General features: G+C 42.6%; 55 protein-coding genes, 1 other RNA gene and 1 other annotated feature (2 of these 57 only partly in view). Of the genes, 46 read left to right on the plus strand and 10 right to left on the minus strand.

From position 1 onward, the window contains the following. The 10 genes from safA to yajC form a co-directional block, all read left to right on the plus strand. Positions 1–1,492, plus strand: the 3' portion of a protein-coding gene (gene safA / locus ACWF5P_RS03445) for a SafA/ExsA family spore coat assembly protein (RefSeq protein ID WP_452444592.1). 1,283 nt of this gene lie to the left of the window's left edge; 1,492 of the gene's 2,775 nt are visible here — the last part of the coding sequence; its start codon lies off the left edge, out of view; its stop codon occupies positions 1,490–1,492. After that, positions 1,482–2,429, plus strand: coding sequence for a phosphotransferase (locus ACWF5P_RS03450; protein ID WP_452444593.1), 948 nt, complete (start codon positions 1,482–1,484; stop codon positions 2,427–2,429). Before safA ends, ACWF5P_RS03450 begins: the two co-directional genes overlap by 11 nt. A 102-nt stretch (positions 2,430–2,531) precedes the next feature. Further along, complete coding sequence (locus ACWF5P_RS03455; protein WP_157831014.1) at positions 2,532–3,131, plus strand: YhcN/YlaJ family sporulation lipoprotein; 600 nt, start codon at positions 2,532–2,534, stop codon at positions 3,129–3,131. 109 nt (positions 3,132–3,240) lie between these two features. Next, a complete protein-coding gene (locus ACWF5P_RS03460) occupies positions 3,241–3,741 on the plus strand; it encodes an intercompartmental signaling factor BofC (protein ID WP_230176806.1) in 501 nt (166 codons plus the stop codon). Positions 3,742–4,084: 343 nt separating this feature from the next. After that, on the plus strand, positions 4,085–4,699 hold the full coding sequence (gene ruvA / locus ACWF5P_RS03465; RefSeq protein WP_101222771.1) for a Holliday junction branch migration protein RuvA: 615 nt from the start codon (positions 4,085–4,087) through the stop codon (positions 4,697–4,699). Positions 4,700–4,710: 11 nt separating this feature from the next. After that, positions 4,711–5,709: a Holliday junction branch migration DNA helicase RuvB gene (ruvB, locus tag ACWF5P_RS03470; protein WP_034308811.1), complete on the plus strand. Its 999-nt coding sequence runs from the start codon at positions 4,711–4,713 to the stop codon at positions 5,707–5,709. Further along, complete coding sequence (locus ACWF5P_RS03475) at positions 5,706–5,912, plus strand: DUF2905 domain-containing protein (RefSeq protein WP_137020415.1); 207 nt, start codon at positions 5,706–5,708, stop codon at positions 5,910–5,912. Before ruvB ends, ACWF5P_RS03475 begins: the two co-directional genes overlap by 4 nt. 38 nt (positions 5,913–5,950) lie before the next feature. Next, complete coding sequence (gene queA / locus ACWF5P_RS03480; protein WP_434167484.1) at positions 5,951–6,979, plus strand: tRNA preQ1(34) S-adenosylmethionine ribosyltransferase-isomerase QueA; 1,029 nt, start codon at positions 5,951–5,953, stop codon at positions 6,977–6,979. A gap of 36 nt (positions 6,980–7,015) precedes the next feature. Beyond that, the gene (tgt, locus tag ACWF5P_RS03485) at positions 7,016–8,155 is read left to right on the plus strand and encodes a tRNA guanosine(34) transglycosylase Tgt (protein WP_101222768.1); all 1,140 of its coding nucleotides are present in this window, start codon (positions 7,016–7,018) and stop codon (positions 8,153–8,155) included. A gap of 41 nt (positions 8,156–8,196) precedes the next feature. Further along, positions 8,197–8,481 carry a preprotein translocase subunit YajC gene (yajC, locus tag ACWF5P_RS03490; RefSeq protein ID WP_452444594.1) on the plus strand — a complete coding sequence of 95 codons (285 nt, stop codon included), beginning with the start codon at positions 8,197–8,199 and terminating at the stop codon, positions 8,479–8,481. Between the two features lie 45 nt (positions 8,482–8,526). On the opposite strand, the gene ACWF5P_RS03495 is transcribed toward yajC, so the two are convergent. Continuing rightward, positions 8,527–8,898, minus strand: coding sequence for a TIGR04086 family membrane protein (locus ACWF5P_RS03495; RefSeq protein WP_170971607.1), 372 nt, complete (start codon positions 8,896–8,898; stop codon positions 8,527–8,529). 169 nt (positions 8,899–9,067) lie between these two features. On the opposite strand from ACWF5P_RS03495, the gene ACWF5P_RS03500 reads away from it, so the two are divergent. After that, positions 9,068–9,748, plus strand: a complete 681-nt coding sequence (locus ACWF5P_RS03500; RefSeq protein WP_230176809.1) for a DUF421 domain-containing protein — start codon at positions 9,068–9,070, stop codon at positions 9,746–9,748. A gap of 28 nt (positions 9,749–9,776) precedes the next feature. Here the strand turns inward: ACWF5P_RS03500 and spoVB are convergent, their stop codons facing one another. After that, a complete protein-coding gene (spoVB, locus tag ACWF5P_RS03505) occupies positions 9,777–11,339 on the minus strand; it encodes a stage V sporulation protein B (protein WP_101222766.1) in 1,563 nt (520 codons plus the stop codon). A 171-nt stretch (positions 11,340–11,510) separates the two neighbouring features. On the opposite strand from spoVB, the gene ACWF5P_RS03510 reads away from it, so the two are divergent. From ACWF5P_RS03510 to dtd, 6 genes are all read left to right on the plus strand, one after another. Further along, entirely contained in the window at positions 11,511–11,816 is a 306-nt protein-coding gene (locus tag ACWF5P_RS03510) for a post-transcriptional regulator (RefSeq protein ID WP_157831013.1), read from the plus strand. A gap of 195 nt (positions 11,817–12,011) precedes the next feature. Further along, positions 12,012–14,273: a protein translocase subunit SecDF gene (gene secDF, locus ACWF5P_RS03515; protein WP_402938702.1), complete on the plus strand. Its 2,262-nt coding sequence runs from the start codon at positions 12,012–12,014 to the stop codon at positions 14,271–14,273. 145 nt (positions 14,274–14,418) lie between these two features. Next, positions 14,419–16,794 carry a single-stranded-DNA-specific exonuclease RecJ gene (gene recJ, locus ACWF5P_RS03520; protein WP_452444596.1) on the plus strand — a complete coding sequence of 792 codons (2,376 nt, stop codon included), beginning with the start codon at positions 14,419–14,421 and terminating at the stop codon, positions 16,792–16,794. Then, entirely contained in the window at positions 16,785–17,297 is a 513-nt protein-coding gene (locus tag ACWF5P_RS03525; protein ID WP_034308789.1) for an adenine phosphoribosyltransferase, read from the plus strand. The genes recJ and ACWF5P_RS03525 overlap by 10 nt, the downstream gene beginning before the upstream one ends. A 317-nt stretch (positions 17,298–17,614) precedes the next feature. Beyond that, positions 17,615–19,813, plus strand: coding sequence for a RelA/SpoT family protein (locus ACWF5P_RS03530; protein WP_101222762.1), 2,199 nt, complete (start codon positions 17,615–17,617; stop codon positions 19,811–19,813). Positions 19,814–19,828: 15 nt separating this feature from the next. Then, on the plus strand, positions 19,829–20,272 hold the full coding sequence (gene dtd, locus ACWF5P_RS03535) for a D-aminoacyl-tRNA deacylase (protein WP_434167481.1): 444 nt from the start codon (positions 19,829–19,831) through the stop codon (positions 20,270–20,272). Positions 20,273–20,336: 64 nt separating this feature from the next. On the opposite strand, the gene ACWF5P_RS03540 is transcribed toward dtd, so the two are convergent. Then, on the minus strand, positions 20,337–22,106 hold the full coding sequence (locus ACWF5P_RS03540) for an SH3 domain-containing protein (RefSeq protein ID WP_452444597.1): 1,770 nt from the start codon (positions 22,104–22,106) through the stop codon (positions 20,337–20,339). 129 nt (positions 22,107–22,235) lie between these two features. Here ACWF5P_RS03540 and ACWF5P_RS03545 point away from each other — a divergent pair, with 129 nt between their 5' ends. The 4 genes from ACWF5P_RS03545 (at position 22,236) to ssrS (ending at position 26,149) form a co-directional block, all read left to right on the plus strand. Beyond that, positions 22,236–22,409 (plus strand): hypothetical protein, encoded by a 174-nt coding sequence (locus tag ACWF5P_RS03545; RefSeq protein WP_034308777.1) that lies wholly within the window; start codon positions 22,236–22,238, stop codon positions 22,407–22,409. 78 nt (positions 22,410–22,487) lie between these two features. Then, positions 22,488–22,724 (plus strand) — a binding site (T-box leader). 99 nt (positions 22,725–22,823) lie between these two features. Beyond that, positions 22,824–24,095: a histidine--tRNA ligase gene (gene hisS / locus ACWF5P_RS03550; protein ID WP_101222759.1), complete on the plus strand. Its 1,272-nt coding sequence runs from the start codon at positions 22,824–22,826 to the stop codon at positions 24,093–24,095. A 12-nt stretch (positions 24,096–24,107) separates the two neighbouring features. After that, complete coding sequence (gene aspS / locus ACWF5P_RS03555; RefSeq protein ID WP_452444598.1) at positions 24,108–25,877, plus strand: aspartate--tRNA ligase; 1,770 nt, start codon at positions 24,108–24,110, stop codon at positions 25,875–25,877. An 86-nt stretch (positions 25,878–25,963) separates the two neighbouring features. Continuing rightward, a non-coding RNA gene (ssrS, locus tag ACWF5P_RS03560) (6S RNA) lies at positions 25,964–26,149 on the plus strand. Between the two features lie 237 nt (positions 26,150–26,386). Here ssrS and ACWF5P_RS03565 read toward each other — a convergent pair. After that, entirely contained in the window at positions 26,387–27,298 is a 912-nt protein-coding gene (locus ACWF5P_RS03565) for a TauD/TfdA dioxygenase family protein (protein ID WP_452444599.1), read from the minus strand. Positions 27,299–27,895: 597 nt separating this feature from the next. Here ACWF5P_RS03565 and ACWF5P_RS03570 point away from each other — a divergent pair. The 18 genes from ACWF5P_RS03570 (at position 27,896) to ACWF5P_RS03655 (ending at position 47,646) form a co-directional block, all read left to right on the plus strand. Beyond that, the gene (locus tag ACWF5P_RS03570; protein WP_452444600.1) at positions 27,896–28,954 is read left to right on the plus strand and encodes an ABC transporter substrate-binding protein; all 1,059 of its coding nucleotides are present in this window, start codon (positions 27,896–27,898) and stop codon (positions 28,952–28,954) included. Positions 28,955–28,966: 12 nt separating this feature from the next. Then, positions 28,967–29,794: an ATP-binding cassette domain-containing protein gene (locus ACWF5P_RS03575; RefSeq protein WP_434167476.1), complete on the plus strand. Its 828-nt coding sequence runs from the start codon at positions 28,967–28,969 to the stop codon at positions 29,792–29,794. A 34-nt stretch (positions 29,795–29,828) separates the two neighbouring features. Continuing rightward, complete coding sequence (locus ACWF5P_RS03580) at positions 29,829–30,659, plus strand: ABC transporter permease subunit (RefSeq protein ID WP_434167475.1); 831 nt, start codon at positions 29,829–29,831, stop codon at positions 30,657–30,659. An 18-nt stretch (positions 30,660–30,677) separates the two neighbouring features. Then, positions 30,678–32,033, plus strand: coding sequence for an LLM class flavin-dependent oxidoreductase (locus ACWF5P_RS03585; RefSeq protein WP_452444601.1), 1,356 nt, complete (start codon positions 30,678–30,680; stop codon positions 32,031–32,033). Positions 32,034–32,440: 407 nt separating this feature from the next. Further along, complete coding sequence (locus ACWF5P_RS03590) at positions 32,441–32,602, plus strand: hypothetical protein (RefSeq protein ID WP_452444602.1); 162 nt, start codon at positions 32,441–32,443, stop codon at positions 32,600–32,602. 309 nt (positions 32,603–32,911) lie between these two features. Beyond that, on the plus strand, positions 32,912–34,018 hold the full coding sequence (locus ACWF5P_RS03595) for a M20 family metallopeptidase (RefSeq protein ID WP_101223482.1): 1,107 nt from the start codon (positions 32,912–32,914) through the stop codon (positions 34,016–34,018). Positions 34,019–34,129: 111 nt separating this feature from the next. Further along, complete coding sequence (locus tag ACWF5P_RS03600) at positions 34,130–34,891, plus strand: tRNA threonylcarbamoyladenosine dehydratase (RefSeq protein ID WP_101222756.1); 762 nt, start codon at positions 34,130–34,132, stop codon at positions 34,889–34,891. A gap of 190 nt (positions 34,892–35,081) precedes the next feature. Then, positions 35,082–36,272 carry an ABC transporter substrate-binding protein gene (locus ACWF5P_RS03605; protein WP_137020398.1) on the plus strand — a complete coding sequence of 397 codons (1,191 nt, stop codon included), beginning with the start codon at positions 35,082–35,084 and terminating at the stop codon, positions 36,270–36,272. 76 nt (positions 36,273–36,348) lie between these two features. Next, complete coding sequence (locus tag ACWF5P_RS03610) at positions 36,349–37,227, plus strand: branched-chain amino acid ABC transporter permease (RefSeq protein WP_101222754.1); 879 nt, start codon at positions 36,349–36,351, stop codon at positions 37,225–37,227. Positions 37,228–37,240: 13 nt separating this feature from the next. Then, a complete protein-coding gene (locus ACWF5P_RS03615; RefSeq protein ID WP_260358219.1) occupies positions 37,241–38,212 on the plus strand; it encodes a branched-chain amino acid ABC transporter permease in 972 nt (323 codons plus the stop codon). Further along, the gene (locus ACWF5P_RS03620; protein ID WP_101222752.1) at positions 38,187–38,966 is read left to right on the plus strand and encodes an ABC transporter ATP-binding protein; all 780 of its coding nucleotides are present in this window, start codon (positions 38,187–38,189) and stop codon (positions 38,964–38,966) included. The genes ACWF5P_RS03615 and ACWF5P_RS03620 overlap by 26 nt, the downstream gene beginning before the upstream one ends. Further along, complete coding sequence (locus ACWF5P_RS03625; protein WP_402938678.1) at positions 38,966–39,673, plus strand: ABC transporter ATP-binding protein; 708 nt, start codon at positions 38,966–38,968, stop codon at positions 39,671–39,673. Before ACWF5P_RS03620 ends, ACWF5P_RS03625 begins: the two co-directional genes overlap by 1 nt. Before the next feature lie 719 nt (positions 39,674–40,392). Next, positions 40,393–41,571 carry an ABC transporter substrate-binding protein gene (locus tag ACWF5P_RS03630; protein ID WP_402938675.1) on the plus strand — a complete coding sequence of 393 codons (1,179 nt, stop codon included), beginning with the start codon at positions 40,393–40,395 and terminating at the stop codon, positions 41,569–41,571. Between the two features lie 163 nt (positions 41,572–41,734). After that, a complete protein-coding gene (locus tag ACWF5P_RS03635; RefSeq protein WP_101222749.1) occupies positions 41,735–42,613 on the plus strand; it encodes a branched-chain amino acid ABC transporter permease in 879 nt (292 codons plus the stop codon). Positions 42,614–42,626: 13 nt separating this feature from the next. Next, the gene (locus ACWF5P_RS03640; RefSeq protein WP_101222748.1) at positions 42,627–43,592 is read left to right on the plus strand and encodes a branched-chain amino acid ABC transporter permease; all 966 of its coding nucleotides are present in this window, start codon (positions 42,627–42,629) and stop codon (positions 43,590–43,592) included. Beyond that, positions 43,564–44,346 (plus strand): ABC transporter ATP-binding protein, encoded by a 783-nt coding sequence (locus ACWF5P_RS03645; RefSeq protein ID WP_101222747.1) that lies wholly within the window; start codon positions 43,564–43,566, stop codon positions 44,344–44,346. Before ACWF5P_RS03640 ends, ACWF5P_RS03645 begins: the two co-directional genes overlap by 29 nt. Beyond that, complete coding sequence (locus tag ACWF5P_RS03650; protein ID WP_101222746.1) at positions 44,346–45,053, plus strand: ABC transporter ATP-binding protein; 708 nt, start codon at positions 44,346–44,348, stop codon at positions 45,051–45,053. Before ACWF5P_RS03645 ends, ACWF5P_RS03650 begins: the two co-directional genes overlap by 1 nt. Positions 45,054–45,762: 709 nt before the next feature. Further along, entirely contained in the window at positions 45,763–47,646 is a 1,884-nt protein-coding gene (locus tag ACWF5P_RS03655; protein WP_452444604.1) for a S8 family serine peptidase, read from the plus strand. A 48-nt stretch (positions 47,647–47,694) separates the two neighbouring features. Here the strand turns inward: ACWF5P_RS03655 and ACWF5P_RS03660 are convergent, their stop codons facing one another. The 3 genes from ACWF5P_RS03660 to ACWF5P_RS03670 form a co-directional block, all read right to left on the minus strand. Beyond that, positions 47,695–48,168 (minus strand): VOC family protein, encoded by a 474-nt coding sequence (locus tag ACWF5P_RS03660; RefSeq protein WP_452444605.1) that lies wholly within the window; start codon positions 48,166–48,168, stop codon positions 47,695–47,697. Between the two features lie 128 nt (positions 48,169–48,296). After that, entirely contained in the window at positions 48,297–48,488 is a 192-nt protein-coding gene (locus ACWF5P_RS03665; protein ID WP_048681418.1) for a hypothetical protein, read from the minus strand. A 207-nt stretch (positions 48,489–48,695) separates the two neighbouring features. Continuing rightward, the gene (locus tag ACWF5P_RS03670) at positions 48,696–49,886 is read right to left on the minus strand and encodes an MFS transporter (protein WP_452444606.1); all 1,191 of its coding nucleotides are present in this window, start codon (positions 49,884–49,886) and stop codon (positions 48,696–48,698) included. A gap of 457 nt (positions 49,887–50,343) precedes the next feature. On the opposite strand from ACWF5P_RS03670, the gene ACWF5P_RS03675 reads away from it, so the two are divergent. Then, on the plus strand, positions 50,344–50,574 hold the full coding sequence (locus ACWF5P_RS03675; protein WP_137024133.1) for a hypothetical protein: 231 nt from the start codon (positions 50,344–50,346) through the stop codon (positions 50,572–50,574). A 270-nt stretch (positions 50,575–50,844) separates the two neighbouring features. On the opposite strand, the gene ACWF5P_RS03680 is transcribed toward ACWF5P_RS03675, so the two are convergent. Beyond that, positions 50,845–50,982, minus strand: coding sequence for a VOC family protein (locus tag ACWF5P_RS03680; RefSeq protein WP_452444607.1), 138 nt, complete (start codon positions 50,980–50,982; stop codon positions 50,845–50,847). A gap of 126 nt (positions 50,983–51,108) precedes the next feature. After that, complete coding sequence (locus ACWF5P_RS03685) at positions 51,109–51,300, minus strand: hypothetical protein (protein WP_452444608.1); 192 nt, start codon at positions 51,298–51,300, stop codon at positions 51,109–51,111. An 822-nt stretch (positions 51,301–52,122) separates the two neighbouring features. Between ACWF5P_RS03685 and ACWF5P_RS03690 the strand changes: the two genes are divergently transcribed. Then, a complete protein-coding gene (locus tag ACWF5P_RS03690) occupies positions 52,123–52,965 on the plus strand; it encodes an SGNH/GDSL hydrolase family protein (RefSeq protein WP_452444609.1) in 843 nt (280 codons plus the stop codon). A 119-nt stretch (positions 52,966–53,084) separates the two neighbouring features. Here the strand turns inward: ACWF5P_RS03690 and ACWF5P_RS03695 are convergent, their stop codons facing one another. Then, the gene (locus tag ACWF5P_RS03695; protein ID WP_452444610.1) at positions 53,085–53,384 is read right to left on the minus strand and encodes a helix-turn-helix domain-containing protein; all 300 of its coding nucleotides are present in this window, start codon (positions 53,382–53,384) and stop codon (positions 53,085–53,087) included. Between the two features lie 476 nt (positions 53,385–53,860). Between ACWF5P_RS03695 and ACWF5P_RS03700 the strand changes: the two genes are divergently transcribed. The 5 genes from ACWF5P_RS03700 to ACWF5P_RS03720 all read left to right on the plus strand — a co-directional run. After that, positions 53,861–54,541 (plus strand): YveK family protein, encoded by a 681-nt coding sequence (locus ACWF5P_RS03700; protein WP_452444611.1) that lies wholly within the window; start codon positions 53,861–53,863, stop codon positions 54,539–54,541. Between the two features lie 38 nt (positions 54,542–54,579). Then, positions 54,580–55,257: a CpsD/CapB family tyrosine-protein kinase gene (locus ACWF5P_RS03705; RefSeq protein WP_452444612.1), complete on the plus strand. Its 678-nt coding sequence runs from the start codon at positions 54,580–54,582 to the stop codon at positions 55,255–55,257. A gap of 134 nt (positions 55,258–55,391) precedes the next feature. Further along, positions 55,392–56,165, plus strand: a complete 774-nt coding sequence (locus tag ACWF5P_RS03710; protein WP_452444613.1) for a tyrosine-protein phosphatase — start codon at positions 55,392–55,394, stop codon at positions 56,163–56,165. Between the two features lie 113 nt (positions 56,166–56,278). After that, positions 56,279–57,154 (plus strand): UTP--glucose-1-phosphate uridylyltransferase GalU, encoded by an 876-nt coding sequence (gene galU, locus ACWF5P_RS03715; RefSeq protein ID WP_452444614.1) that lies wholly within the window; start codon positions 56,279–56,281, stop codon positions 57,152–57,154. Positions 57,155–57,209: 55 nt separating this feature from the next. Then, a protein-coding gene (locus ACWF5P_RS03720) for a sugar transferase (RefSeq protein ID WP_452444628.1) crosses the window boundary here: on the plus strand, positions 57,210–57,671 show its 5' portion. It continues 192 nt past the right edge of the window; 462 of the gene's 654 nt are visible here — the first part of the coding sequence; its start codon is at positions 57,210–57,212; the stop codon falls past the right edge of the window.

A 57,671-nucleotide genomic window follows, 5' to 3' on the forward strand; every position in this document is an offset into this window, starting at 1 on the left:
AGGACAGTATCAAGGGAACCAAAAAATGGATACCAATGCACATCACCATCCAGATTATCACCAATATCAATCCGTTCAGTCACAGCAGCAACAGGCCCCATACCAAGGGATGTCGCTAAATGAGTCTCAAATGGAGAAAGAGATGCAACAATATGAAGAAGAGTCAGTAGAATCGGCTCAATATGAAGGATTCATGATGATGGGCGGCCAAAGCGGTGGTCAGCCGAACATGATGATGGGCGGCCAAAGCGGTGGTCAGCCGAACATGATGATGGGCGGCCAAAGCGGTGGTCAGCCGAACATGATGATGGGCGGCCAAAACGGAGGTCAGCCGGACATGATGATGGGCGGCGGCCAAAACGGTGATCAGCCGGACATGATGATGGGCGGCCAAAACGGAGGTCAGCCGGACATGATGATGGGCAGCCAAAACGGTGGTCAGCCGGACATGATGATGGGCGGCCAAAACGGAGGTCAGCCGGACATGATGATGGGCGGCCAAAACGGAGGTCAGCCGGACATGATGATGGGCAGCCAAAACGGTGGTCAGCCAGACATGATGATGGGCGGCCAAAACGAAGGTCAGCCAGGCATGATGATGGGCAGTCAAAACGGAGGTCTACCAGGAATAAAAGAGATTCAATTAGGAGGTCCTCCATTCATGATGGGCGGTCAAAACGGAGGTCAGCCAGGTATGATGATGGGCGGCCAAAACGGAGGCCAGCCAGGTATGATGATGGGCGGCCAAAACGGAGGTCAGCCAGGCATGATGATGGGCGGCCAAAACGGAGGTCAGCCAGGCATGATGATGGGCGGCCAAAACGGAGGCCAGCCAGGCATGATGATGGGCGGCCAAAACGGAGGTCAGCCAGGCATGATGATGGGCGGCCAAAACGGAGGTCAGCCAGGTATGATGGGCGGTCAAAATGGAGGTCAGCCAGGTATGATGATGGGCGGTCAAAACGGAGGCCAGCCAGGTATGATGATGGGCGGCCAAAATGGAGGTCCTCCATTCATGATGGGCGGTCAAAACGGAGGTCAGCCAGGTATGATGGGCGGTCAAAATGGAGGTCAGCCAGGTATGATGATGGGCGGCCAAAACGGAGGTCAGCCAGGTATGATGATGGGCGGCCAAAACGGAAGTCAGCCAGGCATGATGGGCGGTCAAAATGGAGGTCAGCCAGGTATGATGATGGGCGGTCAAACCGGAGGTCCGCCGTGGATGGGCCGTCAAAATGGAAGTCAGCCGTGGATGATGGGCGATCAAAACGGAGGCCAGCCGGGAATGATGGGCGGTCAAACCGGAGGCCAGCCGGGAATGATGCCTAGACAATTTGGTGGTCAGCCGGACATGATGCGCGGTCAGCTAGGGGGGCAACCTGAAGCTATGTTACCTGGACAAATGGGTGGCCAGCCAGGCCAATTCGGGGGAGTTCGTGCGCCTGAAACATTTGGGATACCGACATATGTAGATGAAAGCGATGACTACTAATTATCAAGGAGACAGTGTTTTTAACACTCGTCTCCTCTCTTATTTAAATCGTAAGCCAAGGAATGTCCACCATATTCAAAGCAGTGTCTATTTAATTACTTTTGAAAAGGGTCATTCAATGATCCTTAAAGGATTCGACAGCTTTGAAAAGTGGGATCGGCAAAGGGAATTGACTTCTTTGTTAAAACAAAAGGGTTTTCATCAAACGTATTATATTCATCAGAATTTAATGCCCTTTGAATTTAAAGGGAAATGGTATGGGAGTATGGACTATTTTCCGCCGAGTAAGAAAAAATTCAGATATTCCAATCATAAGGACCGTTTAGAGGGAATTAAGTTACTGGAAAGCTTCCATGATGTGTCGGAACATCTCTCCATTAACGCGCCTGTGTTCAATCAATCAAAAAAGTGGAAAGAACGTTTATCACTTTTTAAAAAGAACTTTTCTTATGTTCGCCAATATGTTTCCGAAGATATTATCAAGGAATGGATTAGATGGGGTGAATGGGCGCTAGAGGGGTTTGATAAAAATCAGTCTTTATGGAATAAGGAAAAGAAAGTAATCATTCATGGTGATTGTGCCCACCATAATTTCTTGCGCAGAGCGGATGGCACTTTGACTTTAATCGATTTTGACCTAATGGCAAATGCCCCGAGGTGCATTGATTATTTACAGTATGCAAATCGAATATCGCATCATTTGGAAGATGCGGCCACCGATCTGTGGGAATTGCCGCAATTGCAAAGGTATGAGTCAGACCCGGCCTTTTTATATGCTTTAACTTATCCTACCGATATTTTCCGTGAATGGAATCGTCTAAATAAAAGTTCTTCCCAGCTTCATTCGGTCTGGAAAATGTCCGTGGAAGGTTTTTCGGAGCGGATGACGATGAATGAAAAATTGGCAAAAAGGATTTCTTCCCTTAATAGGAATTAATACGGGTTTTTGGCCGTATCTTACAGAGTACATTTCCCGTTCGACACCCATGCTAATTATGAGCGTAATATAGCTCATTCAATTGCAATGGGAGGGTTATTGGTGCAGAAAATAAAATGGGCACAGCCGCTTTGTACGGTATTGGCCGCCGTCAGTTTGGTTGGATGTGCTAATAATGATACAGCGGAAAATGAAAATATCACGAATGATACAGGATACCATGAAAAAGATGCATTGGTTCGCAACATCAATTATGAGAATATGGTGCAAGGTTTATACAATAAAGATGATGCGTACAGTAAGAGTGACCGTAACTACCATGGACATGAGAGTAAACCGCTTAAGGCGCGATCATCTTATTATAATTCTTATGAAGGCGCTTTAGCAGACAAAGTCAATGGTGTCGCCAATAAAGTGGAGCCGGTCATCGATACCAGGACGATCATCATGAAAGACGAAATGCTGGTAGCCTTGCTGCTTGATGACTACAGCCAAGCAAAAGATGTTAAAGAAAGAATCAAGAAGGAAATCGGACCGCTTACCAATGGCCGTACCCTATATGTCACCACAGATGAAGGTGTCTATTTCAGGACGATGACACTTGATAACAATCTTCGGGATGGCGACACGAGGGAAATGATCATTTTAGATGCCAATGACATGTTCGATAACCTTAACATTCACGAAAATCACTTGAAATAATTAGTGAGCTGACCCGATATGGAGTCAGCTCTTTTTGATTTTTTTCTGGTTAATAATCCTTATTTGGGTCAAACTACATAAAAAGTAAACGCCTTAAGAGGTGAGTATATTGATTAATCAACTCAGAATCCAATTTTTCATGACGCTTTTCATATTGCCATTTTGCTTAACCGTTTTTGCCGAAGAAACCGTTCAAAAGGAAAATGATCCAATTGAGAGGAAGGTCATTCTTCAGCGTATGTATCTGGATGGCGAGTTAAGTGAAGAGAAATTGACAGAAACCATTTGGTCGATGGAGGACTTTTGGTCAAAATATGAAGGATGGAAAGTAGTCGATCAAAATGAAGAGCAGATTGTCATGAAGAAAATTGAAAATGACATATCTCCGCTCTTAAAAGCGAACGGTTACCTTGGTATGAGGGAAGATGGTACATTATCCATTTTTATCGGAAGGCCTGAGCATGCCAAGATCATTCATACTTTTTACCAAATAGACGTTGGTAAACTAGAAGCATACAAGCAGGAGGAACTGCAAAAAGGGATTCCGATCATGAATAAAGACCAATATAAACAGCTTATTAAAGAATATGAGCCATATTCGGTAAACTAGGGTGGGATGATATCCGATCCTTCAGACTGTAGATAAACTCGATAATAATGGAGTTTGTCTACAGTTTTTTTATATTTACAATTTAACTGTTGATTTCCACTGCAGGCACTCGCTTTCTGCGGGCGGTCCGCTCTCGGAGCCTTTCTGCCTGTGGGGTCTCGCTTGGACGCGTATTTCCGGCAGGAGTCTCGCATACCCATTCCAATTAACATTGTTTTATGGATGACAATGACACCGGAAGTAATGTGAAAGGACTTTGCAGACTATGAAATAACTTTTAATGAACAACACCCCCTTTTTATGATAAAATGAGAGGTACAGCAAAATCAGGGAGAGAATTAATTTGTATGATTATATAAAAGGCAAGGTCGATTATATTGGGCCTGAATACATAGTTGTGGAAAATGGGGGGATCGGATATCAAGTGATGACGCCGAATCCTTTTATTTTTTCCGCTCAATACCAGAAAGAAATTCAAGTTTACCTGTATCATTATGTTCGTGAGGATATGGCAGCATTATATGGATTCCAGACTCGTCAAGAAAAGGCGTTATTCACAAAATTATTGAATGTAACCGGAATCGGGCCGAAGGGTGCTCTAGCCATATTGGCATCAGGCCAGGTTGATCAGGTGGTGCAGGCAATCGAAAATGAAGATGAATCGTTTTTGGTGAAATTCCCGGGAGTCGGAAAGAAAACGGCAAGGCAAATGATCCTCGATTTAAAAGGGAAACTTGAGAATATAATTCCGGATGCGTTTCCAAGCTTGTTTAACGAAGGCGTCACGGCTGCACTAAGTCCAAATGGTTATACAGAGGAATTGGATGAAGCCGTTCTTGCATTGAAGGCTCTTGGTTATTCTGAAAAGGAAGTCCAAAAGGTTGCCAAAAAATTGCAGGCTGAAGATATGACGACCGAGCAATATATTAAGAAAGCATTGCAAATGATGTTAAGATAAGGAGTGGCGCAATGGAGGAGAGAATATTCAATCAGGAAGCCGATTTGAACGAACTGTCCTTTGAACAAAGCCTGCGGCCGCAAAACTTAAAGCAATATATCGGACAGGATAAAGTGAAAGCGAATTTAAGTGTATATATCGAAGCGGCAAGGATGCGTGAAGAAACGCTCGATCATGTACTTTTATATGGACCGCCTGGCCTTGGAAAGACGACGCTTGCCGTCATCATCGCCAATGAAATGGGTGTGAATATCCGCACGACTTCCGGTCCCGCCATTGAGCGGCCGGGAGATCTGGCGGCCATTTTGAGTGCACTTGAACCTGGTGATGTATTGTTCATTGATGAGATTCACCGTCTTCCCCGTGTCGTTGAAGAAGTGCTATACCCGGCTATGGAGGACTTCTGTCTGGATATTGTAGTCGGTAAGGGGCCGGAAGCCCGTTCGATCAGGATCGACTTGCCGCCGTTTACCCTCGTAGGGGCCACGACACGTGCAGGCTCACTTTCTGCACCGCTCAGGGACCGTTTTGGCGTTTTGAGCCGTCTTGAATATTATACGGAAAACCATTTGACTGATATCATCATCCGTACTGCAAGAATCATGGATACGGAAATGGATGATCAAGCAGCGGCAGAGCTTGCAAGAAGATCAAGGGGCACACCAAGAATAGCCAATCGGCTTTTACGGAGGGTCAGGGATTTCGCCCAGGTACGCGGTGATGGTACGATAACGGCCGAGCTTGCCGATTATGCGCTTGAATTAATGCAGGTCGACCGTTTAGGACTCGATCATATTGACCATAAATTACTTAAAGGGATTATTGAAAAATTCCGTGGCGGGCCCGTGGGTCTGGAAACGATTGCTGCAACGATTGGCGAAGAGGCACATACGATCGAAGATGTGTATGAACCATATCTGTTACAAGTCGGTTTTCTTCAGCGTACCCCAAGAGGCCGGATGGCAACACAGCTTGTTTATGAGCATTTCGGAATGGAGATGCCTGAATGATGAATATACCAAAGATGGTTATGATTCTGGGTGTGATTATATTCGTGATTGGTTTTGCGATGAAATATATCAGTCTCGGCAGGCTGCCGGGAGATATTTTTCTGAAAAAGGGGAATACGACGTTTTACTTTCCCATCGTTACATCAATCATCGTCAGTGTTGTATTGTCCGCGATTTTTTATTTGATCGGCCGTTTTAAATAATGATTACAGCTTGATAGACACGTAAGGAAGTGGAACAGATGAAATTGGATATGTTTGATTTTCATTTACCGGAGGAACTGATTGCCCAAGTTCCTTTGGAGGATAGGGAAGCAAGTAGATTGATGGTGCTGGACAAAGAAACCGGCAAGCTTCAGCATGATGTATTCAGCCATATCACGGAATATATCAAACCGGGAGATTGCCTGGTGTTGAATGATACGAAGGTGCTTCCGGCCCGGCTTTACGGCAGTAAAGAAGGAACGGGTGCAAAAATAGAAGTCTTGCTGCTTAAGCAAGAGCATGATGATGTATGGGAAACGCTTGTGAAGCCGGCCAAACGGATTAAAGAAGGCTCGACAATCGTTTTTGGCGATGGTAAGCTGAGTGCCGTTTGTACAGGTGTACTTGAGCATGGCGGCCGAATCCTTGAATTTAAATATGAAGGCATATTTTATGAAATACTGGAGAAGCTTGGCGAAATGCCGTTACCTCCCTATATCAAGGAACAACTCGACGACCAGGACCGCTATCAAACGGTTTATGCGCGTGAACGGGGATCTGCAGCCGCACCTACTGCTGGCCTGCATTTTACGGAGGAGTTGCTCGGGAAACTTAAAGAGATGGGTGTCCACATCGCATTCATCACGCTGCATGTCGGGCTTGGTACATTCCGTCCAGTAAGTGTCGACGATATTGATAGCCACGAAATGCATTCCGAATTTTATCAAATGACGGAAGGCACTGCCAGATTACTGAATGATGTGAAAGGAAATGGCGGGAAAATCATTACGGTCGGCACTACTTCCACAAGGACATTGGAAACGATTGCGTCCCGCAATGATGGGGCTTTCAAGGAAGAGAATGGCTGGACGAGCATCTTCATTTATCCTGGTTATGAGTTCAAAGGAATCGATGCGATGATAACGAACTTCCATTTGCCCAAATCGACTTTAATCATGCTGATTTCTGCACTTGCGGGCAGGGAGCATGTCCTTCATGCCTATGAAACGGCTGTGGAAGAAAAATACAGGTTCTTTAGTTTTGGAGATGCAATGTTAATTAAGTAATATAAGAGTGAGAAGCTCTTGAAGGGAGTTATTGCGTTGACTGCAATACGATATGAGTTAATCAAAACATGTAAACAGACAGGGGCACGGCTAGGCCGGGTCCATACGCCGCATGGTTCTTTCGAAACTCCGGCATTTATGCCGGTTGGAACGATGGCTACTGTCAAAACGATGTCCCCGGAAGATTTGAAACAAATGGGGGCTGGCATCATCCTGAGCAATACGTACCACCTATGGCTGCGTCCGGGGCATGAAATCATCAAGGAAGCTGGCGGATTGCATAAGTTCATGAACTGGGATCGGGCGATTTTGACCGATTCAGGCGGCTTTCAAGTCTTCAGTTTGAGCGAGTTTCGCAAAATTGAAGAAGAGGGCGTGCATTTCAGGAACCATCTGAATGGCGATAAATTATTCTTATCCCCGGAAAAAGCGATGGAAATACAAAATGCACTTGGCTCGGATATTATGATGGCATTTGATGAATGTCCGCCATTTCCGGCGACTGAAGAGTATATGAAGAAGTCGGTTGAACGAACATCACGCTGGGCGGAACGCTGTTTGAATGCACATGAGCGTCCTAATGACCAAGGGCTGTTTGGTATCGTTCAAGGCGGGGAGTTTGAAAACCTTCGCAAACAAAGTGCAAAAGACCTTGTCTCCCTTGACTTCCCGGGTTATGCTATTGGAGGGTTATCCGTTGGGGAACCGAAGGATATCATGAACCGCGTCCTTGAGTTTACAAGTCCGCTGCTGCCAAGTAACAAACCTCGTTACCTGATGGGAGTCGGTTCGCCGGACTCATTGATCGATGGTGCACTCCGCGGTATCGATATGTTTGACTGTGTACTGCCGACGCGAATTGCGCGTAATGGTACGCTCATGACGAGCAATGGGCGGCTGGTTGTGAAAAATGCGAAGTATGCACGCGATTTCGGTCCAATCGATGAAAATTGCGATTGCCATGTTTGCAAGAATTATAGCCGGGCATATATCCGCCATTTGATTAAGTGTGAAGAAACCTTTGGGATTCGTCTTACGACTTACCATAATCTTCATTTTCTGTTAAACTTGATGGAACAGGTCAGACAAGCTATTCGAGAAGATCGTCTTGGAGACTTTAGGGAAGAGTTTTTTGAGCAGTATGGTTTCAATGAACCAAATGCGAGAAACTTCTAATTCCATAAATATTTTAATGAACGAAAGGAGTGAATATAAAAATGGGTTCTTTAACACAAATACTTCCGTTGATTTTAATGTTCGTATTGTTCTATTTCTTATTGATCCGCCCGCAGCAAAAACGTGCAAAGGCTACGCAAAGCATGCAAAGCAGTTTGAAAAAAGGTGATAAAGTTGCTACTATCGGCGGCATGCACGGAACAATCGATGCAATCGATGAACTGCAAATCGTCATTAAATCACCAGACGGTACAAAACTGACGTTTGACCGTGCAGCAATCCGTGAAATTACGGAAAGCGCACCGAATAAAGAAACATCCCTATAAGACAAACGAAAACCGGGCCATGTGCCCGGTTTTTTGCTGTGTTTTTTAATCGGAGCGGGAGTCGGAACTCATGTTGACCCCAAGCACGCCGCCCATCATGGCCGTAATCACAAAACAGCCATAGTATATCCATTGCTTGATGGTGAAAAGTGCATCGTGACCTAAATATTGAAAAAGGAACACGACCAACAGATAAAGCAGCCCAGTGCTCCCGCCCAAGAATAGTCCTTGCTTTTTCCCTTTGCCTCCTGAAATGAATCCACCAATGAACAGCGATAAAAAGGACACGATCATGATCACGTATGTCAGGGATGATTCCGTCAGTGAAGTAAAACGAAGAAGGATGGAAACGATTAAACTAGCAATCATCGCTATGGCAAAGATGGAGCCTACGCCATAAATTACGGCGACACTCATTTTTTTAGTTTCGATGGGTATTCCTCCTTTTTGAAAGGCTGATACGTATAGCCTGTTTATGTGTTTGTACAAGCATATTCCCGATATCGAACCTTTAGACCAGGTTTAGGAAGCTTCCCGCAAAATTAGAAAAGAATATGGAGTAATTTTTCAGTTCCCAAGCCATGCTATGGATGAAGGATGTGGTATTGAAGTGGATATCCTGGCTATTATTTTTAGAACAACAGTGATCTATCTAGTCATCTTAATCCTTTTTCGAATGATGGGTAAGCGGGAAGTTGGGGAATTGAGCATTCTTGATTTAGTGGTATCCATCATGATCGGGGACATTGCCGTCCTTTCCTTTGAAGATTTGGATAGACCATTTTTCAGGCAAATCATTCCGATGTTCGTTCTTGCTTTCATCCAAATAATATTGGCTTTCATTTCATTGAAAAGCATTAGATTTCGAAACATCGTGGACGGTACGCCCCAGATCATCATCAATCAAGGGAAAATAGATGAAAAAGCGATGCGTAAGCAACGATATACTTTCGATGATTTATTGACCCAGCTGCGAGAACAGGGGATTAGTGATTTAAATGAGGTGCAATTCGCAATCCTCGAATCTACCGGGAAGCTTTCGATCATCAAGAATACCAAAGACAAAAGGTCTAAAACCAAGGAAACACCTTTTCCCCTTATAATCGACGGGGAGATACAGGAGAGGAATCTCGATAGAATTGGCAAAAATCATTTTTGGCTCCGGCACCAGTTGAAAAAGCTGGGAGAAACGAAGATTAAAGAGATTTCGATTTGTGGGTACATAGATGGCCAATTTTACATCGACAAAAATGAAACGAAGAAATGACCGAAGCCTTTTAATGCTTCGGTTCATTTTATTTCCAAGCGAATTTTGATAAAAAGCCGCCCACTACAGGAATCCTGATCAGATCCGCCTTTTTTATGCTGCCGGTCATGAGCAGGAAAAATGTGAACAGCAGGATAACGACCGTCACGGAAAGCAAAAGCCGTATGCCAAGAGGCTGTGAGGAGAGCGGGAATTGATAAAGATAATAACCGCCCCACCCGGAAATTAAGGCAAGGACCAATGCTGACATATAGCTGCGGAAATGAAGCGTGAAAGGGACGACCTTCAGCACAGTTGAAAAATGCAGGAAGGTAACGAGCATCGTACCGACGGCTATCCCGATTGCGGCACCCATGATCCCGAAACTTTCCTTTGACGCCAGCAGCCAGATCACACCGATTTTAAGGATGTTACCTGCCAGGCTGTTGAACATTGCTGCCTTTGCAAGATCCAGTGCTTGCAGCATGGATTGCAGCGGATATTGAAAGTAATAAAGGATGAAAAAGGGTGCCAGGAATTTAATGAAAACGGCAGCATGCGAAGAGCCATACATGACTTGTAAAATCGGTTCGGCAAAGATGAACAGAATGACGATAGCTAAACAGCCTGTGATAAAGGTGATTTTCAGGGCCTGCTGAAGCCTGTGTTCAACGAGTGAAAAGTTCCCTGTCGTACGGGCTTCGCTCACTGCCGGGACAAGTGCCGTCGCCAATGATGACGTAACGAAGGAAGGAAGCATGAGTAAAGGCAGGGCGTACCCTGTCAGCTCCCCGTATTGGCTTGTGGCTGCGGCCGCGGTGACTCCGGCGAGTGCCAAACTCTGGGCGACCACTATCGGTTCGAAAAACCACGAAACCGATCCAATCATCCTGCTTCCGGTGGAAGGAAGGGCAATCCCCATCAATTCGGTGAACGTTCCTTTTCCGGATTTGACATTCTTGAAGAAACCCTTTCTGAACTTAAAATGTTTCTTTAATTTAAAGCTGGTCAATAAGTAGATGAGAGATACAAGCTCACCGATAATCGATGCGAACATCGCCCCGGCTGCAGCATATTCGATTCCATATGGCAAAAAGGCCTTTGTCAGGACGGCTATGAAAGTGATTCGGGCCACCTGTTCGATAACTTGTGAGAAAGCGAATGGCTTCATATTTTGCTTGCCTTGGAAATAACCGCGCAGTACGGAAGATATGGCGATGATCGGTACGATAGGGGCAATCGCCATGAGCGGCCATACCGTCCGTTTATCAGTGAATAGGTATTCTGAGAGAGCCGGTGCGAAAAGGAGCATCGCAGGAGTGAAAATCATCGATAGAGTAAAGGTGCAAGCCAAAGAGACGACAAGGATTTTCTTGATTTTCCGTTCATCACCTCTGGCATTTGCCTCAGCCACGTATTTCGAAATGGCGATTGGCAGGCCTAACTGGGTTATGTTCACGACGAGAAAGAGGGTCGGTAAAGCCATCATATATAAACCAACGCCTTCTTCGCCGATGAAGCGGGCGATGACAATGCGGTTAATGAAACCAAGAACCCGTGTAATCAGGCTTGCGATTAATAAAATCAGCGTCCCTTTTAAAAATTTGGACATTGAACTCCCTCCCTGCCTTCTCAAAAAAGCGGTTATGCTATACAATTATCTATATGCTTGTACTTGGACAAAGCATGACAAAAGTGTTTGTTTGCGTTCTAACAAATGATAAGAAACCCTTCTAAGAAAATGCGCATTCATTTGAGAATCATTTTTACTGGAGGCAAAGTGATGGCAAAAAAGAATCATCCCTATCAAAGGTATTATCTAAAGGTGCGTCCATTTTTAAAGAGCAAGCGTGAGGAATTCCAAATGGTCGGATTGAATGCCGTAACGGAGGAAGACATATGGGGAACCTTAACCAAAAATAAATGGAAGCGTCCTCAGGAAAACATTCATATACATGAACTTGTCGCAGATATCGTGACATTTTCGAGCAACCAGTTCATGACCTTCCAAATGGTCGAAGCTTATAAATCACCAAACCTATTTGAGCCGCTTTCTGAAGATGAACTGAAGGAACTTTTGAAAGAATGACGCAAAGATATACTTAAATTGACAGCTGTTTGTATTTGACTCATAATAGATATGGTCATGCTTTTTTTGGAAAAGCATGGAAAGCTGTGTCTTTTTTCTCAAGAAGAAAAGGGCATGCAGTTATCATATGAACAAAAAATGACAGTTTTTTTAACTTCAGGAACAGGCGTATTATAGAAAGGGGCCTACTACATAATGGTAAAAAGAAGCAGGATCGTTGCGTTTTTTCTAATCGCACTTTTGATTTTCGCAGCGATGGGGACGACTTCAAAAGGAATCCTAAAGGATATCAAGCTGGGTCTTGATCTTCAAGGCGGTTTTGAAGTGTTATATGAAGTAAAACCGCTGTCTGGGGAGAAGATCACCCCGGATGTTTTACGGGCTACAGTAAGCTCGCTTGAGCGGCGTGTCAATGTTTTGGGTGTTAGCGAGCCTAACATACAAATCGAAGGGAAAGACCGGATCCGCGTTCAATTGGCTGGGGTCAAAGACCAGAACAACGCTCGGGAAATCCTTTCGACACAAGCTAAATTATCCTTCCGTGATTACAACGATAAGGAAATGATGACCGGGGCCGACCTGAAAGAAGGAGGCGCGAAACAAACGTTCCAAGATAATCAACCGGTTGTTGAAGTCACATTGAAAGATGTGGATAAATTTAAGGACATCACTCAAAAAATATCCACGATGGAAAGTCCGACTAATGTACTTGCAATCTGGCTGGATTTTGAGGAAGGAAAAGATTCCATCAAAGATACCTCTTCACAGGACAATATGATTTCAGCTCCAGCTGTCAGTGAAGTTTTTAATACGAAGAAGGTGTATATTACCGGTCAATTCACGGTTGAAGAAGCGAAAGAGCTTGCAGCCCTTCTGAATGCAGGCGCCCTGCCTGTGGATTTAACAGAAAAGTACTCCACTTCTGTAGGTGCCCAATTCGGTGCAGGTGCACTGAATGATACTATTTTTGCAGGAATCATCGGAATTGCACTTGTTTTTATCTTCATGCTTGTGTATTACCGCTTCCCGGGATTCATTGCAGTCGTTACTTTAAGCATATACATTTTCTTGACTCTATTAGTGTTTGATTGGATGAATGCGGTCCTTACGCTGCCTGGTATTGCGGCATTGGTACTCGGGGTCGGGATGGCTGTCGATGCCAATATCATAACCTATGAGCGAATCAGGGATGAATTGAAACTTGGTAGATCCGTTAAGGCGGCTTATAAAGAAGGTACTAAGAATTCACTTGCTACAATCACGGATGCGAATTTAACGACCCTGCTGGCTGCGGCCGTACTGTTCTATTATGGAACAAGCTCGGTTAAAGGGTTTGCCACCACTTTGATCATTTCGATTTTAATGAGTTTCATTACAGCCGTTTATGGTACACGCCTCTTCATGAGCCTGTGGGTGAATAGCGGGTTCCTCGACAAACGTACAGGATGGTTTGGCGTGAAGAAGAAGCACATTCACGATTTATCCGAGAAGATGGATTTAATGTCATTGCCAACACGCTTTGATAAAATCGATTTCGTCAAACATCGGAAAGTTTTTTATGGCATTTCAATTGGTGTCACCATAATCGGGATCATATTCCTGCTCGTCTTTAGATTGAATCTCGGGATTGATTTCACGAGCGGCACCCGAATCGAGATTGCTTCCAAAGACGTCTTGACGACACAGCAAGTCAAAACCGAAATGGAAAAGGTCGGTATCGACGAAGGGGATATCAAGGATGTCAGGCTCGCTGGACAAGACAATAAGAATGCTGTCGTTCGGACAGTCGGTGTCCTCGATAAACAAGAGATTGCTGAATTGAAGGACCATTTCAAGAAGGATTACGGAGCAGAACCGAATGTCAGCACCGTATCACCGACTGTAGGGAAAGAGCTTGCTAAAAATGCCATGTTTGCGTTAGCGATTGCATCAATCGGAATCATATTGTATGTATCGATACGATTTGAATGGCGAATGGCTGTTCCTGCCGTTGTCGCGCTTATACATGATGCATTCTTCATCATCACGATTTTTAGCTTACTCCGGCTCGAAGTGGATATCACCTTCATTGCTGCGGTTCTGACGATCGTCGGTTATTCGATCAATGATACGATCGTAACCTTTGACCGTATTCGTGAAAACCTACGCTTCAGCCGTAAAATCAAAACCGCCGAAGAGCTTGAGAACATTGTTAACATCAGTATCAGGCAAACTTTGACGAGATCCATTAACACGGTTTTGACCGTTCTCATTACGGTCATCGCATTGATGATCTTCGGTAGTGAAGCTATCCGAAACTTCTCCATTGCCTTGTTCATCGGTTTGATATGCGGCGTTTATTCATCGCTATTGATCGCTTCCCAATTCTGGCTTGATTTAAAAATCAGGGAATTGAAGAAGAAGGGTCCGCTGAATACCGCAAAAGAAAAGAAACAAAGTCTTGAAGGACAAGTTTAATAGGTGAGGGGGGCTGGCATGATGCCAGCCTTCTTTTTGTTAAACTAAGTTTATTGGATAGGGAATTACAGCCATTTATGAGTTTAAAATAAAATTGAAACTGGTATATTCGTTTTGTATAATGAGTAGGTTGAGGGGTGAATAAATGTTAAAGCCAAAAACACGGTGGAACTTGCAATCTGCCGATGAAAACAAAGTTGCTGTACTAGCTGAAGAGCTTCATATCACACCTTTGGTTGCAGCCCTGCTTGTGAATCGAGGCCTGGATACAATTGAAAGTGCCCGATCGTTTTTATTTGTAAAAAATCAAACTTTTCATGATCCATTTTTATTGAAGGATATGGATAAAGCAGTATATAGAATAAGAGAAGCCATTCAAAATGGGGAAAAAATACGTATATTCGGTGATTATGATGCGGATGGCGTGACATCGACCACAGTGATGATGACTGCGCTGATGAAATTGGGGGCCAATGTTGATTTTTATATCCCGAATCGGTTTACAGAGGGGTATGGTCCGAATCCGATGGCGTTCCGCCTTGCAGCTGAGCAAGGGGTGAAGGTATTAATAACCGTCGATACCGGAATTTCTGCAATCGATGAAGCGAAACTTGCCGGCGAGCTTGGCATGGATTATATATTGACCGACCACCACGAACCGGGGCCGGAACTGCCTGAGGCATTGGCAATCATCCATCCTAAACTTGAGAACAGTTCCTATCCATTTAAAGACCTTGCCGGAGTAGGGGTCGCATTTAAGCTTGCACACGCCCTGCTTGGGGAATTGCCTGAGGATCTGCTTGAAATAGCGGCAATCGGCACGATAGCGGATTTAGTGCCATTGCAAGGGGAAAACCGCCTCATTGCTGCGCAAGGCATCGAGCAGTTGCGTTTGACTCGCCGCCCGGGACTTGTTGCGTTAATGAAAGTGGCTAATGTTCAGCAGGAAGCATTGAATGAAGAATCAATCGGCTTTGCGATGGCACCGAGGATCAATGCTGTCGGGCGCCTTGGAGATGCCGATCCCGCTGTCGATTTATTGATGTCACAAAGCCTGGAAGAAGCGGTGGAACTTGCGAATGAAATTAATGATATCAATAAAGAGCGGCAGGAAATGGTTGCAGCAATGGCGGAAGAAGCGATTGCTGAAGTCGAGGAAAACTTCCCGCCGGAGTCCAATGGCGTGCTCATCATCGGAAGGGAAGGCTGGAACGCAGGAGTCGTGGGGATTGTTGCCTCTAAACTTGTCGAACGCTTTTACCGGCCCACGATTGTATTGAGCTATGACCGGGAAAAGGGATACGCGAAAGGTTCTGCTCGGAGCATCGCCGGTTTCGATCTTTTTCAAAGTCTTTCCGCCTGCCGTGAACTGCTGCCTCATTTCGGTGGGCATCCGATGGCTGCTGGAATGACATTGAAAATTGAAGATGTCCAGGAGCTCAGGGACCGTATGAACTTGATTGCGAAGGAACAACTGAACGAAGAGGACTTCACACCGATTACAAACTTGGACGGGGCTACGACTTTAGCTGACGTTTCCATTCAAACGATTCAGGAAATGAGCTTGCTGGCGCCATTTGGGGTAACGAATCCCAAGCCGAAGATATTGATAGATTCCGTACAGCTTTCAAGTGTCCGCAAAATAGGTGCCAACCAAAATCACTTGAAGGTCTCGCTTGAAGATGGTGAAAATCACAAACTTGACGGTGTTGGCTTCGGTCTTGGTCATTTTGTCGATGAAATAGCTCCGCACGCTGAGGTCTCGGTTATTGGTGAGCTTTCCATCAATGAGTGGAATAATATGAAAAAGCCCCAGATCTTTGTCCAGGATGTGTCGGTAAACCATTGGCAGTTATTCGATTACCGCGGCAAGGGACAGGCAGAGAAGTGGCTTGCCGACATTCCTGCACAAAACCGGAAAATCGTCATTTTCTCGGAAGATATCTATAGCAGATATCCATTTTTACAAAGCCATCCGGATCTCGTTATTATCAAGAATGAACTGGATGCAGAGCAGCTCGACTGCTTCGAAGGTCATTTGGTATTTATGGACATGCCGCAGTCAAGGGAATATTTGAAACGGGTGATTGCCGATAAGCACCCTTCGCGTATCTACGCTCACTTTTCCCATGAACAGGACCATTTCCTAAGTACGATGCCAACAAGGGATCATTTCAAATGGTTTTATGCCTTCCTTGCCAAAAAGGGACCGCTCGATGTGAAAAGATATGGTGATGACCTAGCCAAATATCGCGGCTGGTCAAGAGATACTGTGGATTTCATTTCTAAGGTGTTTTTTGAGCTTGATTTTGTTACAATAGAGAATGGGTTAATTATGCTCACAACCAATGCGAAAAAACGCGATCTCAGTGAATCTGAATCGTATACAAGAAAGAAAGAGCAATTTGAGCTTGAACAAGAGCTTGTTTATTCTTCCTATCAGCAATTATTCGATTGGTTCAATCATTATTTAGTTCATGAGGCAACAGACCTTGAGGAGGAAACAAAGCAATGGATTTAAAGCAATATGTAACAATTGTGCAAGACTGGCCAAAACCGGGTATTGTCTTCAAAGATATTACAACATTAATGGATAACGGTGCAGCTTATAAATACGCAACAGACCAAATCGTCGAGTACGCTCGCGATAAGAATATCGACTTGGTGGTCGGGCCGGAAGCGCGCGGATTCATTATCGGATGTCCAGTCGCATACTCATTGGAAGTGGGCTTTGCTCCAGTGAGAAAAGAAGGAAAACTTCCACGTGAAACGATAAAAGTCGAATATGGATTAGAATATGGCAAGGATGTATTGACAATCCATAAAGATGCCATTAAACCGGGACAGCGTGTACTGATTACGGACGATTTACTTGCTACCGGGGGAACAATCGAAGCGACGATCAAATTGGTTGAACAGCTTGGCGGAATTGTAGCCGGGATTGCATTCCTCATTGAATTGACTGACTTGGATGGTAAAGATAAATTAGACGGCTATGATGTCTTGACATTAATGAGCTTTTAATAAAGAAGAGCACTCTGACCAGGGTGCTCTTTCTGTTTTTACCCGTTTTTTCTGGACTTTGTCGAATTTCCAGTGAAAAAAAGCAGTATTCTTTATAAAATACACGTTTATCTCTTTACATCCTTGCCTTTTTTTTCGATAATAGTAATAATAAAGAGTTTTTCTGCTAATAAGTTTATTTGCACTTTTATCCGTTTAAGCGGATTTATTTTTTTTCGCAAAAATTGTCACGTTTTGCAGAATAAAGGGAAGTGCTACCAATCATACTCAATCCGGATCATATCCGGTGGCAGTTAAAGTGGGGTAAAGGTGATTAAATGGCTAATGATCAAATATTGACTGCCGAGCAGGTTGTAGAACGGGCCAGCTTATATCTTCAGCCGGAAGAAGCTGAATTTATTCATAGAGCGTTTAAGTATGCAGAATATGCTCACCGAGAACAATTTCGTAAATCGGGAGAGCCTTATATTATTCATCCGATTCAAGTGGCGGGCATTCTGGCTGAACTTGAAATGGACCCTGCAACCATTGCGGCAGGTTTTTTACATGATGTTGTTGAAGACACGGAGATCACTCTGAAGGATATTGAAGAAAATTTCAGTCCTGAAGTCGCCATGCTTGTGGATGGCGTGACAAAGTTAGGGAAAATCAAGTATAAATCACAGCAGGAGCAACAGGCGGAAAACCATCGGAAAATGTTCGTGGCGATGGCCCAGGATATACGGGTCATCCTGATCAAGCTTGCGGACAGACTTCATAATATGCGGACATTGAAGCATCTGCCGCAGGAAAAGCAGAGAAGGATATCGAACGAGACGTTGGAAATTTTCGCACCGCTTGCTCATCGTCTTGGTATCAGTACAATTAAATGGGAACTTGAAGATACTGCACTAAGGTATTTGAATCCTCAGCAGTATTACCGAATCGTCAACCTGATGAAGAAAAAGCGTGCAGAACGTGAACAGTATCTGGAAGAAGTCATTGATGAAGTGCGTAAAAACGTTGAGGAAGTCAATATTAAGGCTGACCTTTCCGGGAGACCGAAACATATATACAGCATTTATCGTAAAATGGCTTTGCAGAATAAGCAGTTCAGCGAAATTTATGATTTGCTTGCCGTTCGTATCGTCGTCAATAGCATAAAGGATTGCTATGCCGTTTTAGGGATCATCCATACATGCTGGAAGCCGATGCCAGGCCGATTCAAAGATTATATTGCGATGCCGAAGCCGAATATGTATCAATCGCTCCATACGACGGTGATCGGACCGAAAGGCGACCCGCTGGAAGTGCAGATCCGTACTTCCGATATGCATCGCATTGCCGAGTTCGGGGTTGCCGCGCATTGGGCTTATAAAGAAGGAAAAGATGTCGGTGAACAGCCTTCACTGGAAGAAAAATTGACATGGTTCCGGGAAATTCTTGAATTCCAGGATGATGCGACTAATGCAGAGGAATTCATGGAATCCCTTAAAATAGATCTTTTTTCTGATATGGTATTCATTTTTACACCAAAAGGCGATGTCATCGAACTGCCATCAGGATCCAACCCGATAGATTTCGCTTACCGGATTCACTCGGAAATCGGAAACAAAACGATTGGTGCTAAAGTGAATGGGAAAATGGTGCCGCTGGATTATAAACTGAAAACTGGCGACATCATAGAAATCTTAACTTCTAAGCATTCATATGGTCCAAGTCAGGATTGGCTTAAACTAACGCAAACATCTCAGGCGAAAAACAAGATCCGCCAATTTTTCAAGAAGCAGCGCCGGGAAGAAAATATCGAAAAAGGCAAAGAGCTTGTTGAAAAGGAAATCAAGGATATGGAGTTCGACCTGAAGGAAATCCTGACGGCCGAGAATATCAGGCGTGTTGCAGATAAATTCAACTTCCTGAATGAAGAAGATATGTATGCAGCAGTCGGATATAACGGAATCACCGCCCTTCAGGTAGCTAACCGCCTTACCGAAAAATGGCGTAAGCAGAAAATGGTCGAGCAAGAAGCGGATATTTCTGAAGCTGTAGCCGATCTGAAAACCTTCTCCAATACATCGAAAAAACGTGACTCAGGTGTACAGGTACCGGGGATTGATAACCTGCTTATCCGTTTATCGCGCTGTTGCAACCCAGTGCCAGGGGACGAAATTGTTGGTTATATAACCAAAGGCCGTGGAGTTTCAGTTCACAGACAGGACTGCCCGAACCTGGATAGCGGGGATTCCGACCATCGCCTTGTACCTGTTGAATGGGAAAGTACGATTAATGAACGCAAGGAATACATCGTTGAAATTGAAATCAGCGGCTATGACCGTCGCGGCTTATTAAACGAAGTGCTGCAGGCCGTCAATGAAACCAAGACCAACATTTCGGCGGTCTCGGGTAAATCGGACAGGAATAAGGTGGCGACCATTCACATGTCGATCTATATCCATAACATTGCCCATTTACAAAAGGTCGTCGACCGTATCAAACAAATTTCAGATGTTTATTCCGTTAGAAGGATAATGAACTAAGGAGTTTTTATTGCCATGCGTGTTGTTTTACAACGTTCCAAAGCGGCAAAAGTCGTTGTCGCAGACCAAGTCATCGGGCAAATCGACAGCGGGCTCGTCCTGTTGGTTGGTGTCACCCATGGGGATACCGTCGATGACGCCGCCTATTTGGCCGATAAGATTGTAAATCTCAGAATATTTGAAGATGAAAATGAAAAGATGAACCATTCACTCTTGGATGTGGGAGGTTCGATTTTATCAGTTTCACAATTCACCTTATACGGCGATAGCCGCAAAGGCCGTCGACCGAACTTCATGGACGCCGCCCGTCCTGAAGAGGCGAATGAAATATATGAAGCATTTAACGAGGAACTCCGCAAGAAAGGCGTCCATACTGAAACCGGTCAATTTGGTGCCATGATGGATGTTCAGCTTACTAATGACGGTCCCGTTACACTAATACTTGAAAGCAAAAAATAACCTGCTGCGGCAGGTTATTTTTGTAGAAAAGCCAGCTTCGATTCGAAGCTGGCTTTTCTAATTCTTATTTAAAATAACGCGCCAATCCATTATAGATGGCAGATGTGATTTTTTCTTGATACTCATTCGATGTTAACGTCAATTCTTCCAATGGATTGCTTAAATAACCTAGTTCAATAAGTGTTGCTACCCGTTTATTTTCGCGGGTAACATGAAAATTCCCGTAACGTGATCCGCGATTGGGCACCTGCATGGTTGAACCGAGTGAATTGGCCAGAGTAGCCGCCAATGCATGCTGGTAGTCATGATAGTAGTATGTGGTTATCCCGCTGGTGATCTGGTCCTTGGTGCTATCATAATGGAGGCTGATGAAAGCATCCGCGTTATGTATATGAGAAGTGCTGACCCGGGAAGGGAGTGGAACATAGGTATTTCCGCTTCTGGTCAGGATCACTTTAGCTCCTGCCGCCTGAAGTTTGTCCCGCAGCAGCTCTGCCGTACGAATCGTCAGGTTTTTCTCGAGTGTTCCACCGACGCCTATCGTACCGCTATCCCTGCCGCCATGGCCGGGATCGATCACAATGGTTTTATCCTTTAAGTACTTTTCAACGCCAGGTCGTTGGATCTGCTCCGAATTCCCTTCGATCGTCACGATCCATCCGGCTACATAAGCCGTTTTTCCGCTCTTCAGTTTAATGGAGTACCAGTCGCCTTCCATACCTGATGCGGAGAACGTTTCACCTGCATTGGCCTGCTCGACAATCTTCGAGTTGCCATCAGGCTCGCTTCTAAGAATCGTACCATCATGAATGATGGTAATCTCGTTTCCTTTTACATCAACCTTTTTTTCCTTAGCCATTTGTTCAACATTCTCTTTTTCCAGGTACCAACTCACGACCCAGCCCTTTTTTGAACCGGAGAGCTTGATCTGTGTCATATTTCCCTTTGTTTGCAGTACGGCGTACGTCTCATCCTTGTTCACCGAACCGATGACCTTGCTGGAGAGAGAGGCTTCTTTCCTGACATTTAAACCCGCAGCGGTCACCCTTGCAGTGGCGCCTGCCGTTTCATTTTTCATGTCTTCTTTACCTTCGCTCACTTGTATGTAAGGTTCAGCTACCCAACCGCGGACTCCTTGGAAATCTATTTCAGCCCATTCATTTTCAACCCTGTAAACGGTCACTGACGTATTTTTATTCAGCTTTCCTAGCGAGGCACTGCTTGTCGATGGTTCCGAACGGACATTGAGCCGGTCCACCAAAGTTACTCCGGTTTTTACGGATTGATTCGTTTCTTTTTTCTTAGTTGAATCTTTCTTCGCTGCATTTCCTGATGCGGCGGGGAGATTAAGGTAGTCAGAAGAGACCCAACCTTCGATATCCGCCGTTTTGATCTTTATCCAATTTTCATTTTTTTCAATGATGTCAACAGCTGTACCTTTACTCAAGGACCCAACCGTTTGAAATGTAGTGCCTGGGCCTGTACGGACGCGGACCGAGCTGCCTGATATCACGCCTTGTCCGGATTCCTTTTTGACCTGATTGGTTTCAGACCCAGTTTGTTTCTCCACTAACCAATTGGCAACCCATCCCGTTTTGCCGGCGCCAATCCGGATTTCGATCCAGTCGCCATCCTCATTCAGAATGGGATACGAGTCCCCTTTTTCCAGTTTTTTTACGATAGGGAAACTGAGGCCTGCACCTTCACGGACATTGACCACTTGGGTCGTCACGATTTTTTCCCCTTCATCTTTTCCAAAAGCGTGATTGACGGGGAAAATCGCTGAGAGTATCAGCATCAGTGTCAGGCCAAATAAACCCGATTTCTTCTTCATAAGTTGTCTCTCCCTTTTAATGTCTATATGTATGTATTCTCGTTCAATGAAAATTTCCCTCTTTCCTTGTGCAAAAAACATTTTTTTTAGGAAAGAATAGAGCTTATATAACTCTAGGAGGGAAACCACATGAAATTCAGCGAAAAAGATCAAACGAGCTTAAGCGGAGGCAATCAAGTATTGGGTGTCGATTTTCACGATTTCATCCAAAAGGAACAAAGCGCAAACCTTGTTGAATTGGCTTCTGAATTCGGAGTCAATGTCCGGACAATCAAAAATCTGAAAAAACGTTTGAACCAATAAAATGCGACAAAATCCTCAGTCTGCCTTGACATTTGATGTTAACGTCCGTATGATTATAAAATATCAGACTTATTACTGCAATAACCAATGATGGAGAAGAGTAATTAAGAAACACATGAAAAGAGAGGAAATGCCGAGGCTGAAAGCATTCCACATGATGACTTAATGAAAGAACCCTCCGTAGGCTTCACTCCGAACGGATTTACTTAATAGGAGATGAACGTAAAACAGGCGTTAACTGTTTTTGAGCGGGGGCACTTTTTTTGTGCTTCAACTAGGGTGGCACCACGGGATATCCAAACTCTCGTCCCTTGTAACATATAAGTTACAAGGGGCGGGAGTTTTTTGTTTGGAAAAAATCAGTATAGCGCGCCGTATCAGAAAGGGCGCCTTGCTTTAAAGGAGGAAACACACATGTCTATTCAGATTCCTAGAGGTACCCAGGATTTATTGCCTGGCCAAACGGAAATTTGGCAGTATATCGAAAACACGGCGCGTGAGATTTGTCACCGTTATCAATATAAAGAAATCCGCACTCCAATTTTTGAGCACACGGAATTATTTTTACGTGGTGTAGGGGATACAACCGATATCGTTCAAAAAGAGATGTATTCATTTCAAGATCGCGGTGAAAGGAACTTAACCCTTCGTCCGGAAGGCACCGCATCTGTTGTACGGTCATATATCGAGAACAAAATGTTCGGGTGGGCCAATCAACCGGTCAAGCTTTATTATATCGGGCCGATGTTCCGCTACGAACGTCCGCAAGCAGGCCGATTCCGTCAGTTCGTTCAATTCGGCATCGAAGCTTTAGGAAGTAAGGATCCAGGAATCGATGCAGAGGTTCTGTCACTTGCGATGAACCTGTACAAGGAACTTGGTTTGAAAAAGCTGAAACTTGTGATCAACAGCCTTGGTGATAAGGAAAGCCGGACAGCGCATCGCAATGCGTTAATCAAACATTTCGAACCCCGCATCGGCGAGTTTTGCGGCGATTGTCAAAACCGTCTGGAAAAGAATCCTTTGCGTATCCTGGATTGCAAAAAGGATCACGGTCACGAATTGATGAACACGGCTCCATCCATCATTGAATATTTAAATGATGAATCCCGTATTTATTTCGAAAAGGTGAAACAGCATTTAACCGATTTGGAAATCGATTTCGTAGAAGATCCGACTCTAGTGCGCGGCTTGGATTACTATAATCATACCGCCTTTGAAATCATGAGTGATGCAGAAGGCTTTGGCGCCATCACTACACTTTGCGGAGGCGGCCGTTATAACGGGCTGTCTGAAGAACTTGGCGGACCGGAAACACCAGGAATCGGCTTTGCACTTAGCATTGAACGCCTGATTGCAGCCCTCCAAGCAGAAAACATCGAGCTTCCGATCAAAAAGGGAATTGACTGCTATCTTGTTTCATTAGGTGAAACAGCCAAGGATTATACCGTCAAACTTGCCCATCAATTGCGGAATGCCGGTTTTACCGTCGAAAAAGACTATCAAGACCGTAAAGTGAAAGCACAATTCAAATCAGCCGACCGCCTTGAAGCAAGATATGTGGCGACACTCGGGGATGATGAATTGGCAAATAATAAAATCAATGTGAAGTTCATGGAAACCGGTGAACAAGTCCAGATGGATCTTGCTACATTCGTTGAACAATTTAAAAAGCTACAGGCTTAAGGGGGAAATACCATGTTTGGCAGAACATACTTCAATGGTGAAGTGACAGAAGCAGCTATTGGTGAAAAAGTAACATTAAAAGGATGGGTACAAAAACGCCGGGATTTGGGCGGTGTCATCTTTATCGACCTACGTGACAGAAGCGGAGTCGTCCAAGTCGTTTTCAATCCGGACATTTCGGCAGAAGCGCTGGCTACAGCCGAAAAAATCCGTAATGAATACGTCCTTGATATCCAAGGGACAGTCATCAAACGTGATGAAGCCAACTTCAATCCGAACGTAACAACAGGGACAGTTGAAGTTCAAGCAGAAAACGTTACAATTTTAAACGAAGCAAAGACCCCTCCATTCATCATTGATGAAAGAACGGATGTATCAGAAGACATCCGCTTGAAATATCGTTATTTGGACCTGCGCCGTCCAGCGATGTTCGAAACGCTGAAAATGCGTAACCAAACAACAAAAGCGATCCGTGATTACTTGGATGGTGAAGGCTTCCTTGATATCGAAACACCTATCTTAACAAAAAGTACACCTGAAGGAGCACGTGACTATTTAGTGCCTAGCCGTGTGCACGAAGGGGAGTTCTATGCACTTCCGCAGTCACCGCAAATCTTCAAGCAGCTATTGATGGTATCAGGTTTCGAACGTTATTATCAAATTGCCCGCTGTTTCCGTGATGAAGATTTACGTGCTGACAGACAGCCTGAATTCACGCAAATCGATATCGAAACAAGCTTCATGAGCCAAGAAGATATCATCAAGACCGCAGAAAACATGATGGCTAAAGTGATGAAAGACGTAAAGGGATTGGACGTAACACTGCCATTCTCTAGAATGACCTACAATGAAGCGATGAGCCGTTACGGATCCGACAAACCGGATACACGCTTCGGAATGGAACTTAAAGATGTTTCCGAAATCGTCAAAGATAGTGATTTCAAAGTGTTCACCGGAGCTGTTGCAAGCGGCGGACAAGTAAAGGCGATCGTCGTTAAAGATGGAAATGCGGATTATTCCCGTAAAGACATTGATGGATTGGCTGAATTTGCAGCGATTTACGGTGCAAAAGGCCTTGCATGGCTGAAAGTTGAAGAAGACGGCGTAAAAGGGCCGATCGCCAAATTTTTCGCTGAAGATCAAGAGCAATTAGTATCTGTATTGGAAGCCGAGGTGGGCGATTTAATCCTATTCGTGGCGGATAAGAAAGGCATAGTCGCTGATTCACTTGGAGCACTACGCATCAAGCTTGGTAAAGAAAGAGGCTTGATCGATCAAAGCAAATTCAACTTCCTATGGGTGACCGACTGGCCATTATTTGAATATGACGAAGAAGAAGGACGCTACTATGCAGCACACCATCCATTCACAATGCCATTCCGTGAAGACATGGACAAATTGGAATCAGACCCAGCAAGCGTCCGTGCCCAAGCATATGACCTTGTACTGAACGGCTACGAACTTGGCGGTGGATCACTGCGGATATTCGAACGTCACGTTCAGGAAAAAATGTTCAAAGTACTTGGATTCTCCGAAGAAGAAGCAAACGCACAATTCGGCTTCCTAATGGATGCATTCGAATACGGAACGCCTCCACACGGCGGAATCGCCCTTGGATTGGACCGCATGGTCATGCTGCTCGCAGGCCGCACGAACCTTCGCGACACCATCGCGTTCCCGAAAACAGCAAGCGCAAGCGACCTGCTCGTTGACGCACCGAGTACTGTAAGTGACAAGCAATTAGCCGAACTTAACCTAAGACTTGCTGCACTTAAAAAATAATTCATTTGGGAAAAATATGAAAAAATACCTAGGTGTTTTTTCTTGAAACTGAGCTAAGCATTATGATATGATATTTCCAATAAGTAAGAGTCCTGATGTGTTCGTTCTTTAACCTATAAGTTTTGACCGAACACTTATAGTTACCGGGAGCACTAGTTTCCTGGCCGCGTAAAAGCCTCCCTCGAAGAGGACTTACAAACGCGAGGAACCGAGCACCCACCTGCGGAGAGCGGGTTCAAAACAAAGGCGTAAACGGCACAATTGGGACTCTTACACCTTACAAAGCAACTCATGTTACATAACATGGGTTTTTTTGTGCGTAAAAATAGTCAATTTACAGGAGAATGTGTATATTTACGGGTAAATGGTGCGAATCCACAACTTTTTCTGAAAACTCGTGACATATAAAAAAACACCATCCTTTCCATCAAATAATAGAAAGAATAGCGTCCTTTTCATATTTGGGATATTGATTTTCCTTAGCTTGATGTTGATGATGATACTTGCTATTAATTATTTTTGACTTTCGTTCTTGTGATGCTACGACGACCATCTAAACTAATCGGTGCCTCCCCGTCAATTGTAATTCTTCGAACAACTCTTTGTGCATCATCATAGTCATTTACTGCATAATGCTGAGTTGCACGGTTATCCCAGATGACGACATCTCCAGCACTCCATCGCCAGCGAACGGTATTTTCTATTTGTGTAACATGTTCTTGGAGGACGGAAAACAATTGGGCTGAATCGAAGGAAGAAAGGCCGACAAATTTTTTCACAAAATGACCGAGTAAAAGATGGCGCTCTCCGGTTTCAGGATGTACATGGACAACTGGATGTTCGGTTTCATATAGAGTGGAAGTAAATACGTCTTTATAGTGACTATCAGCCTCAGAAGAGACGTTGGAGCGTTTTGCAGCATAATCATAGTCATTAGTATGGAGTGCCCATAATTGATCAGCAAGATTTCGTAATTCTGCTGGTAGGTTTTCATAAGCAGTGGTTGTATTCGCCCAAACGGTATCGCCACCTACTTCAGGTATCACAACCCCCCGTAAAATGGAGAATTTCGGGTATGCGGCTTCAAATGTAACATCTGTATGCCATGAGTTGGCTCGACCACCACCATGATCAGAATTCAATTCCAATATATAATTTGAGCCATTCTTTACTGGTACAGTTGGATGAACAACTGGATTTCCAAGTAGCCCTGCAAAAGCTTCTTGTCCCTTATCATCTAGATGATCCTGATTACGGAAGAAAACAACTTTATGCTTTAAGATCGCCTCTCGGATTGATTTAACTGTGTTAGCATCAAGATCTTCAGAAAGTTTAATCCCTGATATTTCTGCACCAATACGTGCAGCAACTGGTTTTACAACGATTGTTGATGAATTTTGAACTTGTTTGACATTACTCATTTTATTGCCTCCTTGTTTTTAGACCGCATAGCGAGCATTTATGGTAAACCGATAATACAAAAGAAAGCCAGAGCATAATAGCTCTGGCTTCCAGGTGACTGGTCAGCAATACGAATCCGAAATAATATAATTCCTATCGGTTTGATAAAATATTAAACTGGTAGGATAAGTATGTCAATTATTATTTTTGAATTTTTTGTTAATTCATAAATGGGAAAAATTAGTTGTTTCAAATTGAAATGGACTCGCTGTTTATAAAGATAACTTTCTAAAAAATAAATGAGGATCCTTAATTAAAAAGCTTCTCAGTATAAGGGAACAGTCAATCGACAATTGAACAGGATATTATATAGTTAATTTATAATTATCTGATTTTGAGGTTGACTATTGAAAGTTAACTTGTTAGTATAAGGAAAATAAATACATAGTATTTCAATAGGAATTATTAATTCATTGACCGGACAACCGGAGACTTCTCGTTAATATAAAGAGATGTCTCCGGTTTTTTTGGTAGATGAAATAGCCGACTAGTCTTCTGGAGGCCTTTACAGCGAGCGTTATTCGTTTGTGGTAAAGGTTTTTTCTATTGGAGGAAAGATGGAGGGAAATGAATTGAAGGTTTTGAAAAGTTGGCGAGCAACAGGAATTGTATTAATAGCTTTATTATCAGTCGTTTTATCGGCTGGATGTCAGGAGAAGAAAACGGAGGCGGAAAGTGAAGGAGAGTATGAAACTCTGAGTTTAAAATATGAGGGCTCTGTTGGAACTGTTACTTTTCCAGAGTTAGCACAAGATTTAGGATATCTAGATCCAATTAAATTGGAATGGATAGGAAATAACACTAGTGGACCATCGTCTATTCAAAATGCAGCAACTGGTGAAACTGATTTTGGCGGTGCTTTTAACGGTGCGATTGCCAAATTGATAGCAAGCGGGGCACCAATTAAATCGGTCATTGGGTATTACGGCAGTGATAAAGATACATTTAGTGGTTATTATGTATTGGATGGCAGCCCGATTAAAAACGCTCGAGATTTAATTGGTAAAAAAGTCGGTATGAACACAATGGGAGCACATTCTGAATTCATTTTAAAAGAATATTTAAAACAAAATGGCCTAACCAATGAGGAAATTAAGCAAGTTACTTTAGTTGTTGTGCCACCAGTGAATATCGAACAATCGCTTCGTCAGAAGCAAATTGATGTAGCGGTTTTAGGTGGAATGTTGCGTGATCGAGCATTAGAAAAAGGAGGAATCAGAAAGCTTTTTAGTGATTATGATTTGTTTGGCTCCTTTACAGCAGGTAGCCTTGTCTTTAAAGAGGCATTTATTAAAGAAAATCCGAACACGGTGAAGAAGTTTGTAGAAGCAACAGCAAAGGCCATTGAATGGACACGGAAAACGCCTCGAGAAGAAGTCATTGCTCGTTTTGAATCGATTATTGAGAAAAGGGGTCGTAAGGAAGATACAGAAACGATTCAATATTGGAAGAGCCCAGGTATAGCGGAGAAAGGCGGCTTTATTCAGGAACCGGAATTCCAAGTGTGGGTCGACTGGCTGGAGAAAAGTGGTGAGTTTAAGAAAGGTCAAGTAAAATTGGATGATTTATATACGAATGAATTTAATCCTTATAAAGATGAGTTGAAAATAAAATAATGAGGTGATGTTATGTCGGACAAAATTCAGTTTGAATATGTAAGTAAAGTTTTTAAAATAAGAGATTCAGATCAAAGAAAGGGAGCGGTTAAAGAGTTTACGGCCATTAAAAATGTTCATTTTTCCGTGAAAAGTGGAGAGTTTCTTACATTAGTAGGGCCATCAGGATGCGGAAAATCGACGTTGCTTGATCTTCTGGGTGGTTTAACAAAACCCACTTCGGGACAGATTTTGCTGGATGGAAAACCGATTGAGGGGCCTGGTTTAGATCGTGGGATCGTCTTTCAACAGTATGCGTTGTTTCCCTGGAAAACAGCGAAAGGGAATATTGAATTTGGCTTAGAGTCAAAAGGAGTTCCAAAGAAGGAGCGGACAGAAATTGCCCGGCACTTTTTGTCACTAGTTGGATTATCTGGCTTCGAAAATCGTTATCCTCACGAACTTTCAGGTGGAATGAAGCAGCGTGTTGCCATTGCTCGGAGTTTGGCTTTTGACCCGGAAGTTTTATTAATGGATGAGCCATTCGCCGCACTGGATGCTCAAACACGGGAAACGTTGCAAACCGAATTGCTTCGAATCTGGGAGCAAACAAAGAAGACCATTGTTTTCATTACACATGGGATCGATGAGGCAGTATATTTAGGACAGCGTGTCGCAGTGATGACTTCTCGACCAGGAACCATTAAACAAATTATAGATAATCCTCTTCATTCAAGCAGTCAGGTAGATGATTTACGCTCTACCACAGAATTTGCAAAGGCCCGTCACCAAATTTGGGATTTGCTTCGTGAAGAAGTGAGTAAAGCCCAAACGTTTGAGAAGAAGGAGCAATCAGCTTAATAAAAGTTGTCATTTTATAGAAGAGGTGAAAAAATTGACTAGTTTTAATAAATCATTAACGGCTCCCTTTCATGCATCGCAACGAATTCGTTTTTCTTTTAACTTGACTCGAAAGTTTGTGAAACAAACTGCAGCCATTTTTCTTTTACTTGTGCTATGGGAGGTAGCTCCCCGAATAGGCTTAGTTGATTCTACTTTCTTTCCACCTTTTTCAAAAGTGGCGGAAGGTTGGTGGGGCTTAGTGATTTCAGGTGACTTATATGCCCACTTTCAAGCAAGTATTCGCCGTTCGTTTTTTGGATTTGGATTGGCCATACTCATTGCGATCCCTTTGGGTCTAATCATTGGATGGTATCCGTTAGCCAATGAACTGTTAAATCCGGTGTTAGAGTTGTTCCGTAATACAGCTGCATTAGCTCTATTGCCTGTCTTTATTTTGCTGCTTGGTATTGGGGAAACATCCAAAGTTACAATTGTCTTATTTGCTTGTACTTTTCCGATTCTATTGAATACGATTAACGCTGTTCGAAATGTCGATCCGTTACTCATTAAATCAGCCAAATCAATGGGATTACCATCCTACAAGTTGTTTTATAAAGTCATTTTGCCTGCATCAATCCCGACTATTTTTACAGGAATACGTATGGCAGGCACAGCATCCATTCTTGTTTTAATTGCAGCCGAAATGGTTGGGGCCAAGGAAGGGTTAGGCTATTTAATTAATTATGCTCAGATGAATTTCCAAATCCCTCAAATGTATGCTGGTATTATTACCATTTCTCTGCTCGGTTTTATACTAAATTATCTTTTAGTGTCATTAGAGAGAAAATTCTCAAGCTGGAAGACTAATCCAAACGAAAAATAAAAGAAAGAAGGAATTAGGATGACTATTAATAAACGTGAAATGAAATTAGGCGCATTTTTCATGATACCGGGACATCATGTTGCAGCTTGGCGACATCCCGAAGCAGAAGCCCATCATGTGATGACTTTTGATTTTATAAAAAGGCTGGCTCAAACCGCTGAACGTGGGAAGTTTGATATGGTTTTTCTTGCGGATGGTTATGCAGTAAGAGCCAAAAATCAAAAGGTAGTAGGGCAAACGGTGAATACTCTTTTTGAACCATTCACGCTGTTATCCGCACTTTCTTCCGTCACAAAGCATGTCGGACTTGCAGGGACGGTATCGACTACCTATAATGAGCCATTTAATGTGGCTCGTAAGTTTGCATCTCTTGATCATCTGAGCGATGGTCGCGCGGCTTGGAATGTGGTGACATCTAATACGGAAGCAGAGGCGCGCAACTTTAACCAAGATCACCACTTACTGCATTCAAAGCGCTATGAACGTGCTGAAGAATTTGTCGATGTTGTCACGAAACTTTGGGATAGTTGGGAGGATGAAGCTCTAGTTTTTGATAAAGAATCGGCCCAATTCGCTGATTCTTCCAAAATACATTCGATTAATCATAAAGGAGAATGGTTTTCCGTTGAAGGACCACTAAATGTTTCCCGCCCTGTGCAAGGCCATCCTGTTGTCATCCAGGCTGGTTCTTCCGAAAACGGGAAGGAGCTTGCGGCACGCACTGCAGAGGTAATTTTCACAGCTTGGCAAACACTTGAAGAAGCTCAAGAATTTTATTCCGATGTTAAAGGAAGAATGGCGAAATACGGACGAACTCCAGATGAGTTAAAAATCATGCCTGGCGTATTCCCGGTCATCGGCAGAACTGAAGAAGAAGCGGAAAAAAATAAAGCACTGCTAGAGGAGCTTATTCCAAAGGATGCGGGAATTGCCCTTTTGTCTGGTATGATAAGTGTTGATTTATCAGGCTACCCAGTGGATGGGCCGTTGCCGGATCTACCCGAATTGGATCAGGTTAACGGCGGGAAAAGTCGTTTCAAGTTATTGAAGGACCTTGCTGATCGCGAAGGGTTGACGATTCGCAAACTGTATCAAAAGATAGCTGGTGCCCGCGGACATAGAGAAATAAAGGGTACGCCCGAGCAAATTGCAGATCAAATGCAGGAATGGTTTGAAAATGGGGCAGCAGATGGATTCAATATAATGCCTCCTTATTTACCAGGCGGCCTGGATGATTTCGTCGACCAAGTCATTCCTGTGCTACAACAACGCGGATTGTTCCGTACAGAGTACACAGGTAGCACTTTAAGGGAGAATTTAGGATTGGAACGACCAAAGAACACTCTGATCGCTAAAGTAAAGGAAATGATATAACGGATGCAGGAGCAGACATGAACCTAGTTCTTGTCTGTTTCTATAGGTTTTCTTGAATGGAAAAGAAAATCATAAAAGGATTAGCCCAAGAGTCTCGGAAGAACTCTTTTATTTTGACGGCATTAGTAATCGCTTCTTTTATTTCAAATTATCAAGCAGTTTCCTTGAATGCCTCATTACCTGTTTCCGGGATATTTTCGATACGGATTTGACTACAGTGCAATGGCTCATGACAGGGTTCACCCTGGCGACGGGAAACATCGCTCCTTTGTGCGGCTATCTTGGAAATTGTTTTGGGACGCGTAAACTTTTTTATTGTCAGTGGCAGGTTTAATGACTTTAACCCTTAGGAGTTTTTAAGCCTAAGAGTTTAAAGTCTTTTCTATTTAAAGGAGGGGAGTTAGGATATGCAATCATTGTTAGTTGTTGGTGGAGATAAACTCGTTAACATCACCAAAAAGCTAGAGCAGGAAGGGTTTAAGGAAGTGATCCATCTTAACGGAAGGAACAGACAGAATGACTCGAAAGGAAATATCAAGGAATGTCGATTTAATCTAAGTTTTGACTGACTACATTAGTTATTATAAAAAAGGCACAAAAAACAGGAGATACCCATTCGTTTTTCTAAACGTTCCTGGTGCATATACACTGAATTGAAAATACACCTATGATTCATAGCTAATCTAGGTGAAAAGCCGAGTAAACACCCCAATCTAACGAATAAAACCCAAAAACCCTCGAATATACTTCAAATCTTCCCATTTAAGTAACATTCGGCAATATAGATTCGTAAATTATAGTAAGGTTGAGCAATATTCAGCCAAGGATAGAAAGTAGTGAGGGCTTTGAAAGATTTATTATATGCAAAGAGGAAGGAAATGCTTCAATTAGTGGAGCGGCTAGTGAATATAGATAGTGGTTCTCATACGAAAAAGGGTATTGATGAAATTGGTTCGATTTTAAAAACGAAATTTGAAAGTCTGGATTTTATTGTAAATACCGTTGAGCAACAGAATTATGGCAATCAGCTGGTCATCCAGCATCGTGAGGCGAATCAACCGCATATTTTGATCGTTGCCCATATGGATACGGTGTTTCCGGAGGGGACAGCGCAAAAACGTCCTTTTAAGGTGAAAGGAAATCGGGCATACGGTCCTGGTGTGGCGGATATGAAGTCTAGCTTGGTTGAGTTATTTTATGCGATCCATTGCTTGAAACAGACGGGGCAGACAGGCTATAAGCATATCCAAATCATTCTTAATAGTGATGAGGAGATCGGGTCTCCGTCGTCCGCTTCACTCATCTCGGAAAAAGCGGCAGGTAAGAAGTTTGCGTTAATTCTTGAACCGGCAAGGACGGACGGTTCGCTTGTCACGGCAAGAAGGGGCTGCGGTCAGTTTAAAGTCGATATTATGGGAGTTGCTGCCCATTCGGGGATCGAACCGGAAAAGGGACGAAGTGCAATTGAAGAATTGGCCCATAAGATCATCGCCTTACACCTATTGAATGATCAAAAGAAAGGAATCAGCGTTAATGTCGGCAAAATTGAAGGAGGCTCCGCTGTCAATATGATCGCTTCCCATGCGGCTGCCTTCGTCGATGTGCGGATTTCGGAAAAAAAGCAGGAAGGCACCGTTCTCAAGCAGCTGAAAAAAATCTGTGCAGAAACCTATATTCCCGGAACGAAAACGACATTAAGCGGAAAAATGGACCGGTCTCCCATGGAAAAGAATGAGAAATCGAACTTGCTTTTAGAGACGATCCGTCAGGCTGGGAAGGAAATCGGCATCGAAATCACGGATACGGCCACGGGTGGAGGCTCGGATGCTTCCATCACTTCTGAATTGGGAATCGCTACAGTGGATGGACTCGGGCCCATTGGAGGAAATGCACATAGTGAAGAGGAGTATTTGGAAATTCCTAGCCTGACGGAAAGGACGCTCCTTTTGGCTACCGTCCTTCAAAAATTATCAAAAATGACCTAGTGCACTAATTCCGATTAGACTGCTCATATTTCGCTTGTCATAAATGATGTTTATGATATATTGTTTATTGGGAAGCTAAATAAGAACAGAATTTATTGGAGTTGAATATATATGCTGCATCAGTTTTCACGAAATGAATTGGCAATTGGCAAGGAAGGAATCGATATTCTGAAAAACACGACCGTTGCTGTCCTGGGTGTAGGAGGCGTTGGTTCCTTTTCAGCCGAAGCTTTGGCACGTACGGGGGTAGGCCGTATTATTCTTGTGGATAAAGACGATGTCGACATCACAAATGTAAACAGGCAGATCCATGCTCTATTATCAACAGTCGGTCAGCCGAAAGCGGAATTGATGAAAAACCGCATTCAAGACATCAATCCCGACTGCGAAGTGATCGCTCTTAAAATGTTCTATACAGAAGAAACGTTTGAGGAATTCTTCAGTTATGGCCTGGACTATGTCATTGATGCATCGGATACGGTCATTTATAAGATTCATGTGATGAAGGAATGCCTGAAACGGAATATCAAGGTGATTTCAAGCATGGGTGCCGCTAATAAGATGGACCCGACGCGTTTTCAAATTGCTGATATCTCCAAAACGCATACCGATCCGCTTGCCAAGGTCATTCGTACTAGATTGCGTAAAGAGGGCATAACAAAGGGAATCCCGGTTGTCTTTTCCGACGAGAGCCCTATTGTCATTCGTGAGGATGTCCGAAAAGAAGTCGGCAATGATGAGGCAAAAATCCGTAAAGCGCAAATGCCGCCATCTTCGAATGCTTTCGTACCATCCGTAGCGGGCTTGATTGCAGCTAGCTGGGTGATCAATGATATTTTAAAAGACATTGAAGTTCGCCGGGTAAACGATTGATAAGAAAGTTAACTGACTCTATAAAGGGTCAGTTTTTTTGTGTCGAATAGTAGATATTCCCTTTTAATAACTTTTTTATCCATATCATATAGACGGGGTCGAAAGAATGAGATAAACTTGTTTTCAGAATATTATTTTTATTCAGATATTCTATTTGTTTAAAAGAACATACAAAACAAGGGGGTTTCAAATGAAGAAGAAAAAGCTAGCAGGAGTGTTTCTATCACTTTCATTGGTTGCAGGGGCGCTGGCAGGTTGTAGTGGCGGCGACTCGAAAACTAGCAGTTCAGGCGGGGGTTCATCAAACTCGGGTGACACAATCAAAATTGGGGCCAACCTTGAATTGTCCGGAGGCACGGCATCATTCGGCCAATCGGCTGCCGATGGTTTGCAATTGGCCATCGATGAGATTAATAAAGAGGGCATCGACGGTAAAAAACTGGAAATCGTTAAGGTTGATAATAAATCAGATGCTGCAGAAGCTACAAGCGGTTCGATCAAGCTGGTCAGCCAGGACAAGGTTGTGGCTGTAGTCGGATCTGCGACAAGCACTAATACATTGGCACAGGTTCAGGTCGCACAAGATAATCAAGTTCCTCTACTCACACCAACTGCAACAAATCCCGACATCACCAACAAAGCTGGAAAATTAAATGATTATGTGTTCAGGACGTGCTTTATCGATCCATTCCAAGGTACGGTGGCAGCCAATTTCGCAACTGACGAAATAGGGGCAAAGACGGCTGCGATCTATGTGGATAGTGCAAGTGACTATTCCAAGGGATTGGCCGCAGCTTTTAAAGAAGCGTTCACTGCCAAGGGCGGTAAAATCGTGGCGGAAGAAGCTTATGTAACTAAAGATACTGATTTCCGCTCTACATTGACACGTATCAAATCCGCAAAACCGGAGTTCGTTTTCCTTCCTGGTTATTATGAGGAAGTCGGATTGATCTTAAAACAGGCTCGTGAAGACGGCATAGACCTTCCATTCATGGGCGGGGACGGCTGGGATTCCCCGAAGGTCGTTGAAATTGCCGGAGCTGAGGCTTTGAAAAATACCTATATCACGAATCACTATTCTCCGGAAGATGAAGATGCAAAAATCCAGGATTTCGTTGCAGCCTTCAAAAAGGAATACAATAAAACACCGGATGCCTTTGCAGCACTTGGCTATGACACTGGCTACTACCTGGCTGATGCTATCAAGAGATCTGGTGATGCTTCTCCCGAAAAAATCAGACAAGCGTTGGAAGATGTCAAAGATCTTCAATTAGTTTCCGGAACGCTGAACCTCGATGAAAACCATGATCCGATCAAATCGGCGACCATCTTGGAATATGTGGATGGCAAACAAACATTCAAAACAAAAATCAATCCATAATACCTTACGTGGATAGGGGGCAAGTCCCCCCTATTCTATATTCACTTAAAAAACACCTTAACGGGGAGAGTGCAATATGGAACTGATTCAGCAATTGGTAAATGGCATTTCACTCGGAAGCATTTATGCTTTGATCGCTCTAGGTTATACGATGGTATACGGAATCGTCAAGCTCATAAACTTCGCCCATGGAGACGTATTCATGGTCGGTTCATTTGTAGGGTTTTACGCCATTACCGTAATGGACTTATCCTTCATCCCAGCTTTATTGATTTCGATGGTCTCATGTGCCATCTTTGGCGTTTTAATTGAACGCATTGCTTATAAACCCCTTCGTAATGCAACACGGATCGCGGCCTTGATAACGGCCATCGGTGTTTCCCTTCTGATAGAAAACGGGCTGATTTACATCCGGGGCGCCCAGCCGGAAGCCTATCCAAATAACGTCCTTCCGATGGATAAACTCGATATATTGGGAGTCTCCATCAGCAGTCAATCGATATTGATCTTATCTGTTTCCATCATATTAATGATCATCCTACAATTCGTTGTCCATAAAACCAAAATCGGCAAAGCGATGCGTGCCGTTTCATTCGATTCCGAAGCGGCTAAGCTGATGGGAATCAATGTGAATAATACGATTTCAGCTACATTCGCCATAGGTTCGGCCCTTGCAGGGGCAGCTGGTGTCATTTTTGGAATCTACTATATTAAAATCGAGCCGTTGATGGGTGTCCTACCTGGCCTTAAAGCATTTGTTGCAGCAGTCTTGGGCGGCATCGGCATCATTCCTGGTGCGATGGTCGGCGGTCTGCTGCTTGGAGTGATCGAGGCTTTGGTCAGTGCTGCCGGTTATTCATTATGGCGCGATGGTGTGGCTTTCGTCGTACTTATCTTGATTTTGATTTTCTTGCCGCAGGGTCTGTTCGGTAAAAATAAAAGAGAAAAAGTATAGGGGAGACATGGCGATGACTACTTTAAAGAATTCAAAGGGTTTTTGGCTCTCGATCGTGCTCGCACTTATTTTTTTCGGAATCATGCAGTATACCATTTCAAGCGGTATGCTCAACCCATTTTATATCAACACGCTCATGTTCATCGGCATCAATATCATGCTGGCGACGAGCCTGCATTTAATCATTGGAATAACCGGACAGTTCTCGATCGGGCATGCAGGTTTTTTAGCGGTAGGGGCCTATGCTTCGGCAGTCATGACCATGAAGCTGGAACTTCCATTCATCATAGCTGTATTGGCTGGGGGCGTAATAGCAGCTGTTGCGGGCATGGTGATCGGGGTACCGAGCTTGCGCCTGAAGGGGGATTACCTGGCGATAGCTACGCTTGGATTTGGGGAAATCGTCCGGATCGTCCTTTTGAATATTGATTATGTAGGCGGGGCAAGCGGGATGCAGGTATCCCACCTGACTACTTGGCCATGGGTTTTTGCCTGTGTGATGATCACCGTCTTAGTCATCCGGAATTTCACCAATTCGACTCACGGACGGGCATGCATATCCGTAAGGGAAGATGAAACGGCCGCTGATGCGATGGGAATCAATACAACCTATTATAAAGTGGCGGCTTTCGTCATCGGAGCCTTTTTTGCCGGAATCGCCGGATCGCTTTATGCCCATAATTTCTATATTATCCAGCCATCGAATTTCGGTTTCCTAAAATCCTTCGATATTCTGATTTTCGTCGTACTTGGCGGTCTTGGAAGTCTTTCAGGTTCGGTTTTGGCCGCAATTTTACTGACGATCGTGACGACATTCCTTCAGGATTATCCGGAGACGAGAATGATCATCTACAGCCTTGTCCTGATCCTGATGATGATTTTCCGCCCGCAGGGTTTAATGGGAACAAGAGAAATCACGGCATTGTTCACAAATAAAAAAACGAAAGGGGGCCCAAAGGATGGAAGCCACAATACCGTTGCTTAAAGTAGATTCGGTGGGTATCCGTTTTGGCGGTTTGAAAGCTGTGTCCGATGTGAATGTGGAATTATTTCCAGGGGAACTTGTAGGCCTGATCGGGCCGAATGGAGCTGGGAAAACGACTTTCTTCAATTTATTGACGGGTGTGTATGTACCAACAGAAGGAACGATTGCCTTGAACGGGGAAAATCTAAATAAGCAGCCACCTTATAAAATTACCCGAAAAGGGATCTCGAGGACCTTTCAAAACATTCGCCTCTTCAGTGAGTTATCCGTGATCGATAACGTGAAGGTTGCTTACCACTCGCTTGCTAATCATGGAATTCCAAGCTCCATATTCCGGCTGCCGGGACATTTTTCCGGGGAAAAGGAAATGGATGAAAAGGCGCTGGAGTTCTTGAGGATTTTCAATCTTGACCATTTTAAGGATGAAAAAGCGAAGAATCTTCCATACGGACAGCAAAGGCGGCTGGAAATCGCGCGTGCCCTTGCCGCCAATCCGAAACTTCTTTTACTGGACGAACCCGCAGCCGGAATGAACCCGCACGAAACGAAAGAATTAATGAATCTCATTGCTTTTATCCGGAAGGAATTCAACCTTACCGTGTTGCTCATCGAGCATGATATGTCACTTGTCATGGGGGTATGCGAACGGATTTACGTTCTTGATCATGGACAGCTTATCGCTCACGGAAAGCCGGAACAAATCCGCAACGATCCTAAGGTTATCGAGGCATATCTAGGGGAGGAGGTTTCCTGATGCTGAAAATAGAGGACATCAATGTTTTTTATGGCAATATCCAAGCGTTAAAAGGGGTTTCCATGGAGATAAACGAGGGCGAGATCGTGACCTTGATCGGGGCGAACGGAGCGGGAAAAAGCACGCTGCTCAAAACGATATCCGGTCTGTTAAAACCAAAGCAAGGAAAAGTTCTGTTCGAAGGCGAGCCGATTGGAGGAAAAGCTGCACAGTCCATCGTGAAAATGGGCATATCCCATGTACCTGAAGGACGACGTGTCTTTGCCAACATGACGGTAGCCGAAAACCTGGAGCTAGGGGCTTATTTGCGGAAAGACAAAGATGGCATCCATAAGGATATGGAAAAGGTATACGAGCTATTTCCGAGGCTGCTGGAGAGAATCAAACAGCAGGCTGGCACGCTTTCAGGCGGCGAACAGCAAATGCTTGCAATGGGCCGTGCCTTAATGGCCAAACCACGGTTATTACTGCTCGATGAACCTTCGATGGGCCTTGCACCGCTTCTGGTGAAGCAAATATTCAACATCATCCAGGAAATCAGTGAGACCGGAACAACGATCCTTTTGGTCGAGCAAAACGCCAACCTTGCATTATCGATTGCAGATCGGGCTTATGTAGTTGAAACGGGCCGAATCGTCCTGTCGGGCAATGCCGAGGAACTCACTTCAAGTGAAGAAATAAAAATGGCCTATTTAGGAGGACATTGAACCTCCGTTTCATAAATTAACTCCTGCGGGAAAAGTGCAACCGTTGGAGACAACAGGCGCAAAGGGCGCCGAGGAGGCTCGGACCGCCAGCGGGAAGCGAGTGCCTGCAGTGGATATCAAAGGTCGAATTATACAAAAATCAAATATTATCGAGTTTGTCTAGAGTCATGAACCGCCGTTTGGCGGTTTTTTGTTTGATGATCGGGTTATGCAAAATATACAGAAAGATAAAAAAGCAGAGGAGCTTCATGCATGATTTTATACATCCAATATAGTATTATTCAATTTTGATATAGGAATTAAGACTAAAAAAGATCAAGAAAACTGGGTTTAATTCCCTATCAATATACTTCTATTTTGGTAAAAATGTAATTAAAAGGATGAAAAAAATAAGGAAATGAATAAATTTTTTTGAGCAGTAAATAAGGGATTTGCAATATTAATATAATTAAATTATCAGTTTTTTCTGATTACAACGCCTGTTTTCGCAATATTTAAAATATATAAAGATAAAAATGATATAGCACTTCCTGTGAAAAATATCCTATTTGGCGCAATCTTCTCACAATTATTATATAGACGGAATGAAAATTATGCGGTAAACTATTTTTCGAAATATTAATTTAATTTCAAAAATTTCATCTAATCAACTTTTTCTGAGGCATCTTGAATAAATATTCATGCATCAGAGCGATGATTACAAAACGGGGGGATTATTTATGAAAAAGAAAAAACTAGCAGGTGCATTCCTTTCTCTAACACTTGCTGCAGGAGTGCTAGCCGGTTGTTCCAGCTCTGGTTCATCAGAAAAATCAGGCGGAGATGGAGATACGATAAAAATCGGTGTCAACCTTGAATTATCAGGCGGTGTTGCTTCATATGGACAATCGATTGCAGAAGGTCTGGAGCTTGCGACTGCAGAAATAAATAAAGAAGGCATTGACGGTAAAAAAATCAAACTTATAAAAGTCGATAATAAATCAGAAGCGTCAGAGGCGACTAGCGGAGCGATCAAGCTGACATCACAAGATCAGGTTGCAGCGATCGTAGGTGCAGCGACAAGCACGAACTCGATTGCACAAGTACAGATTGCCCAAGATAATAAAGTGCCGGTCATCTCACCTTCCGGTACAAGCCCTGAAATCACTTTCAGCAAGGATAAATTGAACGATTACGTTTTCAGGACAAGCTTCATCGATCCATTCCAAGGAACGGTAGCTGCGAACTTTGCCTCTAAAGAAATCAAAGCGAAAAGTGCAGCCATCTATATTGACAGCGCAAGTGATTATTCAAAAGGATTAGCGGCAGCCTTTAAAGAACAATTCGAAAAAAATGGCGGAAAAATCGTTGCTGAGGAAGCTTACATCGCGAAGGATACTGATTTCCGTTCCACATTGACTCGTTTGAAATCGGCAAAACCTGATTTCATTTTCCTTCCTGGTTACTATGAGGAAGCTGGTCTTATCGTGAAGCAGGCACGTGAAACTGGACTTGACGTTCCTTTCATGGGCGGCGACGGCTGGGATTCTCCTAAGCTAGTTGAAATTGCCGGTGCAAAAGCTCTAAATAATACGTTCATCACGAACCATTATTCTTCAGGTGACCCTGATGAGAAAATTCAGAATTTTGTGTCTGCATTTAAAGCGAAGTACAAAGATAAATCCCCGGATGCATTTAACGCTCTAGGATATGACACAGGATACTTCCTTGCAGACGCGATTAAACGTGCTGGATCAGCGGATTCGGAAAAAATCAAAGAAGCGCTGGAAAAAACGGCTGACCTTGAGCTTGTAACGGGTACATTCACATTGGATGAAAAACATAATCCAATCAAATCTGCTACCATCCTTGAGTTTAAAGAGGGAAAACAAGTATTCAACACGAAAATCAATCCTTAATTTCGGAGAACAACTCCAATCCTTTCGCCGGCCCTTCGTAAATAAGAAGGTGCTGGCGAATTCTCATTTTTCAAGCATGCCAGGTCGCTGATCTTCCCCTTAGCGGAATGAAAAGAGTCTGGACCAACCAATCATAAAATTAGATTTTCAAGGAGAGTCGAACATGGAATTGATACAACAGTTAATAAACGGGGTTTCACTAGGAAGTATTTATGCCCTTATCGCTCTCGGATATACGATGGTTTACGGGATTGTTAAATTGATAAACTTCGCACATGGCGATGTATTCATGGTCGGCTCATTCGTTGGGTTTTACTCGATAACTGTCCTGGATCTGTCATTCGTGCCCGCCCTATTAATCTCGATGACGGTTTGTGCGCTGTTTGGTGTATTGATCGAGCGTATCGCGTACAAGCCATTGCGTAACGCAACACGTATTGCGGCACTTATCACTGCCATCGGTGTTTCCCTTTTAATCGAATACGGATTCATCTACGTCCGCGGTGCACAGCCGGAAGCTTATCCGAATGATGTATTGCCGGCAGACAAGTTCAATATTTTTGGAGTTTCCATCAATAGCCAATCGGTATTGATTTTTGGAGTGGCTGTAGTTCTAATGATCATCCTTCAAATCATCGTTCATAAATCAAAAATAGGAAAAGCGATGCGTGCCGTTTCCTTTGACGCGGATGCAGCCAAACTGATGGGGATAAATGTCGATAACACGATTTCTGCCACCTTTGCAATCGGTTCCGCATTGGCTGGGGCAGCGGGCGTCATTTTCGGTATTTACTATATCAAAATCGAGCCGCTAATGGGTGTGCTTCCGGGATTGAAGGCATTCGTTGCCGCCGTTCTTGGAGGGATCGGGATTATTCCTGGCGCGATGGTCGGTGGCCTATTGCTAGGTGTCATCGAAGCTTTGGTCAGTGCCGCCGGTTACTCATTATGGCGTGATGCTGTAGCCTTCGTCGTACTGATTCTTATCTTGATTTTCATGCCACAAGGCTTATTCGGTAAAAACAAAAAAGAAAAAGTATAGGGGAGACAAAGCAATGACTACAATTAAGCGAGCAAAAGGTTTTTGGCTCTCGATTTCACTATCATTGATCTTTTTCGCCGCAGTTCAGGTGTTAATCGGCGGCGGATCGCTAAATCCTTTTTATCAAAATACGCTCATGTTCATCGGGATCAATATCATTCTGGCAGCGAGCCTGCACTTGATCATCGGGATAACCGGGCAGTTCTCCATCGGACATGCCGGATTCCTGGCAGTCGGTGCCTATGCTTCAGCCGTTATGACGATGAAGCTGGAAATGCCATTTTATGCGGCATTGATAGTCGGCGGTTTGGCGTCAGCGCTGGCAGGCTTGATCATCGGAATTCCAAGCTTACGCTTAAAAGGTGACTACCTGGCGATTGCAACCCTTGGTTTTGGTGAAATCGTCCGGATCATGCTGTTGAATATCGATTATGTCGGCGGGGCGAGCGGCATGCAGGTTTCCCATTTGACCACTTGGCCGTGGGTATTCGCTTCCGTTATCGTAACAATCATCGTCATCCGAAACTTTACTAGCTCGACCCACGGCAGGGCCTGCATATCGATCCGCGAGGACGAAACGGCTGCCGATTCGATGGGAATCAACACGACGTATTACAAAGTTGTCGCGTTTGCGATCGGTGCTTTTTTTGCCGGTATTGCCGGTGGGCTTTACGCTCATAACTTCTATATCATCCAGCCATCGAACTTCGGATTCCTGAAATCATTTGATATTTTGATCCTAGTCGTGCTTGGCGGACTTGGAAGTCTTTCCGGTGCCGTATTGGCTGCGATATTATTGACGGTCGTCACGACTTTCCTGCAGGATTATCCGGAAACACGAATGATCATCTACAGCCTTGTGCTTATCGTGATGATGCTCTATCGTCCACAAGGCTTAATGGGGACAAAAGAAATAACATCCATGTTCAAACGTAAAGGAGGAAGCAGCCATGAAAAAAATAAAAACACCGCTGCTTAAAGTCGATTCGGTCGGCATCCAGTTCGGGGGTCTTAAAGCCGTTTCTGATGTTAACGTCGAGTTATATCCAGGAGAACTGATTGGCTTGATCGGGCCGAACGGCGCTGGAAAAACGACTTTCTTTAACTTGCTGACAGGAGTTTACGTCCCGACGGAGGGCACGATTTCTTTGGAAGGTGAGAACTTAAGAAAACTGCCTCCATATAAAATCACGCAAAAAGGTATTAGCCGGACATTCCAGAACATTCGTTTATTCAGTGAACTATCTGTGATCGATAATGTAAAAGTTGCCTATCATTCGCTTTCGAAACATAATATCTTAAGTTCGATCTTCCGCATGCCGATCCATTTCAAAGGCGAAAAGGAAATGGATGAAAAGGCGATTGAGTTCCTGAAGATCTTCAACCTTGATCAATATAAGGATGAAAAGGCGAAGAACCTGCCATATGGTAAACAAAGACGTTTGGAAATCGCACGTGCACTTGCAGCCAACCCGAAACTGCTTTTGCTGGATGAACCAGCTGCGGGGATGAACCCTCAGGAAACGCATGAGCTCATGAACCTGATTGCCCTCATCCGTGAGAAATTTGATTTGACCGTATTATTGATAGAACATGATATGCCGCTCGTCATGGGTGTTTGCGAACGCATATATGTACTCGATCACGGACAACTGATCGCTCAAGGAAAGCCAGAGGAAATCCGTAACAATCCAAAAGTCATCGAGGCCTATCTGGGCGAGGAGGTTTCATAATGTTAAAAATCGAGGACATCAACGTCTATTACGGAAACATTCAAGCCTTGAAAGGAATCTCGCTTTCTATTAACGAAGGCGAAATCGTAACCCTGATCGGGGCGAACGGAGCCGGGAAAAGCACGCTGCTGAAAAGCATTTCCGGCCTATTAAAACCAAAACAAGGGAAGATCGTATACGAAGGGCAATCCATCGGCGGAAAGGCAGCACAATCCATCGTGAAAATGGGCATTTCCCATGTCCCTGAAGGCCGGCGGGTATTTGCTAACATGACCGTCGAAGAAAACCTTCAGCTAGGTGCTTATTTACGTAAGGATAAGGCAGGCATCAAGCAGGATATGGAGAAAGTCTATGAATTATTCCCGCGTTTGCTAGAGCGCCTGAAACAGCAATCCGGAACACTTTCCGGCGGGGAACAGCAAATGCTCGCAATGGGCAGGGCACTCATGGCCAAGCCCCGGCTCCTGTTATTGGACGAGCCATCCATGGGACTTGCGCCATTATTGGTGAAGCAAATCTTTAATATCATCGAAGAAATCAACAAAACGGGTACAACGATTCTGCTGGTCGAACAAAATGCCAACTTAGCACTATCCATCGCGGACAGAGCCTATGTTGTCGAAACCGGCCGAATTGTCCTATCAGGCAAATCAGAGGAACTGACCGCAAGCGAAGAAATCAAGAATGCCTATTTAGGCGGACATTAAACCGCTTTATAGCGGTTACAAACTGCAGACGAACTCGAGGAAAAGCGAGTTTACCTGCAGTTTTTTATTGAAAAAAGTACCAGTTGATTCAGAAATCCGCTCCCTTTCCGCCGACTGCCTGCCAAGCCTCCTCGCCTAGCGGCTGCGGTGTCTCGGCTAGCCAGTAATTCGGCAGGAGTGTCGCAAATTTCTTCCATCTATTAAGGATTACGGTAAAAAAACATGAAGAATAATTTAGTCTTGTTTTAAAATCATAGTTTAGGATTAGACCAATCGGAACTGCCTTTATAGACAAAAGGGCTTCTGTCTGAATTTTTCAAACGAAGTTGATTGGAACGGAAGGCACGAGACTCCTGCGGGAAAAGCGAGTCCAGGGGAGACCCCACAGGCGCGAAGCGCCGAGGAGGCTCCCGGACCGCCCGCGGAAAGCGAGTGCCTGGAGTGGAAATCAAAGTGCAAATTTTACAGTAAAATTATTACCTACAGTCAACCGCTTTGTTTTAAGATTTAGGTAGACCCCATTTTGTCGACAAGCTGAAGCCGCTTTATAGCGGTTTTTTTGTTGTGCAAATAAGTTAATTTAACTAGATAAAAAGGTTAGTAAATCCAAATCAGACGGTATACAATCTAGTTAGGAATAATAGTAGAATTGGTTCATGATCAAACCGCATCAAAAGCTATTCTTAATCATATTTTTTGGAGTGATTGTATGCACAAATTTATTCAGGGCATATTGCCGGTATTATTACTGTTTATGATTCTGCCAATCTACCAGCCAGATTTTGCTTCTGCAGAAGAAACGCCGCAATCTGATGGCGTCATCGTCAAGTATAAAGAGGAAAACGATGAGCCGATCAACGAGTTGATAGAAAAGGTGGAGGTTCCTAAAGGGGAAACAACCGACAACCTGATCGAGGAACTTGAAGAACAGAAGAATGTGGAATATGCAGAACCAAATTATCTTTTCAAGAAGATGGAAAGTCCGAACGATCCAGCCTACATAGACCAGTGGCATCATAAAAGGCTTGGTACGAGTGCTGCGTGGACAAAATCAATGGGCTCGAAGGAATTGATCGTGGCCATCATTGACGATGGCATCGATCGCAACCACGAAGATTTAAAAGGGAGGATCGTCAATGCCTATGATACGATACGCAATCGGAAGCATATCGTCCCAAAAGGGGCGCATGGAACGCATATCGCAGGCATCATTGCCGGTTCTGCGAACAATGGCATAGGCGGAACGGGTGTTGCCCCAAACGTTAAACTAATGCCGATCAATGTCTTTGATGGGGAGTATGCCGATACGGCCGATATCATTGAAGCGATACATTATGCCGTTCAGCAAAAGGCAAACATCATCAATATGAGTTTAGGAGACACCAGTTATTCGGAGGCCTTGAACAAGGCTGTCCAGGAAGCCTATAAAAAAGGCGTCCTGATCGTCGCGGCTGCCGGGAATGAAGGGGATATGGGGAAAAGTGTACAGCGTGTGTACCCAGCCGCATTCAGCCACGTCATTTCCGTTGCTGCCACTAACTCAAGTGACAAGCGTCCCAGTTATTCCAACTACCATTCAACAGTCGATATTGCTGCCCCTGGAGATGATATCCTTTCGACCCTGCCTTATGGTAAATACGGCTGGATGAGCGGAACATCGATGGCCACGCCGATGGTGGCGGGTGTAGCGGCACTGATTTGGTCCCATGAGCCCAAACTCAACACAAAGGAGGTCGAATACCGCCTCTATGATTCAGCCGTGGACCTAGGTGCAAAAGGGAAAGACATCTACTATGGGAACGGGCGGGTCAATGCCAAAAAAGCACTGGAAATGAAGACGCTGACCAAACCGGCCGTGACAGCAATATCCGATAAGGACACCAAGATCAATGGGAAAATCCCTACCGATTTCAAAACGGGGACCGTCTCCATTTATACCGGTAATAAACAACTCGCCACAGTGAAGATCAACGGCGAAAAAACGTTTACAGCGACTATCGCAAAACAAACAGCCGGAACCACCATCTCTACTAGGGTCATCGATAAATCGGGAAATAAAAGTATACCCGTTTCATTTAAAGTGGCAGATAAAACGGCTCCAGCAAGACCATCGGTAAATACGGTAGGTGACAATACCGTCAAAGTAACCGGCAAAGCGGAGGCTGGATCTTCCGTCACTGTCAAAACTGGCAGTACGGTTCTAGGCAAAGCAAATTCGAACAGCGCAGGGAATTTCACCGTAACGATGGCAAAAAAACAAAAAGCCGGAAAAGTCCTATCCGTTACAGCAACCGATAAAGCAGGCAATATAAGCTCGATCAAAACCGTGACCGTTGCAGACAAAACAGCACCAAGTAAACCGACGGTCAACACAGTAACTACAAAAACGACAATAGTAACCGGCAAAGCAGAAGCCAACTCCACAGTGTCCATCAAAGCATCAGGAAAAGTGATTGGCTCTGCTACAGCAACGACTAAAGGTACATTCTCGGTTAGAATTCCCAAGCAAAAAGCCGGAAAGAACCTATATATTTATGCCAAAGACAAAGCGAAAAACGTAAGCGAATCAAGAAAAGTAACGGTTAAAAGGTAATAGAAAACAAGAACAGCCCCCAATAATAAATTGGGGGCTGTTCTTATATCAATCTTTATTTCCATACATCAATTCCGTGCTTCGGCTGTAAAGCTCAATGATATTGCCGAAAGGATCCTCACAATAGATTAAATAATAGGGCTTGTTCTCCCAGGTATTCCATATATCGCTCCGCCTTCTTCCGCCAGAAGCAGCAATATCATCAGCCCGCTTTTCGATATCATCCGATACTAAGCAAATATGAAAAAAGCCCTTATAACCGCGACTTTCACCTTTAGGCATTCTTGGCTCCACAAACTCAAAAAGCTCAATCCCCACTCCATTGTCCGCCATCAAATGAGCATTACGCATTTTTTTAACTTCCTCACCAAGAAGATCATTCGTCATATTATGTTCATTCTCCTCACTTGCATCAAACGAATAGGGACCCGCCAATAACTTGAATCCCAACACCTGCTCATACCACTTAATCGCCGCATCCAAATCAGGTACAGCCAATCCAACATGAGTAATTGCTGTCATATGTATCCCCCCTGATCATTAAAATACCCTTATAAGGGGAGGGACAAACGGTACCGTTTTGGGACAAAAAAAAAGAAGCAATAGCCAATACTGCTTCTTTGATTACATATATCGACTCATGAAATTCATTAAATCTCACCCTCTTCAAGCCTCCTATTATACTCAACTTTACTTATTAACCCCTTTGCATTACAGGTAAGACAATCTGTATAAATATCGTAGGCACCTGTACCTGCACAAACATGGCATTTAACATGAGTTTCCGGTATATCCTTATGCATGAATGAAAAAACTTTTCCAATATACTGCAGAATAATCATTCCCAAAACTCCTTTTTTTTCTATCATACAACGAAAAAGAGAGAAGGAAACTGGAAATACAATAACATTACTTAAAACAAATAAAACCATAACATAGTTTACATGGGGTTAAAAAATGTGTTGATGCAAATGCGATAAACTGTTCTACAAAATCACTTCTGTTTCCAGAAAAAAAGAACATCTATAAAGATGTCCTATAATGTGTAATTACTTCATTTTTCTTAAAATCCATAGGTAAGCCAATATTGAAATCCCCACAGAGACTGCTGCCATTATGTAAATGCTTATATACCCAAAAAGATAGCCGATTTGTCCGAAGAGGATGGCACCGAAACCGATTCCAAGATCAAAGAAGGAATAGAAAGTGGCATTGGCCATGCCTTTTCGATTTCGGGCAGCGTGTTCAAGAGACCACGCTTGAAGAGCCGGTTGGACAGCACCGAATCCAATGCCATAAAAAATAGCTGCCAAATACAGAATCATGTTACTTGGCATCCATGCTAGCAACAGCATCGCCACTACGATAAAAAGAGTAGACGGAATGAAGACAGCTTGATGTCCTTTTTGATCATAGATCTTTCCAGCAAACATACGTGTGAAAATAAGAGCAAAAGCGTAAAGAAAAAAGTATCCTTGAATACCTGTCAGACCTTTTTCAATTGTATAAAGCGGTAAGAAGGTAGCAGTCCCGCCAAAAGTTACCGTAATAAAAAAAATAAGAACGGACGGAGCAACAGCGCTTTTTTCATAAATGTCAAACCTATTAGTTTTAGCTGGGGCAGGGGCAGGAGCATGATCATGATCTACTTTTTTATAAGTAATTGTTGAAGCCATGATCCAAGCTGCAAGGCTTAATACTCCGCAAAATAAAAACAAATGTTGAAAGGTTAAAACATCCGCTAAGAAAAGCCCAAATGAAGGACCAAAAGCCATCGCCAAATTACCCGATAAAGTGAAGTATCCCATTCCCTCACCCCGGCGCTTTGCTGGGATAAGATCGGAGGCAATCGTACCTGATGCCGTGGTCGCATATCCCCAGCCAATCCCTTGTACAATCCTTATGGCGCATAGAAAGAAAATACTCATCATAAATCCAAACGAACCAATCGCTACAGCCAAAAGGGCTAGACCGAACAGGAAAACAAAACGTCTACCTTTTGTTTCCAAGGCCTGTCCAGCAAAAGGGCGGACAATCAGGGCAGAAAATAAAAACATTCCAGCAACTAACCCAATATACCGTTCATTTCCGCTAAGCTCCTTTACAAAAAGCGGAAGGGTCGGGGAAGTCATCTGAAAGGATAAAAAAACAAAAAAGTTAGCCAAGAAAATCATAATAAAATCACGGGACCAGATTTTATTTACAACCGGAAGTTCTTCTTTTAACAAAGGTACACCCATAACAGCCATTCTCCTTAATTGATAGTAATTATCATTATCATTTTACTAAAGTTATAGCGGACAATCTATAAAAATTAAGTGATCACTATAAATCTAAGTAATATTGACTAATAGTTAGCCCATATTAATTTATTTAGAAACAAAAAATCAGGATGGAGGTCACTTTATATTCAAGAAATACAACACACGGGTCTTAGTGCGGATTATATTATCAATTTCTATTAGATCATGTTCTTGTCTAGACAGAACCCTTCTCTAGAGGGGCTGTAACCTTGCATGAAACAACACGCAGTTCGAATGGAAATTAATATCAAATTGGTAATTATGGCGAAACTGTCAGATGCTAGGGAGAGTTGTTAAGGAATCGTGTCATTATTATGAAATTTTAATTAAGGACCTTTTATTTACCATTTATAAGGTATATTATTTGGGAAATGAGAGATTAAAGGAGTTAATTATGGGTAGATTTACAGAGACTGTAATGGAGAGGGTAGAAGATTCTCTACATAATAGGAAGAAACCTATGGTCGTTAAACTAAATTCCGAACAACTCGAGGATTTTATACAAAAATTTCCGGAAGACGGAGAGTTTTTTGGTTTAAGCTATCACATTCATGATGATAAGACGGTCACTTTTAACTATAATTCAGATGGTAGGCTTCTAGAAGTATTGAATTTGGTTAAGTGAATGGTACTTTGGAATATCCAGCAGAAATGCTGGATTTTTTGAATTTAAATAATCTTAATTAGATTTAGTACGCCGAAGATACAGAAGATAAAACAGCCTCTTTGAAACCTACAGTAAATGGAGGCGATACAAAACGACAAAAGTAAAAGGCAATGCGGAATAATCGCGGCTTTTATTCCAGAAACTCAAAAAGCTCAATCCCCACTCCATTATCCGCCATCATATGAGCATTACGCATCTTTTTAACTTCATCACCAAGAAGATCATTCGTCATATTAGGTCATTCTCCTCACTCGCATCAAACGAATAGGGACCCGCCAATAATTTGAATCCCAACACCTGCTCATACCACTTAATCGCCGCATCCAAATCAGGAACAGCCAATCCAACATGAGTAATTGCTGTCATATGTATCCCCCCTGATAATAAAATACCCTTTGAAGGGGAGGGACAAACGGTACCGTTTTTGGGACAAAAAAAGAAGCAATAGCCAATACTGCTTCTTTGATTACATATATCGACTCATGAAATTCATTAAATCTCACCCTCTTCAAGCCTCCTATTATACTCAACTTTACTTATTAATCCCTTTGTATTACAGGTAAGACAATCTGTATAAATATCGTAGGCACCTGTACCTGCACAAACATGGCATTTAACATGAGTTTCCGGTATATCCTTATGCATGAATGAAAAAACTTTTCCAATATACTGCAGAATAATCATTCCCAAAACTCCTTTTTTTCTATCATACAACGAAAAAGAGAGAAGGAAACTGGAAATACAATAACATTACTTAAAACAAAAAAAACCATAACATAGTTTACATGGGGTTAAAAAATTGATGGGGATTCGTGTCTAGTATTAGGATAGTACAGTATTATTTTTCATGCTCGCAGGGTTTGTCTCGACCAAAGCAAAATAAAAAGAGCCCTAGGGCTCTAAAATAAACTATTAATAATCAATTTTATCCATCCAATAAAAGAAATCCATAACGGTATGCTCAAAGATGTACCAAACAAAAGTCCTTTTAAGAAATTCCCTTCATTTTTACCTACCATATTGAACACACCTCTCGGCTTGGTTTTGTTGTGATAATTATAAATGAAAGCGCTTTCTTTGTATATGAGAAATTTGATGCAATTACTTTACAATTTAATCCTTAAAAGAAAGCCGAGAAGGTGAATCAGTTAGCTTTCTCATAAAAAGACCATCGCCTAAGATGTTGGGCAGTAAAATAACTTGATACCTGTTCTTATCACTTTTTAGCAGCATTCAAATCAGGTACAGCTAACCAATGGTAATTTCTCCTGATAAGAAAATACCTCTTAAAAGGCGAAGACCTTACCATAACAATGTCGAGTGTTGTCGGAATAAATTGAAAGAATATTCTTTATCGCAAAAAATTTGATAGTTATAATTAATGAGAGAAAAATAATCGAAAAAAGTGAAATAGAGCTCCAGTAGCAGTACAAAAATAAGAGTTTTACTCTATTTTATAAGGCTTCCATGTCAGTCACTAATGTTTAATTATTATGGGAGGTAAAGATGAGCAAATATGGTTTAGTCATTATCGCTGGAATTTGCTTAGCAGTGCTAGTTTTTGGCCAACTGCATTGGAAAAACATAAGTCAGGCAGCAGGGGTAGAGGCTAGAGAAGCTGCAGCAAAAGTGAAAGAAGAGGAAAAAGAAGAAAGGGAAGCATTAATCCAAAGTTTAAAACCGGAAAATAATAAACAGCAGCCGCTAATAGATTACCTGCATTATAAGTCGCTAACGCAAGATAGGGTTATTGTTTCCTTAGTGGGGAGTAATGGTACTTCCGGAACCGGGGCAAGTAATTCTTCCAATAGTTGGGCAGGACGCTTAGAGAAGAGTTTGCGAGCAGATCGTGATGATTTAGAAACACTAAGGTTCATTAATCATGGACATGAGGGGTATTCAACAGAGGATTTGCTGGAAGGAAAGAAAATTGAAGCGGTCATTCAAGATGATCCTGATCTGATTATTTTTGAAAATTCGCTGATAAACAATCATTATCAATCACTTAGCTTGGAACAGACGCAAAAAGATTTGGAAAGCATAATGACAAAGTTACAAAATGAGCTGCCGAATGCGAAAATTCTAATGATTTCACCAAACCCTGTTGCAAATGGTAAAACGGAGAATAGTTTAGGTTTGAATTATATGGATTATATTCACGCTTCCGAGCAGGTCATCAAAACAAATAAATGGACTTATATAAATAGCAAAGAAGAGATAGAAAAGAAGCTAAAGAAAAAGAATATGAGATTGGCTGATATACTGACTAATGATAACATCCATCCCAATGACCAAGGGCATTACATATGGTTCGAGGTGATGGAGGAATATTTTATGTTGAAGAAGTAGTACACATAGTAATAAAAGGAGGAAAAGTGGCTATAACCGCTTTTCCCCTTTTATAGTTTTTGGCTTCTCTTAAGGAGCGAAAAGAAAGCGGTATCATAGTTTCTTAATCCTTAAAGACATCACTTTCTATCTTCGATAAATTCGCGCATAGCCTCTTTCGATATACCTGACCCCATTACATCCTGCATAATTTCAATCCACTCTTCATCCATGCCCATGTCTGGTCGTTCATATAGTAGAGCATCCACCTTTATACAAAGGATTCGAGCGATTTTTTCCAAAACTAAAATAGTAGGGTTTGTTTGAAGGTTTCTTTCCAGTGAGCTTATATAGGATTTGGCAACGCCGGATTTTGCGGAGAGTTCACTAATTGACATTTTCCTTTCTTCCCTAAGCGACTTAACTCGGTAACCTATCATTTTGACCACACCTAACCATTAATATAAAATTATATACTGATTTAACCTATCACTGTTAGTTTACACATTTTCCTTTCATTTTTAATGATAACTAGGCACTAAAATACTTGACACAATTATATATATAAACGAATTTTCCTGTGTTGGTGGGCATTTAGTTAGGTTTTCATAATGGTAAATGTTGTTAAATCGCGCGAATGCCTAACAGAATATGGTAGTGGGTGTATACTTAGGTTTAATAAAATTTCAGGCGGAAATATTCTGGAAAATGAGTTATTTACTTGTCATTAATACAATATTAGAAATTTGGGGATTTTTTCCTTTGTATTAGCGTTTTCTTTTTTGTAAAATTATTTAGGCATTTGAAAAGAATTCTTTCAATGTAAGTTTCATGTAAATTTCCTTGAAAATACATATAATTAGGTAATATTATGGTATAATGCAATAGGTCATTTTTAACATAACAGGAGGATGAAATGGAAGAAACTATTAGTATTAAAGATATTTTTAAAACATTAAAGAAACGTTGGAAGCTAATCATGCTGCTGACATTAATTGCCGCTTTGATTAGTGGAACAATTTCTTATTTCTTATTAACACCTGTTTACCAAGCTTCAACACAGATTCTCGTTAATCAGAAACAAGCAGAGAACCAATTGGACTCTAATCAAATACGATCGAATATCGATATGATAAATACATACAGTGTCATCATAAAAAGCCCTGCCATTTTGGAGAAGGTCATTGATGAGCTTGAAATGGACCAAAGTGTTGACCAACTTAGTGAAAAAATCACGATTAACAGTCAAGAAAATTCGCAAGTCTTCTCTTTAACAGTTCTAGATAGTAATCCTACAAAAGCAGTAGAAATAGCAAACACTGTTTCTGAAACGTTCCAAAAGGAAATCAAGGATATTATGAACGTCGATAATGTAAGCGTGCTTGCCAAGGCAGAAATTATGGAGAATCCTACGCCTGTAAAACCTAATCCATTAATGAACATCGCCATTGCGTTGATGGTTGGATTGATGGCTGGAGTAGGCTTGGCATTTCTACTTGAGTATATGGACAATACAATCAAGGACGAGAATGATATAGAGAGACTACTAGAATTGCCTATCCTTGGATCTATTCAAAAAATATCGCAACATAAATAAAGAACCATTCAGTGAAATTAAGAAAGGAAGTGGAATTTTTGAGAAGTAAAGATGAAAAACAAGTGAATTTAATTGCGCAGACTAATCCTAAATCACCTATTACTGAACAATATCGATTAATTAGGACAAACATACAATTCTCTTCAGTAGATAAAGAAATCAAAACGATTGTGGTTACATCATCGGAGCCTAATGATGGGAAATCGACTACAGCTGCCAACCTAGCGATTGTGCTTGCTCAAGAAGAGAAAAAAGTATTGCTTGTGGATGCGGACTTAAGGAAACCATCGGTTCATTATGCTTTTAACCTTAGTAATATACATGGACTTACTAGCGTATTGACAATGAAAAGTGACTTAAGAAAAACTATCTTGAATTCAAATGTTTCAAACTTAGATATTTTAACAAGTGGGCCGATACCACCTAATCCTTCAGAGTTATTAAATTCCAAAGCGATAGAATCAGCCATTGATGAACTAAAAGAATTCTATGATTATATCATTTTTGATACACCGCCCGTTTTAGTAGTGCCGGATTCCCAGATTGTAGCCAATAAATGTGATGGCGTGATCATGGTAGTGGCAAGCGGCAAGACAAACAAACAAAGTGCCGTAAAAGCAAAGGAGCTTTTATTGAAAGCTAACACATCCTTGCTTGGAGTCGTTTTGAATGGCGTTGAAACGGATAACAGCAACTATTATTACTATCAATCTTAAAGAAAATAAAACAAGATTCGACAAAATAACACCCTGTTTAATGGCAGTTTTATATGCTACTATTAGTCAGGGTATTAATTCCTATCTGATTTCTTAGTGATTAAGCCTATTATCCCGTTTTTATAAAAGGAAGTGTGAGAAACTTGATTGACATACATTGTCACATTCTCCCAGGAGTTGATGATGGATCTGCTGATATTAAAGAAAGCTTCAACATGGCAAAGAAAGCGGTAGAAGCAGGAATCACCCATTTATTTGCCACGCCACATCACTTAAATGAGAAATATGTAAATGTTAAAAATAACATCATTGACCATACAGTGAGGTTAAATAAGAGCTTACAACAAAACAATATTCCTCTAACCATTCATCTCGGACAAGAAGTAAGAATACATCGGGACATATTTACTTCACTTGAAAAGGAAGAAATCCTAACATTAGATGATAACGGTACATATTTGCTGCTAGAGCTCCCATCGGGAAGGGTTCCTACATACACACAAGAAGTGATTTATGAGCTGCTGCTGAAAGGAATCACACCGATTATCGTACATCCGGAGAGAAATAAGGAATTGAACGAAAATCATAAACTATTATTTACATTGGTCGAGGAAGGCGCGTTAACTCAACTTACCTCTGGCAGTATCATAGGGAACTTCGGTAAAAGTATTCAATCATTTTCAAAAAAGATTATCGAACATAATCTGGCCCATTTTATTGCAACAGATGCACATAATATCGGCTCTAGAGGGTTCACTTTACAACATGCATATGAAACAATTACAAAAGTATATGGGATAGAACGTACATTTTATTTCAAAGAAAATGCTGAACAGTTATTGAAGGACCAAAGTCCTTATGTTGAAAAACCTGTGCCATTCAAAAGGAAAATTTTAGGAATATTTTAGAATGATAAATAATTATAAAACGCTTTCATTATTATAATATAATTTTTACCTATGTAAAACTATATATCGTTTTTTTTTTTTTGAATAAAAGAGCTAGAAAGGGCTGATATCTAATGAAAAAAGTACGTAAAGCAATAATACCAGCAGCAGGATTAGGAACAAGATTTTTACCGGCTACTAAAGCCATGCCAAAGGAAATGCTTCCTATAGTCGATAAACCGACGATTCAATATATTATTGAAGAGGCTGTAGCATCTGGAATCGAGGATATTATTATTGTTACCGGAAAAGGAAAACGAGCAATTGAAGATCACTTCGATAACGCGTTTGAACTGGAAAACAATTTAATGGAGAAAAATAAATTTGAATTACTAGAAAAGGTTCAAGCTCCCTCCAAAGTGGATATTCATTACATTAGGCAAAAGGAACCAAAAGGTTTAGGTCACGCAGTTTGGTGTGCAAGGAAATTCATTGGAAATGAACCATTTGCGGTATTGTTAGGTGATGATATTGTCCAAGCAGAAACACCTTGCTTAAAACAGTTAATGAATGAATATGATAAAACCTTATCATCTGTAATCGGTGTACAAACAGTTCCTGAAGAAGAAACTCATCGTTATGGAATTGTCGATCCTAGTAACCAAAATGGGCGACGCTATGAAGTAACTAACTTTGTCGAAAAGCCAGCAAAAGGAACAGCCCCATCCAACTTGGCAATCATGGGCAGATACATTTTTACACCTGAAATATTTATGTTCTTGGAAAAACAAGAACTAGGAGCAGGCGGAGAAATTCAGCTGACTGATGCGATTCAAAAATTAAATGAAATTCAACGAGTATTTGCTTATGATTTTGAAGGAAAACGATTTGATGTAGGGGAGAAGCTAGGGTTTATCCAAACGACAATTGAGTTTGCTATGAATGATATAACTTTAAAAGATAATGTTTTAGAGTTTATAGAGAACCTACTAGTAAAACAAAAGATATAAGAATAATAAGAGTAAGGGAGGAGCCAATTTGAAAGCTGTAGCAGTAGAGCAGAGAGTGGCATCATCTGACCACTTATTAACAGCAGATCAATTAAATGCTAATTTGGGTTATTTAAGAATGAAAAGATTAATAGATATTATAGGATCACTTTTAGGACTTATTCTTCTATTACCCATTTTTTTGATTGTAGCTATTTTGATAAAAATAGAAGATCCAAAAGGACCTGTTTTTTTTAAGCAGGTTCGAATCGGGAAAGACGAAACTGAATTTCAAATGTATAAATTTAGATCAATGGTAACCGACGCAGAAGAGAGATTAAAAGATTTGCTAACTTTAAACGAAGTCTCTGGGGCTATGTTTAAAATGAAAAATGATCCTAGGATTACAAGGATTGGAAAATTTATTCGTAAAACAAGTATTGATGAGTTACCACAACTATGGAACGTATTAAAGGGTGATATGAGCTTAGTTGGCCCCCGGCCTCCTCTAGAAAGAGAGGTGGAAGAGTATTCATCA

This window comes from Peribacillus sp. NPDC055009 (assembly GCF_053608705.1).

What these genes read in the sequence shown, in the direction of transcription:
- ACWF5P_RS03610 (WP_101222754.1), top strand. Translation starts at nt 36,349, where the DNA reads ATGGAACTGATTCAGCAATTGGTAAATGGCATTTCACTCGGAAGCATT.
- ACWF5P_RS03670 (WP_452444606.1), bottom strand. Translation starts at nt 49,886, where the DNA reads ATGGGTGTACCTTTGTTAAAAGAAGAACTTCCGGTTGTAAATAAAATC.
- ACWF5P_RS03500 (WP_230176809.1), top strand. Translation starts at nt 9,068, where the DNA reads ATGGATGAAGGATGTGGTATTGAAGTGGATATCCTGGCTATTATTTTT.
- ACWF5P_RS03475 (WP_137020415.1), top strand. Translation starts at nt 5,706, where the DNA reads ATGATGAATATACCAAAGATGGTTATGATTCTGGGTGTGATTATATTC.
- ACWF5P_RS03565 (WP_452444599.1), bottom strand. Translation starts at nt 27,298, where the DNA reads ATGAGTAATGTCAAACAAGTTCAAAATTCATCAACAATCGTTGTAAAA.
- ACWF5P_RS03545 (WP_034308777.1), top strand. Translation starts at nt 22,236, where the DNA reads ATGAAATTCAGCGAAAAAGATCAAACGAGCTTAAGCGGAGGCAATCAA.
- ACWF5P_RS03585 (WP_452444601.1), top strand. Translation starts at nt 30,678, where the DNA reads ATGACTATTAATAAACGTGAAATGAAATTAGGCGCATTTTTCATGATA.
- secDF (WP_402938702.1), top strand. Translation starts at nt 12,012, where the DNA reads ATGGTAAAAAGAAGCAGGATCGTTGCGTTTTTTCTAATCGCACTTTTG.
- ACWF5P_RS03650 (WP_101222746.1), top strand. Translation starts at nt 44,346, where the DNA reads ATGTTAAAAATCGAGGACATCAACGTCTATTACGGAAACATTCAAGCC.
- ACWF5P_RS03590 (WP_452444602.1), top strand. Translation starts at nt 32,441, where the DNA reads ATGCAATCATTGTTAGTTGTTGGTGGAGATAAACTCGTTAACATCACC.
- ACWF5P_RS03680 (WP_452444607.1), bottom strand. Translation starts at nt 50,982, where the DNA reads ATGACAGCAATTACTCATGTTGGATTGGCTGTTCCTGATTTGGATGCG.
- ACWF5P_RS03635 (WP_101222749.1), top strand. Translation starts at nt 41,735, where the DNA reads ATGGAATTGATACAACAGTTAATAAACGGGGTTTCACTAGGAAGTATT.
- spoVB (WP_101222766.1), bottom strand. Translation starts at nt 11,339, where the DNA reads ATGTCCAAATTTTTAAAAGGGACGCTGATTTTATTAATCGCAAGCCTG.
- ACWF5P_RS03540 (WP_452444597.1), bottom strand. Translation starts at nt 22,106, where the DNA reads ATGAAGAAGAAATCGGGTTTATTTGGCCTGACACTGATGCTGATACTC.
- ACWF5P_RS03700 (WP_452444611.1), top strand. Translation starts at nt 53,861, where the DNA reads ATGGAAGAAACTATTAGTATTAAAGATATTTTTAAAACATTAAAGAAA.
- ACWF5P_RS03450 (WP_452444593.1), top strand. Translation starts at nt 1,482, where the DNA reads ATGACTACTAATTATCAAGGAGACAGTGTTTTTAACACTCGTCTCCTC.
- ACWF5P_RS03655 (WP_452444604.1), top strand. Translation starts at nt 45,763, where the DNA reads ATGCACAAATTTATTCAGGGCATATTGCCGGTATTATTACTGTTTATG.
- ACWF5P_RS03495 (WP_170971607.1), bottom strand. Translation starts at nt 8,898, where the DNA reads ATGAGTGTCGCCGTAATTTATGGCGTAGGCTCCATCTTTGCCATAGCG.
- ACWF5P_RS03695 (WP_452444610.1), bottom strand. Translation starts at nt 53,384, where the DNA reads ATGATAGGTTACCGAGTTAAGTCGCTTAGGGAAGAAAGGAAAATGTCA.
- ACWF5P_RS03665 (WP_048681418.1), bottom strand. Translation starts at nt 48,488, where the DNA reads ATGATTATTCTGCAGTATATTGGAAAAGTTTTTTCATTCATGCATAAG.
- ACWF5P_RS03660 (WP_452444605.1), bottom strand. Translation starts at nt 48,168, where the DNA reads ATGACAGCAATTACTCATGTTGGATTGGCTGTACCTGATTTGGATGCG.
- ACWF5P_RS03510 (WP_157831013.1), top strand. Translation starts at nt 11,511, where the DNA reads ATGGCAAAAAAGAATCATCCCTATCAAAGGTATTATCTAAAGGTGCGT.
- yajC (WP_452444594.1), top strand. Translation starts at nt 8,197, where the DNA reads ATGGGTTCTTTAACACAAATACTTCCGTTGATTTTAATGTTCGTATTG.
- ACWF5P_RS03620 (WP_101222752.1), top strand. Translation starts at nt 38,187, where the DNA reads ATGGAAGCCACAATACCGTTGCTTAAAGTAGATTCGGTGGGTATCCGT.
- ACWF5P_RS03640 (WP_101222748.1), top strand. Translation starts at nt 42,627, where the DNA reads ATGACTACAATTAAGCGAGCAAAAGGTTTTTGGCTCTCGATTTCACTA.
- ACWF5P_RS03575 (WP_434167476.1), top strand. Translation starts at nt 28,967, where the DNA reads ATGTCGGACAAAATTCAGTTTGAATATGTAAGTAAAGTTTTTAAAATA.
- ACWF5P_RS03615 (WP_260358219.1), top strand. Translation starts at nt 37,241, where the DNA reads ATGACTACTTTAAAGAATTCAAAGGGTTTTTGGCTCTCGATCGTGCTC.
- ruvB (WP_034308811.1), top strand. Translation starts at nt 4,711, where the DNA reads ATGGAGGAGAGAATATTCAATCAGGAAGCCGATTTGAACGAACTGTCC.
- hisS (WP_101222759.1), top strand. Translation starts at nt 22,824, where the DNA reads ATGTCTATTCAGATTCCTAGAGGTACCCAGGATTTATTGCCTGGCCAA.
- ACWF5P_RS03600 (WP_101222756.1), top strand. Translation starts at nt 34,130, where the DNA reads ATGCTGCATCAGTTTTCACGAAATGAATTGGCAATTGGCAAGGAAGGA.
- ACWF5P_RS03595 (WP_101223482.1), top strand. Translation starts at nt 32,912, where the DNA reads ATGCTTCAATTAGTGGAGCGGCTAGTGAATATAGATAGTGGTTCTCAT.
- ACWF5P_RS03570 (WP_452444600.1), top strand. Translation starts at nt 27,896, where the DNA reads ATGGAGGGAAATGAATTGAAGGTTTTGAAAAGTTGGCGAGCAACAGGA.
- ACWF5P_RS03625 (WP_402938678.1), top strand. Translation starts at nt 38,966, where the DNA reads ATGCTGAAAATAGAGGACATCAATGTTTTTTATGGCAATATCCAAGCG.
- queA (WP_434167484.1), top strand. Translation starts at nt 5,951, where the DNA reads ATGAAATTGGATATGTTTGATTTTCATTTACCGGAGGAACTGATTGCC.
- galU (WP_452444614.1), top strand. Translation starts at nt 56,279, where the DNA reads ATGAAAAAAGTACGTAAAGCAATAATACCAGCAGCAGGATTAGGAACA.
- ACWF5P_RS03530 (WP_101222762.1), top strand. Translation starts at nt 17,615, where the DNA reads ATGGCTAATGATCAAATATTGACTGCCGAGCAGGTTGTAGAACGGGCC.
- aspS (WP_452444598.1), top strand. Translation starts at nt 24,108, where the DNA reads ATGTTTGGCAGAACATACTTCAATGGTGAAGTGACAGAAGCAGCTATT.
- ACWF5P_RS03605 (WP_137020398.1), top strand. Translation starts at nt 35,082, where the DNA reads ATGAAGAAGAAAAAGCTAGCAGGAGTGTTTCTATCACTTTCATTGGTT.
- dtd (WP_434167481.1), top strand. Translation starts at nt 19,829, where the DNA reads ATGCGTGTTGTTTTACAACGTTCCAAAGCGGCAAAAGTCGTTGTCGCA.
- ACWF5P_RS03630 (WP_402938675.1), top strand. Translation starts at nt 40,393, where the DNA reads ATGAAAAAGAAAAAACTAGCAGGTGCATTCCTTTCTCTAACACTTGCT.
- ACWF5P_RS03675 (WP_137024133.1), top strand. Translation starts at nt 50,344, where the DNA reads ATGGGTAGATTTACAGAGACTGTAATGGAGAGGGTAGAAGATTCTCTA.
- ACWF5P_RS03645 (WP_101222747.1), top strand. Translation starts at nt 43,564, where the DNA reads ATGAAAAAAATAAAAACACCGCTGCTTAAAGTCGATTCGGTCGGCATC.
- recJ (WP_452444596.1), top strand. Translation starts at nt 14,419, where the DNA reads ATGTTAAAGCCAAAAACACGGTGGAACTTGCAATCTGCCGATGAAAAC.
- ACWF5P_RS03685 (WP_452444608.1), bottom strand. Translation starts at nt 51,300, where the DNA reads ATGATTATTCTGCAGTATATTGGAAAAGTTTTTTCATTCATGCATAAG.
- ACWF5P_RS03525 (WP_034308789.1), top strand. Translation starts at nt 16,785, where the DNA reads ATGGATTTAAAGCAATATGTAACAATTGTGCAAGACTGGCCAAAACCG.
- ACWF5P_RS03690 (WP_452444609.1), top strand. Translation starts at nt 52,123, where the DNA reads ATGAGCAAATATGGTTTAGTCATTATCGCTGGAATTTGCTTAGCAGTG.